This window comes from Streptomyces sp. MMCC 100, from assembly GCF_041538145.2.
Taxonomy (GTDB): Bacteria; Actinomycetota; Actinomycetes; order Streptomycetales; family Streptomycetaceae; genus Streptomyces.
In genome coordinates this window covers 2366454-2422180 of the sequence record NZ_JBGORK020000001.1, presented here as the reverse complement: position 1 = coordinate 2422180, position 55727 = coordinate 2366454, and the positions used below count along the sequence as shown (strand labels likewise).

Annotated in this window: 53 protein-coding genes and 1 riboswitch (2 of these 54 cut by a window edge); of the genes, 23 read left to right on the top strand and 30 right to left on the bottom strand. The window is 73.0% G+C overall.

The features are described from left to right. Positions 1–345, bottom strand: the beginning of a protein-coding gene (locus ABS735_RS11185; protein ID WP_373906247.1) for a GntR family transcriptional regulator. The gene continues 351 nt to the left of window position 1, outside the view; the window shows 345 of its 696 coding nt (coding positions 1–345); the start codon lies at positions 343–345; the stop codon falls past the left edge of the window. Positions 346–473: 128 nt separating this feature from the next. On the opposite strand from ABS735_RS11185, the gene ABS735_RS11180 reads away from it, so the two are divergent. The 5 genes from ABS735_RS11180 to ABS735_RS11160 all read left to right on the top strand — a co-directional run bounded on the left by ABS735_RS11180 (position 474) and on the right by ABS735_RS11160 (position 4946). Then, positions 474–1796 carry an MFS transporter gene (locus ABS735_RS11180; protein ID WP_373906248.1) on the top strand — a complete coding sequence of 441 codons (1323 nt, stop codon included), beginning with the start codon at positions 474–476 and terminating at the stop codon, positions 1794–1796. Next, on the top strand, positions 1793–2626 hold the full coding sequence (locus ABS735_RS11175; RefSeq protein WP_373906249.1) for a putative hydro-lyase: 834 nt from the start codon (positions 1793–1795) through the stop codon (positions 2624–2626). Before ABS735_RS11180 ends, ABS735_RS11175 begins: the two co-directional genes overlap by 4 nt. Positions 2627–2698: 72 nt before the next feature. Continuing rightward, positions 2699–3457: a LamB/YcsF family protein gene (locus ABS735_RS11170; RefSeq protein ID WP_373906250.1), complete on the top strand. Its 759-nt coding sequence runs from the start codon at positions 2699–2701 to the stop codon at positions 3455–3457. Beyond that, positions 3454–4080 (top strand): 5-oxoprolinase subunit PxpB, encoded by a 627-nt coding sequence (gene pxpB / locus ABS735_RS11165; protein ID WP_373906251.1) that lies wholly within the window; start codon positions 3454–3456, stop codon positions 4078–4080. The genes ABS735_RS11170 and pxpB overlap by 4 nt, the downstream gene beginning before the upstream one ends. Further along, complete coding sequence (locus ABS735_RS11160) at positions 4077–4946, top strand: 5-oxoprolinase subunit C family protein (protein WP_373906252.1); 870 nt, start codon at positions 4077–4079, stop codon at positions 4944–4946. The genes pxpB and ABS735_RS11160 overlap by 4 nt, the downstream gene beginning before the upstream one ends. 181 nt (positions 4947–5127) lie before the next feature. On the opposite strand, the gene ABS735_RS11155 is transcribed toward ABS735_RS11160, so the two are convergent. From ABS735_RS11155 to ABS735_RS11135, 5 genes are all read right to left on the bottom strand, one after another. Next, positions 5128–5976, bottom strand: coding sequence for an SGNH/GDSL hydrolase family protein (locus tag ABS735_RS11155; protein ID WP_373906253.1), 849 nt, complete (start codon positions 5974–5976; stop codon positions 5128–5130). Further along, positions 5973–7130, bottom strand: coding sequence for a glycosyltransferase (locus ABS735_RS11150; protein ID WP_373906254.1), 1158 nt, complete (start codon positions 7128–7130; stop codon positions 5973–5975). The genes ABS735_RS11155 and ABS735_RS11150 overlap by 4 nt, the downstream gene beginning before the upstream one ends. Continuing rightward, positions 7127–8254, bottom strand: a complete 1128-nt coding sequence (locus ABS735_RS11145; protein WP_373906255.1) for a glycosyltransferase family 4 protein — start codon at positions 8252–8254, stop codon at positions 7127–7129. Before ABS735_RS11145 ends, ABS735_RS11150 begins: the two co-directional genes overlap by 4 nt. A gap of 294 nt (positions 8255–8548) precedes the next feature. After that, positions 8549–9967 (bottom strand): HEAT repeat domain-containing protein, encoded by a 1419-nt coding sequence (locus ABS735_RS11140; RefSeq protein WP_373906256.1) that lies wholly within the window; start codon positions 9965–9967, stop codon positions 8549–8551. A 334-nt stretch (positions 9968–10301) separates the two neighbouring features. Continuing rightward, positions 10302–10694, bottom strand: coding sequence for an ankyrin repeat domain-containing protein (locus tag ABS735_RS11135; protein ID WP_373906257.1), 393 nt, complete (start codon positions 10692–10694; stop codon positions 10302–10304). Positions 10695–10975: 281 nt separating this feature from the next. On the opposite strand from ABS735_RS11135, the gene ABS735_RS11130 reads away from it, so the two are divergent. Together ABS735_RS11130 and ABS735_RS11125 are read left to right on the top strand one after the other, a co-directional pair. Next, a complete protein-coding gene (locus ABS735_RS11130; RefSeq protein WP_007447353.1) occupies positions 10976–11170 on the top strand; it encodes a hypothetical protein in 195 nt (64 codons plus the stop codon). Positions 11171–11223: 53 nt separating this feature from the next. After that, the gene (locus tag ABS735_RS11125; RefSeq protein WP_373906258.1) at positions 11224–13002 is read left to right on the top strand and encodes a hypothetical protein; all 1779 of its coding nucleotides are present in this window, start codon (positions 11224–11226) and stop codon (positions 13000–13002) included. A gap of 165 nt (positions 13003–13167) precedes the next feature. On the opposite strand, the gene ABS735_RS11120 is transcribed toward ABS735_RS11125, so the two are convergent. Further along, entirely contained in the window at positions 13168–14667 is a 1500-nt protein-coding gene (locus tag ABS735_RS11120; RefSeq protein ID WP_373906259.1) for an SCO1417 family PLP biosynthesis transcription factor, read from the bottom strand. 64 nt (positions 14668–14731) lie between these two features. On the opposite strand from ABS735_RS11120, the gene yczE reads away from it, so the two are divergent. The 4 genes from yczE to ABS735_RS11100 all read left to right on the top strand — a co-directional run bounded on the left by yczE (position 14732) and on the right by ABS735_RS11100 (position 18306). Beyond that, a complete protein-coding gene (gene yczE, locus ABS735_RS11115; protein ID WP_373906260.1) occupies positions 14732–15481 on the top strand; it encodes a membrane protein YczE in 750 nt (249 codons plus the stop codon). Then, positions 15478–16245 carry a glycerophosphodiester phosphodiesterase family protein gene (locus ABS735_RS11110; protein WP_373906261.1) on the top strand — a complete coding sequence of 256 codons (768 nt, stop codon included), beginning with the start codon at positions 15478–15480 and terminating at the stop codon, positions 16243–16245. The genes yczE and ABS735_RS11110 overlap by 4 nt, the downstream gene beginning before the upstream one ends. Positions 16246–16298: 53 nt before the next feature. Next, complete coding sequence (locus tag ABS735_RS11105) at positions 16299–17654, top strand: MFS transporter (RefSeq protein ID WP_373906262.1); 1356 nt, start codon at positions 16299–16301, stop codon at positions 17652–17654. Between the two features lie 277 nt (positions 17655–17931). Continuing rightward, complete coding sequence (locus ABS735_RS11100) at positions 17932–18306, top strand: RNA polymerase-binding protein RbpA (RefSeq protein WP_003977404.1); 375 nt, start codon at positions 17932–17934, stop codon at positions 18304–18306. A gap of 184 nt (positions 18307–18490) precedes the next feature. Here the strand turns inward: ABS735_RS11100 and fxsA are convergent, their stop codons facing one another. From fxsA to ABS735_RS11080, 4 genes are all read right to left on the bottom strand, one after another. Further along, entirely contained in the window at positions 18491–19066 is a 576-nt protein-coding gene (gene fxsA / locus ABS735_RS11095; RefSeq protein WP_373906263.1) for an FxsA family membrane protein, read from the bottom strand. Positions 19067–19112: 46 nt separating this feature from the next. Further along, entirely contained in the window at positions 19113–19982 is an 870-nt protein-coding gene (locus tag ABS735_RS11090) for a polyprenol monophosphomannose synthase (RefSeq protein WP_373906264.1), read from the bottom strand. A 524-nt stretch (positions 19983–20506) separates the two neighbouring features. Continuing rightward, entirely contained in the window at positions 20507–22111 is a 1605-nt protein-coding gene (locus tag ABS735_RS11085; RefSeq protein ID WP_373906265.1) for an amidohydrolase, read from the bottom strand. Positions 22112–22200: 89 nt separating this feature from the next. Then, positions 22201–22641: an Lrp/AsnC family transcriptional regulator gene (locus ABS735_RS11080; protein WP_019983923.1), complete on the bottom strand. Its 441-nt coding sequence runs from the start codon at positions 22639–22641 to the stop codon at positions 22201–22203. A gap of 267 nt (positions 22642–22908) precedes the next feature. Between ABS735_RS11080 and ABS735_RS11075 the strand changes: the two genes are divergently transcribed. Together ABS735_RS11075 and ABS735_RS11070 are read left to right on the top strand one after the other, a co-directional pair. Next, entirely contained in the window at positions 22909–23346 is a 438-nt protein-coding gene (locus tag ABS735_RS11075) for a hypothetical protein (RefSeq protein WP_373906266.1), read from the top strand. 249 nt (positions 23347–23595) lie between these two features. Further along, positions 23596–23913, top strand: a complete 318-nt coding sequence (locus ABS735_RS11070) for a hypothetical protein (protein WP_373906267.1) — start codon at positions 23596–23598, stop codon at positions 23911–23913. On the opposite strand, the gene ABS735_RS11065 is transcribed toward ABS735_RS11070, so the two are convergent. After that, a complete protein-coding gene (locus ABS735_RS11065; protein ID WP_373906268.1) occupies positions 23876–25048 on the bottom strand; it encodes an acyl-CoA dehydrogenase in 1173 nt (390 codons plus the stop codon). The two genes, ABS735_RS11070 and ABS735_RS11065, sit on opposite strands and share 38 nt — an antisense overlap. 367 nt (positions 25049–25415) lie before the next feature. Between ABS735_RS11065 and ABS735_RS11060 the strand changes: the two genes are divergently transcribed. After that, entirely contained in the window at positions 25416–26681 is a 1266-nt protein-coding gene (locus ABS735_RS11060; RefSeq protein ID WP_373906269.1) for a glycoside hydrolase family 18 protein, read from the top strand. 61 nt (positions 26682–26742) lie between these two features. Here the strand turns inward: ABS735_RS11060 and ABS735_RS11055 are convergent, their stop codons facing one another. From ABS735_RS11055 to ABS735_RS11045, 3 genes are all read right to left on the bottom strand, one after another. Then, on the bottom strand, positions 26743–27405 hold the full coding sequence (locus ABS735_RS11055; RefSeq protein ID WP_373906270.1) for a TetR/AcrR family transcriptional regulator: 663 nt from the start codon (positions 27403–27405) through the stop codon (positions 26743–26745). Positions 27406–27487: 82 nt separating this feature from the next. Beyond that, positions 27488–27628, bottom strand: a complete 141-nt coding sequence (locus ABS735_RS11050) for an SCO1431 family membrane protein (protein WP_373906271.1) — start codon at positions 27626–27628, stop codon at positions 27488–27490. A gap of 112 nt (positions 27629–27740) precedes the next feature. Continuing rightward, on the bottom strand, positions 27741–29129 hold the full coding sequence (locus ABS735_RS11045) for a peptidase C39 family protein (protein ID WP_373906272.1): 1389 nt from the start codon (positions 29127–29129) through the stop codon (positions 27741–27743). Positions 29130–29819: 690 nt separating this feature from the next. Between ABS735_RS11045 and ABS735_RS11040 the strand changes: the two genes are divergently transcribed. Further along, positions 29820–30389 carry a uridine kinase family protein gene (locus ABS735_RS11040; protein ID WP_373906273.1) on the top strand — a complete coding sequence of 190 codons (570 nt, stop codon included), beginning with the start codon at positions 29820–29822 and terminating at the stop codon, positions 30387–30389. Positions 30390–30818: 429 nt separating this feature from the next. After that, the gene (locus ABS735_RS11035) at positions 30819–32675 is read left to right on the top strand and encodes an AAA family ATPase (protein WP_373906274.1); all 1857 of its coding nucleotides are present in this window, start codon (positions 30819–30821) and stop codon (positions 32673–32675) included. Between the two features lie 112 nt (positions 32676–32787). Here ABS735_RS11035 and ABS735_RS11030 read toward each other — a convergent pair whose 3' ends face one another. The 9 genes from ABS735_RS11030 to ABS735_RS10990 form a co-directional block, all read right to left on the bottom strand. Further along, complete coding sequence (locus ABS735_RS11030; protein ID WP_373906275.1) at positions 32788–33825, bottom strand: hemolysin family protein; 1038 nt, start codon at positions 33823–33825, stop codon at positions 32788–32790. Then, the gene (locus ABS735_RS11025; RefSeq protein WP_373906276.1) at positions 33822–35153 is read right to left on the bottom strand and encodes a hemolysin family protein; all 1332 of its coding nucleotides are present in this window, start codon (positions 35151–35153) and stop codon (positions 33822–33824) included. The genes ABS735_RS11030 and ABS735_RS11025 overlap by 4 nt, the downstream gene beginning before the upstream one ends. A gap of 204 nt (positions 35154–35357) precedes the next feature. Beyond that, on the bottom strand, positions 35358–35828 hold the full coding sequence (locus tag ABS735_RS11020) for a PH domain-containing protein (protein WP_373906277.1): 471 nt from the start codon (positions 35826–35828) through the stop codon (positions 35358–35360). A gap of 73 nt (positions 35829–35901) precedes the next feature. Then, positions 35902–36759 carry an ATP phosphoribosyltransferase gene (gene hisG, locus ABS735_RS11015; protein ID WP_373906278.1) on the bottom strand — a complete coding sequence of 286 codons (858 nt, stop codon included), beginning with the start codon at positions 36757–36759 and terminating at the stop codon, positions 35902–35904. Positions 36760–36811: 52 nt separating this feature from the next. Next, a complete protein-coding gene (locus ABS735_RS11010; RefSeq protein WP_007447430.1) occupies positions 36812–37084 on the bottom strand; it encodes a phosphoribosyl-ATP diphosphatase in 273 nt (90 codons plus the stop codon). Positions 37085–37117: 33 nt separating this feature from the next. Then, a complete protein-coding gene (gene ribH, locus ABS735_RS11005; protein WP_003977385.1) occupies positions 37118–37603 on the bottom strand; it encodes a 6,7-dimethyl-8-ribityllumazine synthase in 486 nt (161 codons plus the stop codon). Positions 37604–37624: 21 nt separating this feature from the next. Further along, complete coding sequence (locus ABS735_RS11000; RefSeq protein WP_373906279.1) at positions 37625–38914, bottom strand: bifunctional 3,4-dihydroxy-2-butanone-4-phosphate synthase/GTP cyclohydrolase II; 1290 nt, start codon at positions 38912–38914, stop codon at positions 37625–37627. Further along, the gene (locus tag ABS735_RS10995) at positions 38911–39555 is read right to left on the bottom strand and encodes a nicotinamide mononucleotide transporter family protein (RefSeq protein WP_373906280.1); all 645 of its coding nucleotides are present in this window, start codon (positions 39553–39555) and stop codon (positions 38911–38913) included. The genes ABS735_RS11000 and ABS735_RS10995 overlap by 4 nt, the downstream gene beginning before the upstream one ends. Next, positions 39552–40154, bottom strand: coding sequence for a riboflavin synthase (locus ABS735_RS10990; RefSeq protein WP_373906281.1), 603 nt, complete (start codon positions 40152–40154; stop codon positions 39552–39554). Before ABS735_RS10990 ends, ABS735_RS10995 begins: the two co-directional genes overlap by 4 nt. A gap of 154 nt (positions 40155–40308) precedes the next feature. Beyond that, positions 40309–40439: riboswitch (FMN riboswitch) on the bottom strand. 203 nt (positions 40440–40642) lie between these two features. On the opposite strand from ABS735_RS10990, the gene ABS735_RS10985 reads away from it, so the two are divergent. Both ABS735_RS10985 and ABS735_RS10980 read left to right on the top strand, forming a co-directional pair. After that, complete coding sequence (locus ABS735_RS10985; RefSeq protein WP_373906282.1) at positions 40643–43036, top strand: chitinase C-terminal domain-containing protein; 2394 nt, start codon at positions 40643–40645, stop codon at positions 43034–43036. 337 nt (positions 43037–43373) lie between these two features. Then, on the top strand, positions 43374–44138 hold the full coding sequence (locus ABS735_RS10980; RefSeq protein WP_373906283.1) for an SDR family oxidoreductase: 765 nt from the start codon (positions 43374–43376) through the stop codon (positions 44136–44138). Between the two features lie 464 nt (positions 44139–44602). On the opposite strand, the gene ABS735_RS10975 is transcribed toward ABS735_RS10980, so the two are convergent. Then, positions 44603–45802 carry an ROK family transcriptional regulator gene (locus tag ABS735_RS10975; protein ID WP_373906284.1) on the bottom strand — a complete coding sequence of 400 codons (1200 nt, stop codon included), beginning with the start codon at positions 45800–45802 and terminating at the stop codon, positions 44603–44605. Positions 45803–45932: 130 nt separating this feature from the next. Here ABS735_RS10975 and ABS735_RS10970 point away from each other — a divergent pair, with 130 nt between their 5' ends. Then, positions 45933–47144, top strand: coding sequence for an MFS transporter (locus ABS735_RS10970; protein WP_373906285.1), 1212 nt, complete (start codon positions 45933–45935; stop codon positions 47142–47144). Here ABS735_RS10970 and ABS735_RS10965 read toward each other — a convergent pair. Next, positions 47104–47562, bottom strand: coding sequence for an acyl-CoA thioesterase (locus ABS735_RS10965; protein WP_373906286.1), 459 nt, complete (start codon positions 47560–47562; stop codon positions 47104–47106). The genes ABS735_RS10970 and ABS735_RS10965 overlap by 41 nt on opposite strands. Before the next feature lie 168 nt (positions 47563–47730). Here ABS735_RS10965 and ABS735_RS10960 point away from each other — a divergent pair, with 168 nt between their 5' ends. Then, on the top strand, positions 47731–49155 hold the full coding sequence (locus tag ABS735_RS10960) for a uracil-xanthine permease family protein (protein WP_373906287.1): 1425 nt from the start codon (positions 47731–47733) through the stop codon (positions 49153–49155). Here the strand turns inward: ABS735_RS10960 and ABS735_RS10955 are convergent. Next, the gene (locus tag ABS735_RS10955) at positions 49137–50273 is read right to left on the bottom strand and encodes a glycoside hydrolase family 6 protein (RefSeq protein WP_373906569.1); all 1137 of its coding nucleotides are present in this window, start codon (positions 50271–50273) and stop codon (positions 49137–49139) included. The two genes, ABS735_RS10960 and ABS735_RS10955, sit on opposite strands and share 19 nt — an antisense overlap. Before the next feature lie 173 nt (positions 50274–50446). On the opposite strand from ABS735_RS10955, the gene ABS735_RS10950 reads away from it, so the two are divergent. Further along, a complete protein-coding gene (locus ABS735_RS10950; RefSeq protein ID WP_373906288.1) occupies positions 50447–51142 on the top strand; it encodes a DUF5995 family protein in 696 nt (231 codons plus the stop codon). Positions 51143–51253: 111 nt separating this feature from the next. Next, positions 51254–52186, top strand: a complete 933-nt coding sequence (locus ABS735_RS10945; RefSeq protein ID WP_373906289.1) for an LLM class F420-dependent oxidoreductase — start codon at positions 51254–51256, stop codon at positions 52184–52186. A gap of 18 nt (positions 52187–52204) precedes the next feature. Here the strand turns inward: ABS735_RS10945 and ABS735_RS10940 are convergent, their stop codons facing one another. Together ABS735_RS10940 and ABS735_RS10935 are read right to left on the bottom strand one after the other, a co-directional pair. Further along, the gene (locus ABS735_RS10940; protein ID WP_373906290.1) at positions 52205–53902 is read right to left on the bottom strand and encodes a flavin monoamine oxidase family protein; all 1698 of its coding nucleotides are present in this window, start codon (positions 53900–53902) and stop codon (positions 52205–52207) included. Positions 53903–53957: 55 nt separating this feature from the next. Beyond that, a complete protein-coding gene (locus ABS735_RS10935; protein ID WP_373906291.1) occupies positions 53958–54746 on the bottom strand; it encodes a carbon-nitrogen hydrolase family protein in 789 nt (262 codons plus the stop codon). Between the two features lie 329 nt (positions 54747–55075). Between ABS735_RS10935 and ABS735_RS10930 the strand changes: the two genes are divergently transcribed. Continuing rightward, complete coding sequence (locus ABS735_RS10930) at positions 55076–55633, top strand: Repetin (RefSeq protein ID WP_373906292.1); 558 nt, start codon at positions 55076–55078, stop codon at positions 55631–55633. Here ABS735_RS10930 and ABS735_RS10925 read toward each other — a convergent pair. Then, on the bottom strand, positions 55581–55727 hold the final stretch of the coding sequence (locus ABS735_RS10925; RefSeq protein ID WP_373906293.1) for an MFS transporter. It continues 1098 nt past the right edge of the window; the window shows 147 of its 1245 coding nt (coding positions 1099–1245); its start codon lies off the right edge, out of view — the gene reads right to left on this strand; its stop codon occupies positions 55581–55583. The two genes, ABS735_RS10930 and ABS735_RS10925, sit on opposite strands and share 53 nt — an antisense overlap.

Below are 55727 nucleotides of genomic sequence, written 5' to 3'. Positions count from 1 at the left end.
CAGCGAGTACGGCGGTTCGCCGAGGCCGCGGACGACGGCGCACTCGACGAGGGAGCGGGTGCGGTAGATGTCCTCGACGTCCTCGACCGTCAGGACGCGGACGAAGACACCCCGGTTCAGCTCGTGGACGAGCAGGCGTTCGTGCGTGAGCAGGCGGAACGACTCGCGCAGGGTGTTGCGGGAGACGCCGAGGGCGCCGCCGATGCTGTCCTCCGAAAGCCGGGTCCCGGGTGGGAAGTAGCCCTCGGCGATCCGGCTCCTGAGGATGTCCGAGACCCGCTCGGCGGTGCTGGTACGCCCGAGGAGGGCGCGGTCGTCGGCCAGTCCCGTCAACTGCTCTGCCATGCCCGGAATTCAATCGCAGATACCAGAACGAAACAACAGGGGTATTGAGGGATCGTTGAACGATCCCCTACGGTGCCACCAAGTACCGCTCGCCCAGCACCCTCCGTCCTCCCACTGCGAGGTGCACCATGAGCACGCCCCCTCCACCCCAGGCCCCGCCCGCCGGCACCCGTCCCGCCGGCATGGCCGAACACGCCTGTGACGACGGCCCGTTCGGCTGGCTGCGCGCCCTCGGCCCGCGGGGCCGCCGCGCCTTCGGCGGCGCGTTCGGCGGTTACGCCCTCGATTCGTACGACTACTTCACGCTGCCGTTGACCATGGTCGCGCTGGCCGCGTACTTCGGCCTGGACAGCGGCCAGACCGGGCTGCTCACGACGGTCACGCTGGTCGTCTCGGCGGTCGGCGGCGCGCTCGCGGGCGTACTGGCGGACCGCGTCGGCCGGGTCAAGGCACTGCTGCTCACCGTGATCACCTACGCCGTGTTCACGGTGGCCTGCGGCTTCGCGCCCAACTACGAGACGCTGCTCGTCTTCCGCGCCCTCCAGGGCCTCGGCTTCGGCGGCGAGTGGGCGGTCGGCGCCGTCCTGGTCGCCGAGTACGCGAGCGCCAGGCACCGGGGGCGCACGCTCGGCGCGGTCCAGAGCTCCTGGGCCGTCGGCTGGGCGCTCGCGGTGGTCGTGTACACGCTGGTGTTCTCGCTGGCCGGGGACGACCTGGCCTGGCGCGTCATGTTCTGGACGGGTGCGCTCCCGGCACTCCTCGTGGTGTGGGTGCGGCGCAGCGTCCATGACGCGCCCAGGGCCGCGGAGGTACGCGAGAAGGGCGCGGGCAAGGGCTCGTTCGCGGCGATCTTCGAGCCGGGCACGGCCGGCTCACCGGGCCTGTTGCGCGTCACGCTCTTCGCGAGCCTGCTCTCCACCGGTGTCCAGGGCGGCTACTACACCCTCGCCACCTGGGTGCCGACGTACCTGAAGGACGAGCGCGACCTGTCGGTCGTCGGCACCGGCGGCTACCTGACGTTCCTCATCTCGGGTGCCTTCATCGGGTACCTCACCGGCGGCCACCTGACCGACGTGCTGGGCCGCAGGCGCAACATCTGGCTCTTCGCGCTGCTGTCGGCGGTCTGCATCCTGGCGTACGCGAACATCCCCAGCGGCGCCGACACCCTGCTCCTGGTACTGGGTTTCCCGCTCGGCTTCTGCATGTCGGCCATCTTCAGCGGCTTCGGCTCGTATCTCAGCGAGCTGTATCCGACGGCGGTACGGGGCGCGGGCCAGGGCTTCACGTACAACACCGGGCGCGCCGTGGGCGCCGTCTTCCCCACCACGGTCGGCTTCCTCGCCGACAGCTGGGGCGTGGGCGGCGCGCTGGTCTTCGGCGCCGTCGGCTACGGCATCGCGGCGCTGGCTCTGCTGGGGCTGCCGGAGACGCGCGGAAAGGAACTGGCATGAACCACCCGCACCCCGCGACCGGGGACCGGCCGCTCGCCCTCGTCGACGAGCACGCGCACGCGTGGAGCCCGGAAACGGCCCGCTCCCGCTTCCGGAAGGGGCTGACCGGCCCCACGGCCGGGGTCGCCGCCGGCCACACCCAGGCCAACCTGATCTCGGTGCCCGCCGACTGGGCGTACGACATGCTGCTGTTCTGCACCCGCAACCCGCAGCCCTGCCCGGTGCTCGACGTCACCGACGCCGGGTCCTGGACCACCGTGCTCGCCGACGGCGCGGACCTGCGCACCGATCTGCCGCGCTACCGGGTGTGGCGGGACGGCGAGCTGGTGGACGAGCCGACGGACGTGCGCGAGTACTGGCGGGAAGATCTGGTGACGTTCCTGATCGGCTGCAGCTTCACCTTCGAGTGGGCGCTGGCCGCGGCGGGCGTCCCGATCCGTCACGTCGAGCAGGGACGCAACGTCCCGATGTACGTCACCACCCGCCGGTGCCGTCCGGCCGGACGGCTGCACGGGCCGATGGTGGTGTCGATGCGTCCCGTGCCGCCCGCGCACCTGTCGGCGGCGATCCGCGAGAGCAGCCTGCTCCCGGCGGTGCACGGCAGCCCGGTGCACTGCGGCGACCCGTCGGCGCTCGGCATCGACGACCTGCACCGGCCCGACTTCGGCGACGCGGTGGCGCGCGAGCCGGACGACATTCCCGTGTTCTGGGCCTGCGGCGTGACCCCGCAGGCGGCGGTCATGGCCTCGCGGCCGCCCTTCGCGCTCACCCACGCGCCGGGACAGATGTTCCTCACCGACGCCCGTGACGACCAGTACCGCGTGGGCTGATCCCGGATGCCACGACACGAGTCACGACACCGGTCCGGTACCGCCCGCGACGACACGGGGAAGACTGGAGACATGACCTCGATCGATCTGAACGCGGACCTCGGCGAGGGCTTCGGCCGCTGGCGGCTCACCGACGACGAGGGGCTGCTGTCCGTCGTCACCAGTGCCAACGTCGCCTGCGGCTTCCACGCCGGGGACCCGGCCACCATGCGCCGGGTGTGCGAACTCGCGGCCGAGCGGGGCGTGACGATCGGCGCGCAGGTCTCCTACCGGGACCTGGCCGGTTTCGGGCGGCGCGCGATGGACGTGCCGTCCGCCGAGCTGGCGGCCGAGGTGGCCTACCAGATCGGCGCCCTGGAGGTCTTCGCCCGGGCGGCGGGCACGCGCGTGTCGTACGTCAAGCCGCACGGCGCCCTCTACAACCGGGTGGTCCGGGACGAGGAGCAGGCCGCCGCGGTCGTCGACGGCGTACTCCTGGCGGGCGGCGCCCTGCCCGTGCTCGGGCTGCCCGGCTCACGCGTGCTGGAACGGGCCGGGCGGGCGGGGCTGCCGGTCGTCCCGGAGGCGTTCGCGGACCGGGCGTACACCGACGAGGGCACGCTCGTGCCGCGCGGACAGCAGGGTGCCGTGGTCGCCGACCCGGACGCCGTCGTGGAACGCGCGGTGGGGCTGGCCCGCTCCGGCAGGGTCACCGCCCGTTCGGGGGCACCGGTCGAGGTCCGGGCGCGTTCTCTGTGCGTGCACGGCGACACGCCCGGGGCGGTGGACCTGGCGCGCCGGGTCCGGGAGCGGCTGGAGGCGTCCGGCGTCCGTGTGGAGGCCTTCGCGTGAACGTCCTGCCGGTCGGCGACGACGCCCTGCTCGTCGAGGTGTCCTCGGTCGAGGAGGCCGAGGCGCTGCACGCGGAGCTGTTGCGGCGCCGCGTGGAGGGGACGCTCACGGCCCGCGAGATCGTCCCTGCGGCCCGCACCGTCCTCCTCGACGGCCTCGCCGACCCGGTCCGGATCGCGGCCGAGCTGACGGCCGCCGAGGTGCCGGCCGCTCCCCCGCGCGCGGGGCGCGTAGTCGAGATCCCGGTCCGCTACGACGGCCCGGACCTGGCCGACGTGGCCGGGCACTGGGGGGTCGCGGAGGGCGAGGTGGCGCGCATCCACGCGGGCACCGAGTTCCGGGTCGCCTTCTGCGGATTCGCTCCCGGCTTCGGCTATCTGACCGGCCTCCCGGCGCGCTACGACGTGCCGCGCAGGGGCACCCCGCGCACCGCCGTACCGGCCGGTTCGGTGGGGCTGGCGGGGCCGTACACGGGCGTGTACCCGCGCTCGTCGCCGGGTGGCTGGCAGTTGATCGGCAGCACGGATGCCGTGCTGTGGGACCACACGCGCGTGCCTGCGGCCCTGTTGTCACCCGGCACGCGCGTGCGGTTCGTCCCTCGGCGACGTCAGGGGCTTCCATGACGGATCGCGCGCTCACGGTCGTCCGGGCCGGCGCCCTGACCACCGTGCAGGACCGTGGCCGGCCCGGCCACGCCCACCTCGGCGTCCCCCGCTCCGGGGCGCTCGACGCGCCCGCCGCGGCGCTGGTCAACCGACTGGTGGGCAATCCGCCCGGCGCCGCCGTCCTGGAGACCACGCTCACCGGCTGCGCCCTGCGCCCGCGGTGCACGGTGACGGTGGCGGTCGGCGGCGCCCCCTGCCCGGTGACGGTGGACGGGCGGCCGGTGTCCTGGGGCGCTGCGGTCGGCGTGCCGGCCGGAGCGCTGCTCGACGTCGGGGCGGCCGACTCCGGGGTGCGCTCCTATGTGGCCGTCTCCGGCGGCGTCCTCGTCGAGCCGGTCCTCGGCAGCCGCTCCACCGACCTGCTGTCCGGCCTCGGGCCGCCCCCTCTCGCGGACGGCACGGTGCTGCCCCTGGGGCGAGCGCGCGTGCCGCACGCGCGCGTGGACGTCGCCCCACAGCCGGCGCCCCCGGCGGAGCTGGTCCTACGGGTGGCGCCGGGTCCACGCGCCGACTGGTTCACGCCGGAGGCGGTGCGGGCGTTCACCTCGTGCGTGTACCGCGTGTCGTCCGCGAGCAACCGCATCGGACTGCGCGTGGACGGGGCCGCGCTGGAGCGTGCCCGCCCGGGCGAACTCCCCAGCGAGGGCACGGTGCTGGGCGCGGTGCAGGTGCCGCCCGACGGCCGGCCGGTGGTGTTCCTGGCCGACCACCCGACGACCGGCGGCTATCCGGTGATCGGCGTCGTGCGCACCGCCGACCTCCCGGCGGCGGCCCAGGCGGTACCGGGCACACCGGTGCGCTTCGTGGCGGTGGGCGGACGCTGACACCGCCGGGCCCGTCCCACCCGCGACCGCCGACGTCCGCTCCCGCCTCACCCCACGCGGACGGCCGCAGGCGCTGACGTCGCCGTACGCGCCGCCCTGGGGCAGCCGCGGGCGTGGTGCGGTGCACGCGCGTACGGTGCACGCGCGTGCGGTGGGCGTCGGCGCGTCACTCGGTCCCGGGTCACACCGCCTCGGGCCGCTCCGCGGTAGGGAGCGCGGCGAGGGCGGCGGAGACCGCGGCGGAGGCGCGCAGGTCGAGCCGGGCGCTCGTCCCGCGCGCGTGGTGCCGCAGTTCGTCGGCGGCGAGCGCCAGCAGTTGCGGCAGCAGGTCGGTGCAGCGCCGGGCCACCCAGCCGGTTCCCGCGGTGGCCAGCCACCACAGACTCGCCGACCGGCTGGGAGCCTGGAATTCGGTCTCGGGCGCCGGCGCGGGCCCCGTGGCGTCGCCGCGCTCGGCGAGCAGGGCGTGGAAGCGCAGGGCCAGTTGCCGGTGACCCCGCTCGCCGGGGTGCAGCCGGTCCGCGCTCCACATCGCGGGGTCCGTGGTCCAGTCGCCCTCGCACGCGTGCAGGTGCACGGCCCCGTACCGGTCGGACAGGGCGTGCACGACATAGTTGACCGCTCCCTGCCGCCGCGCCGGCGGACGGGCGAGCGGTCCCGGCAGTCCGAGCATCGCCCCGGGGTCGGGCAGGCACGCGGTGAGCAGCAGCGCGCCCCGCCCGGTGACCTCGGCGTACACCGTGTCGAGCCGCGCCGCGACGGCGCCGAGGTCGAAGGTGCGGCGCAGGGTGTCGTTGACGCCCACGACGACGGACACGATGTCGGGCCGCAGGGCGAGGCCCGCGCGCAGCTGTCGCTCGGCCACGTCCCGCGTCTGCGCCCCGGCGCGGGCGAGGTTGGTGAAGGCGACGGGCTCCTCGGCGAGCCCGGCCGCGAGCAGCGCCGCCCAGCCCCGCCGGCCGCCCGGCACCGGATCGCCCACCCCCTCGGTCAGCGAGTCGCCGAGGGCCACGAAGCGGACGCGTCTCACGACACGGTCTCAGGCAGCACGGGACTCGTCGGGAGGGTCGCCTCGTGCGCGGCCAGGAACGCCTCGACGGCCGTGTGCCAGCCGAAACACTCCGCACGCGCGCGTGCCGCCTCCCGCCGGTCCGTTCCCCGGCGTGCCAGGAGCAGTTCCACGGCGTCCGCGAAGGCGTCTGCGTGATCGACGGCGACGGCCCCGGCGGAGCCGATCACCTCCGGCAGCGCCGAGGAGGCGCTCGCCACCACGGGCGTGCCGCACGCCATCGCCTCCAGCGCGGCGAGCCCGAAGGTCTCGGCGGGTCCGGGGGCCAGACACACGTCGGCGGACGCCTGGAGGGCGCCGAGCAGCCCCGGGTCGGCGACGTGTCCGAGGAAGGTCACCGGCAGCCCCCGGGACCGCGCCCGCTGTTCGAGTCGCGGGCGCAGCGGCCCGTCCCCGGCCACCACCAGGACCGCCCGCCCGCCGCGCCGCCGGAGCTCCGCCAGCGCGTCGAGCGCCGTACCGGGCCGCTTCTCCACGGACAGCCGGGAGCACATCACCAGCAGCGTCTCGTCCCCGCGCGCGTACCGGGCCCGCAGCCCCGGGTCGCGCAGCTCGGGGCGCCGTCCGGTGAGGTCGACGCCGAGCGGAGCCCGTACGACGTTGCGGGCCCCGATGCGGACGAACTCCCGTTCGGCGAACTCCGTGGTGCACACCACGCGCGCGTAGGCGTGCGCCGTACGGACGTTGAGGGCGTCGGCGGTGCGCCGGGCAGCGCCTTCGGACAGGCCCCAGGTGCGCAGCACGCCGTCGGTGGTCTCGTGGGAGACCATCACGGCGGGGACCCTGGCCCGGCGGGCCCACCTGCCGGTCCACCGCAGGGTGGTGCGGTCGGACACCTCCAGGCGGTCGGGTGCCAGCTCCTCCAGCAGGGCGGCCACGCGCCTCCGGTCGGTCAGGACGCGGTAGCCGCCGGTGCCCGGCAGCAGTGGCCCCGGGAGGGTGATCACGCGGCCCTGCTCGGTCTCCCGGTCGTCGGCGTGCCGGCCGGGGACGACCAGCACGGGGTCGTGTCCGGCCGCGCGATACCCCTTGCCCAGCTCGCGCAGCGCGGTGCGCAGTCCGCCGGAAGCGGGCGCGACGAAGTTGGCGAGCCGGACGATCCGCAGCGCGCTCATGCCGCCAGCACCGCCTTCCGGGAGGCGAGCACGTCCGTGTAGTGGCCGATCAGCCGGTCGCCGACCGCCGCCCAGGTGCGCCCCTCCACCGCGGCCCTCCCGGCGGCACCGTAGGCGCCCCGCAGCCCGGGGTCCGCGGACAGGGACCACACGGCGTCCCGGACGGCGGCGGCGTCACGAGGCGGCACGAGCAGCCCGGTGCGTCCGTGGGCCACGAGGTCCAGCGGTCCGCCCGCCGCCGGCGCGACGACGGGCACACCGCTCGCCATGGCCTCCTGCACGGTCTGGCAGAACGTTTCGAAGGGGCCGGTGTGCACGAACACGTCCAGTGAGGCGAAGACCCGGGCGAGTTCGTCGCCGGTGCGGCGGCCGAGGAAGACGGCGCCCGGCAGCGTCTGCTCCAGTCCGGGCCGGCTGGGTCCGTCGCCGACGACCACGACGCGCACGCCGTCCAGGGCGCAGGCGCCGGACAGCAGCTCCACCTGCTTCTCGGGGGCGAGGCGGCCGACGTAGCCGACGATCAGCTCGCCGTTCGGGGCGAGGGAGCGGCGCTGCGTCTCGTCGCGCAGGTCGGGCCGGAAACGGACGGTGTCCACTCCGCGCGGCCACAGGGCGGCCCTGGGCACGCCGTGCGCCTGGAGGTCGCGCAGGGCCGCGCTGGAGGGGGCGAGGGTGAGGTCGGCGGCGGCGTGCACGGAGCGGATGCGCCGCCAGGCGGCCGCCTCGCCCGCCCCCATGTACGTACGGGCGTAGCCGGCGAGGTCGGTCTGGTAGACGGCGACGGCCGGGACGCCGAGCCGGGCGGCGGCGGCCATGCCCCGCACGCCGAGGACGAAGGGCCCTGCGAGGTGGACGAGGTCGGCGCGGTGTTCGGCGATCGCCGCGGCGACCCGGCGGCTGGGCAGGGCGACGCGGACCTGGGGGTAGCCGGGGAGCGGGAGGGAGGGGATCCGGACGACGCGGCACGGAGCGTACGCGTCCGCCTCGTCGGCGGCGGAGGTGGCCGGTGCGACGACGACGCAGTCGTGACCGCGGCCCACGAGGTGCCGGGCGGTCTGGAGCGCGCAGTGGGCGACGCCGTTGACATCAGGGGGGAAGGATTCGGTCACGATGACGACACGCATACGGGTGTTGTCGCCGGGCTGGACGTGCTCGCGTCAACGTCGATCTTTCCGGACGAGGAACGTCCCGTGAGCGTTGCCCCGCCCACCCGGCGGGGCGGATCACGGCCACGCCCGGCTGAGCCCCGGTCCATCCACCGTTCACCCGCAGCGGCCTCACCCCGTGCCCGCACGCTCGGCCGTCCCCTTCCGGCCGTCCCCTTCCGGCCGTCCCTTCCGGCCGTCCCCTCCGGCCGTCCTCACCGCCCGGCGACGGGCGGCCGGCGCGGCGCCGAGCCGCGCCTGGGCCCGGGGCTCTCACACGGTGGGCATGTCCGGGCCGAAGCGGCTGCGTACCGCCGTCTGGACCTCGTCCTCCTCGGCCGGGTCGGTGGCGAGCCTGCGCAGCCGTTCGACGACGCGGTTGTCACCGGTCTCGGCGTGGCGGGCGGCGAGTTCGCGGGTGGTCTCCTCGCAGTCCCACAGGCACTCGACGGCGAAGCCCGCCGCGAAGGACGGATCCGTGGCGGCCAGCGCGCGGGCGGCCCGGCCGCGCAGGTGTGAGGAGGCGGTTTCGCGGTAGATGTGGCGCAGTACGGGGGCGGCACAGGCGATGCCGAGCCGTCCGGTGCCGTCGACGAGGGTCCACAGGGTCGGCGCGTCGGGGCCCTCACCGCGTACCGCCTCCCGCAGTGCGGCGAGGACGAGATCGCGGTCCTGGGCGGCGCCCCGGCAGGCCAGGACCCGTCCGGCGGCGGCGCCCAGGTCGTCGGGGCGGTGCACCCAGCCGCGCGCCCGGTCGACGGCGGCGAGGCTGCGCATCCGCTCGTAGGCGGCGACGGCGGCCTCCACGACCGGGACGGACCCGGTGGCCACGGCGCCCTCGATCAGGCCGAGGACGTCCGGGTCGTTGGCGTCGGCGAGATAGCGCAGGGCGGTGCAGCGGGCGCCGTCGGTGCCGGACCGTGCGGCCTCGACGATCTCGGGCCGGTCCTCAGGGCCGGCGACGGCCGTGAGGCAGCGGGCGGCCGGCACATGGAGCGGAGTGCCGCGCTCGACGCCCTGCTCGGCCCACTCGAACACGGCCCGCACGCTCCAGCCGGGACGCGGCCCGGTGGAGTTCATCTGGCGCTGCCAGCGGTCGAAACAGCCCGTCTCCTGGGCGGCACGCACGCGCGTGGCGATCGATTCGCGGGGGTCGTCGGCCCACAGGCGCCAGGGCCGGGGTTCGAACGCGTCCCGCACGGCGACGGCCAGCTCGGCCTCGCCCTCGGCGTCGCGCGGGAAGCGGGCCAGCACGGGCGCGGCGAGGGCGCGCAGACCGGCGTCGTCGTCGCGCAGCGCCAGCTCGTCCAGGGCCCACGCCCAGTTGACGCCGTGAGCGGCGTACCGGCGCAGCAGCTGGAGCGCGTCCAGCCGGCCGTAGGAGGCGAGGTGGCCGAGGACGGCGAGGGCCAGCCCGGTGCGCGACTCGTCGGCGTCCAGGACGTCCTCGGGGTCGAAGAGGTGGGCCTCGATCGCGTCCAGCTCGCCGTTGAGGTCGAGATAGAGGCGGGCGTAGTAGAGGGAGCGGTTCTCGACCTGCCAGTCGTGGCGGGGGTCGTGGAGCACACAGTGGTTCAGCGCCGCGAGCGCTTCGGCGCGCGGAGCGGTGAGCGCGTGCAGCGTGCCGTCGCCGCGACCCCGCTGAAGCAGGCCGAGCAGCGTACCGCTGGGCGCTATGACCGGATCGAACATGGGAAACAGCCTCACATCAAGCGTCGACGCAACCGGGGAGCACGCGTTACCTGGCCGTGCGCCAACACGTCGGAGCGCCCGCCGTCTCTTGCTTGCTGAAGACCATGTTCCTCTGCCTCTCGTCGGTGGCCCTTGCGGGCCGTGTCACGGCCCGCGCGGTGCGGCAACATCTGCCCAGCCATCACGTCCGTGAACCACGTCGTCATGATGGCCCGGCGGTCACATCTGCCGCGACCGAAATTTCGGCGGCCCTGTACCGCCTCCCCCGTTTTCAGTGTTTTCCCTGGTCAGAAAGTGTGGAGTGGACCCGGACGAGGCCCCCTCCGCCGTCCCCTCACGGGGCGCCGAACAGCTCCAGCAGGTCCGTCCGGGCGAACATCCGCGCCGTGTCCACGGCCGACGGGGTGCCCGCCGCGGGATCCGCGCCGGCCTCCAGGAGCGCCTTGGTCACTTCCGTCTCACCCTTGAAGGCGGCCCCGGCGAGTGGGGTCTGACCCCGGTCGTTGACGCGGTCGGCGTCGGCGCCACGGGTGAGCAGCGCGCGCACCGCGTCGGCGTGGCCGTGGTAGGCGGCGAGCATCACGAGGGAGTCGCCGCGGTCGTTGGTGAGATCGGCCGGAACACCGGCGTCCACGTACGCCACCAGCTCCTCGGTCCGCCCCTGCCGGGCCAGGTCGAAGATCTTGGTCGCCAGCTCCACGACCTCGGGGTCGGGGGCTTCACTCATCGGCCGGACCACCTCTCACTGCGCAATCACTGCGAACGTGACGCCCGTCCTGGAGCTGACGAACGCCGGGGACAACGTGTGCGCACGGCCACGAGCGGTGTGGCCGTGCGAGTGAATCGCCAGGGTACTGGCTCGCGGGGCACCCGAGCGGACCAAGGACCTCTCGGCCACCTGGGGCAATTCTGACAAATTTCCCCCATTTGCACCTTTTATCGTATGGATACATGCTGTGAGCCTGGAAGTACTCATGGTGACTGTCCCCGTGAACCAGGAGAACTCACATGATCCTCTCGATCTCAGGCGTCGTCCTGCTCGGCGTCGTCGTCTTCATCTTCTTCCGCAAGGACGGCCTCAAGGCCTCGCACCTGCTGGTCGCCGTCCTGTTCGGGTTCTATCTCGCGAGTACGGCCATCGCCCCGAGCATCAAGGCGGGCGGCGAGAGCCTGGCGGGTCTCCTCGGCGGCATCAAGTTCTGACGACCCGCTCCCCCCGCCCGACATCCGCACGTACGCACCTCCAGGAGGCAGCAGTGGCCCGGCGGCCCCTCCCCCGCATTCTGAGCAACGGCGGCGCACAGCTCGCCCGGAGCCGGGAGCTGGCCCGGACGGCGGCCGACAGCGCCACCGACGTCCTCCAGCCGCTGATCACGATCGCCCGCGGTCTGCGCCGACTGGCCGCGGCCGCGCGGCGCAGATGGACCGAGACCCCCAAGGACCGGCGCGGCGCGCTGCTGTTCCTGGTGGCCTCGGTGGTCCTGGTCGTGGCGCTCGTGCCGTACGGCCCGCTGCTCGCCGTCATCGTCCTGATGGCGGCGGCAGCCTGGCAGGGCAGGGACCGCACCCCGCCCGCGCCCGAGGGTCCCGACGACTCCCGGAGCCGGCGTCTGCAGTCGCTGTACGAGGCGCTGGTCCCGTACTTCTCGATCGCGGAGGACCCCGACCCCCTGTACGCCCACGGCGGTGGGTGGGAGAAGGCGTTCCCGGCCCACGAGTTCGACGACGACGGCCGCGTCTCCCACCTGGTGATCCGCTACCCCGCCTACTTCACCGACGGTGAGGCGGAGTCCCGGGCCCGGATCGAGCACCTGCTCACGGCGAAGTCCGGCCGGGGCCGGGAGTACCGCTTCACGTGGGACGAGGAGGCCAACCACCTCTCCGTGGACGTGCTCCCCGCGCTCCCCACCGACATCGCCGCCCAGCGCTTCGTGACGGCGCCCGGCGAGACCGTCCTCGGCTTCACCGACCCGACCCGGGTCCAGCGCACGCTCCCGCTCACCCACGGCGCGGAGCAGCGGGACGTGCCGCCGGTCGTCTGGCGCACCGGCATCCGCTCGACCGAACCCCACCTGCTGGTCCTGGGGCAGCCCGGCACCGGTACCTCCACCCTGCTGCGCTCGGTCGCCCTCCAGGCGCTGCACCACGGCGACCTGCTGATCGTCGACGGGGGCGGCACCGGGGAGTACGCCTGCCTGGTCGGCCGGGACGGCGTCCTGGCCGTGGAATGCGGCCTCACCGGTGCGCTGACCAGCCTGGAGTGGGCCGCCGCGGAGACGGAACGGCGTCTGATCTCCGTCAACCGGGCCCGTCAGCAGGGTCTGGCGGCGCCGGAGGACACCCGGCGGCCCCTGTGGGTCTTCCTGGACCGTCCGACCGCGTTCACCCACCTCGCCGACACGGCCGGCCGCCGGGACCCGCAGACCCTGCTCCAGGTCCCGCTGCGGCACGGCCGGGCCGCGAACGTGACCGTGGTCGTCGCCGACCAGCTGGATGCCCTGGACGGCCTCACCGACGCCGTACGGCAGCACACCCGCGCGCGTGTCGTGCTCGGCCCGGCCACGGCGGACGAGCTGGCGACCGCGCTGGGCGCTCCCCCGCACACCACGCCCGTCGACCAGGTCCCGCCCGGCCGGGGATACGCCCGCCTCGGCACCGGACCGGTGCACCGCCTCCAGGTCCCGGCCACCCCGGACCCGTACGACGACGCCACCAGCGAGACACACCGGCAGGCGGTGCTCGGCCTGCTCCCCCCGCGCACGACGCCGGCGGACGGGGAGCAGGCGCCCCTCCCCCCGGAGGCGAAGGCGGAGGCAGAGGCCGAGGCGGAGGCGAAGGCCGTCTCCATGGAGAAGAGGGACTCCATGGACGAGAAGGACGCCCCGGTCCGCGTGGCCGCGAGCGAGCCGGAGGAGACCGCGGCGGACGCGGAGCCGACCCCGGTGACGGTGGAGAAGGCGACGGCCGGGACGCCGACCGAGCCGGCTCCCGCTGAGCCGGTCCCCGCCGAGGCCGTCGCGGCGGAGTCCTCCTGACGCCGTGGCCGGGGCGACGCGACCCACCGCTCCGCCCCGGTCCCGTCGTTCTCGGCTCGGCACGACGACGCCGTCCCGGCCCCGGCGGCCGAACGGACCGGACTCCGCCCACCGGCATTCGCAGGCGCCGGTGACTCCTCCGCGGGCTGCTCCGCCGGACCGGCCCTACGCCACGAACGTCCGCGGTGCCTCGCCGCCGCCGACGCCCCCGCTCTCCACCAGCCGGGCCGCCGCGGCCAGTCGTACCGCCGCCTCCTCGGCCACCGCGCCGCCGACCGTGAACGGCAGCCGGACGTACCCCTCGAAGGCGCCGTCGACCCCGAAGCGCGGTCCGGACGGGACACGGACGCCCACCCGCTCCCCCGCCTCGGCGAGCCGGGAGCCCGACAGGCCCCCGGTCCGCACCCACAGGGTCAGTCCGCCCCGGGGCACCTCGAACTCCCAGCCGGGCAGCTCCCGCCGCACCGCGGCCACCAGCTCGTCCCGGTTCTGCCGGGCCTGTTCGCGGCGCACCGTCACGGCCTGCTCCCAGCCGCCGGTGCTGAACAGCCAGTTCACGGCGAGCTGCTCCAGCACCGGTGTGCCCATGTCGGCGTACGCGCGCGCGGCGACCAGGCTGCGGATCACGTCGGGCGCGGCACGGACCCAGCCGATGCGCATCCCGGCCCAGAAGGCCTTGCTCGCGGAGCCGACGGTGATCACGGTGGATCCGGCCGGGTCGAAGGCGCACACGGGGCGCGGCATCTCGACGTCGTCGTCCAGCCACAGCTCGCTCATCGTCTCGTCGGCCACGAGCACCGTCCCCGCCGAGCGGGCCGCGTCCACCAGGCGCCGTCGCTGGTCGTCGTCGGCGAGTGCGCCGGTGGGGTTGTGGAAGTCGGCGACGACGTAGGCGATGCGGGGCGCGGCGTCACGCAGCACCTGGCGCCAGCGGTCCACGTCCCAGCCGGTGAGCCCCTCGGCCATCGCGACGGGCACCAGACGGGCGCCGGCCTCGCGCATCAGCTGGAGGATGTTGGCATAGGACGGGGACTCCACGGCGATGCGCTCGCCGCGTCCCCCGAAGAGGTGGCAGATGGCGTCGATCGCGCCCATCGCCCCCGTGGTCACCATGATCTGCTCGGGCATGGTGGGGATGCCCCGCGCGGTGTAGCGCTCGGCGATCATCGCACGCAGCGCGGGCAGCCCGGCCGGGTAGTCGCCATGGGTGTGGGCGTACGGCGGCAGCTCCTCGAGGGCGCCCTGCACCGCACGGGTGAGCCAGGGTTCCGGTGCGGGCAGCGCGGCACACCCGAGGTCGATCACCGAGCCGAGGGCCTCGGGCGGCAGCGGCTCGAGACCGCGGGCCGGCAGCGGGTTCCCGGCCGGAACCGCGGTCCAGCTGCCCGCGCCGCGCCGGGACTCCAGGAAACCCTCGGCCCGCAGCGCCTCGTAGGCGGCGGCGACGGTGGTGCGGCTGACGGTCAGGGCGAGGGCCAGTTCGCGTTCGGCGGGCAGCCGGGCGGCGACCGGGACGCGGCCCTCCAGCACGAGCAGCCGGATGCCGTCCGCGAGCGCGCGGTAGGCCGGCGGGCGGCGCGTGCCGGGCCCGGCCGGGCGGTCCTGCTGGGAGCCGAGCAGCCGGGCCAGCTGCCCCGCTCCCACGGCCGAGGTCCACTGCGCCATGGAAATCAGTCCACCTTCCCCGAATTGGCCATGGTTGACTCTCCTTCTCACGCCACAGGGTGTCATGCGGCAGGCCACTACCACCACACAGGGGGGGCATCTCTTGTCCAGGCATCCAAGGCAGTCCAGTCAGTCGGTGCAGTCCAGTCAATCGGTGCAGTCCAGGCGGTCGGGGCACCTCACGCGGCGGCTGACCCAGCTCTACGGCGGGCTCGTGCTGTACGGCGCGAGCTCCGCGCTGCTGGTCAGGTCCGGGCTCGGTCTTGAGCCGTGGAACGTGCTGCACCAGGGCCTCGCGGAACACACCGGGCTGTCGATGGGCGTGGTGCTGACCATCGTGGGCGCGGTGGTCCTGCTGCTGTGGATCCCGCTGCGCCAGCGGCCCGGCCTCGGCACTGTCTCCAACGTGCTGGTGATCGGCGCCGCGATGGACGCCACGCTGAGCGTCGTCCCGGACGCCCACGGCTGGACGCTGCGGATCGCCGCGATGGTGGCGGGCATCGTCCTGAACGGCGCGGCGACCGGGCTGTACATCGCCGCACGGTTCGGCCCGGGCCCGCGTGACGGGCTGATGACGGGGCTGAACCAGCGCACGGGGCTGTCGGTGCGGCTGGTGCGGACCGCCGTCGAGATCACCGTCGTGGTGACGGGTTTCGCCCTCGGCGGCACCGTCGGCCTCGGCACCCTGCTCTACGCCGTGTCGATCGGCCCGCTCGCCCAGGTGTTCCTGCGCGTGTTCGCCGTGCCGTCGACACCAAGAGGCAGCACAGTGGTTGCCGCCGGTCGACCCCGGCGCGCGATACTGCGTCGGTGACCCCACCGATACGCCACCCGTACCTCGACCACCCCGGCCCGATCGCCTTCGCCCACCGGGGCGGGGCGGCGGACGGTCTGGAGAACACGCTGCGGCAGTTCCGCCGCGCGGTGGAGACGGGCTACCGGTACATCGAGACCGACGTGCACGCCACGCGGGACGGCAAGCTCGTCGCCTTCCACGACGCGACCCTGGACCGGGTGACGGACGGGGCCGGGCGGATCGCGGACCTGCCGTGGGAGGACGTGCGCCACGCGCGCGTGGCGGGTGAGGAACCGGTGCCGCTGTTCGAGGAGCTTCTGGAGACCTTCCCCGAGGTGCGCTGGAACATCGACGTGAAGGCGGAGCCCGCGCTGCGGCCCCTTCTGGAGCTGCTCGGACGGCACAACGCCTGGGACCGGGTCTGCGTCGGCTCGTTCTCCGAGGCGCGCGTGGTCCGCGCCCAGCGGCTGGCCGGTCCGCGCCTGGCCACCTCGTACGGCACCCGTGGCGTCCTCGGTCTGCGGCTGCGCTCCTGGGGCGTGCCGGCCGCGCTGCGCCGCTCGGCGGTGGCCGCGCAGGTTCCCGAGGACCAGTCGGGCATCCGGGTGGTGGACCACCGCTTCGTGCACGCGGCCCACGCGCGCGGGCTGCAGGTGCACGTCTGGACGGTGAACGATCCGGACCGGATGCACCGGCTCCTGAATGTGGGAGTGGATGGCATCATGACCGATCACATCGACACACTGCGCAAGGTCATGGAGGACCGCGGCGTCTGGGTATGAGACCCGGCCGCGCCCCGGGGACGGTGCGCGTTCACGGGGAAGCGAGGGCACGGGTGGGCACCGACACCCTGCGGACGGGCGCGGCCGACGGGGCCGACGGAGCGGCCGAACGGCGGCGCGAGCAGCGCGGCTGGTACGTCTACGACTGGGCGTGCTCCGTCTACTCGACGAGCGTGCTCACGGTGTTCCTGGGGCCCTATCTGACCTCGGTCGCCGAGTCGGCGGCGGACGCGGACGGGTACGTCCACCCGCTGGGCATACCGGTGCGCGCCGGGTCGTTCTTCGCGTACTCGGTGTCTCTGTCGGTGATCGTGGCGGTACTGGTGATGCCCCTGGTGGGTGCCGCCGCCGACCGCTCGGGGCGCAAGAAGCCGCTGCTGGCCGCCGCCGCGTACACCGGTGCCGCGGCCACGACCGCCATGTTCTTCCTCGACGGCGACCGGTATCTGCTGGGCGGCGTGCTGCTGGTCGTCGCCAACGCGGCGCAGTCGGTCGCGATGATGCTCTACAACTCCTATCTGCCCCAGATCGCCCCGCCCGAGGAGCGCGACGCGGTCTCCTCCCGCGGCTGGGCCTTCGGCTACGCGGCCGGTTCCCTGGTCCTGGTCGCCAATCTGATCCTCTACACCGGCCACGACTCCTTCGGGCTGAGCGAGAGCGCGGCGGTCCGCGTCTGCCTGGCGTCGGCGGGGCTGTGGTGGGGCGCTTTCGCCCTCGTCCCGCTCCGGCGGCTGCGCGACCGGCGCGCGGTGGCCCGGGAGGCCGCACTGCCCGGGTTCCGGCAGCTCGCGGCGACCGTCCGCGACATGCGCCGCCGCCCGCTGACGCTGGCCTTCCTGGTGGCGTACCTCGTCTACAACGACGGCATCCAGACGGTGATCTCCCAGGCCTCCGTCTACGGCTCCGAGGAACTGGACCTCGGACAGTCCACGCTCATCGTGGCGGTGCTGCTGGTCCAGGTGCTGGCGGTGGCGGGCGCGCTCGCGCTCGGCCGGCTGGCCCGCAGGTACGGGGCCAAGCGCACGATCCTCGGGTCGCTGGTCGCCTGGACGGTGACCCTCGCGGCCGGGTACTTCCTGCCGGCCGGGGCACCGATGTGGTTCTTCGTGCTGGCCGCCGGGATCGGGCTCGTCCTGGGCGGCAGCCAGGCGCTGTCCCGCTCCCTGTTCTCCCACCTGGTGCCGCCGGGCAAGGAGGCCGAGTACTTCTCGGCGTACGAGCTGAGCGACCGCGGGATGAGCTGGCTCGGGCCGCTGCTCTTCGGGCTCACCTACCAGCTGACCGGGAGCTACCGGGACGCGATCATCTCGCTGGTCGCCTTCTTCGTGCTCGGTTTCGTGCTGCTCGCGCGGGTGCCCGTGCGGCGGGCGATCGGCGACGCGGGCAATCCGGTACCCGAAAGGATTTAGCACTCGGCACGAAAGGGCTGTAGTGTACGCGTTTGGCCTGCCAGGCGTACCGTTACTGCGCGTCAAAGGTGCCGAATCGCTATGTCACATCTGCCAGCGGAGGTGACAAACCGGACGTCGGCGGGTACTGCACTGGTTGCAAGGCTGCGGCTGCGACGGCGACGCAGGGCCCGGATCGGGAGTCGGAACGGGAATCTTTACCGCCGCCCGGACGTTGACCGGATGACGACGACAGCGACACCTGTCCTGTGGGCGACAAGCCCGGGAGGCACGATTCATGAGTGAGCGAGCTCTTCGCGGCACGCGCCTCGTGGTGACCAGCTACGAGACGGACCGCGGCATCGACCTGGCTCCGCGCCAGGCCGTGGAGTACGCATGCGAGAAGGGGCATCGATTCGAGATGCCCTTCTCGGTCGAGGCGGAGATCCCGCCGGAGTGGGAGTGCAAGGTCTGCGGGGCCCAGGCACTTCTGGTTGACGGCGACGGCCCTGAGGAGAAGAAGGCCAAGCCCGCGCGTACGCACTGGGACATGCTGATGGAGCGACGCACCCGCGAGGAGCTGGAAGAGGTCCTCGAGGAGCGGCTGGCCGTTCTGCGCTCCGGCGCGATGAACATCGCGGTCCATCCGCGTGACAGCCGCAAGAGTGCGTAGCGGGAAACCGTAGGCGACAAAGCGACACAACCGAACAACCGCGGGTGCCGTACATGAAGCTCATGTACGGCACCCGCGGTTTTGCCGTGTCAGGGGTGCGGCGGCTGCGCACGCCGGGCGCAGGGGGCGCAGCCGCAGGGGTGCGCCGCGTCAGCCTCCGCGCGTCAGCTTCAGCGCGCCGGCCTCAGCGCGTCAGCGGCGGGCGGGGGTCCTGCGGGGTGTCGTCCGGGTCGTCCCGGATGACCTCGCCCTGGACCACCTTGCCGTCCGGGCGGTGCATCCGCGCCTGACGGAAGGCGTCGCCCAGGGTGCCCGGGCCGGCGTCGCGGAGCTTACGTTCCACCGTCCGCTGGGCGTAGCGGCTGACGGCCTTCTGCACCGGGGGCAGCAGCACGAGCAGGCCGAGCGCGTCCGAGATCAGGCCGGGCAGGATCAGGAGCAGCCCGCCCAGCATCATCAGGCCGTTGCCCTCGCTGTTCGGGCGGGCGGCCTCGGGCGGGATGCCCGACTGCTGCTGGTTGAGCGTCTCCGTGAGGTTGCGGAAGGCCCGGCGGCCGGCCGCCTTGATGACCACGGAGCCGAGGACGACGCCGGCGACCAGGAGCAGGAAGACCACGAAGCCGCTGGAGGCCCCCGCGACCACGACCAGCAGCCAGATCTCCAGCACGAGCCACGCGGCGACGCCCAGCGGCAGGAACGTGCGCAGCCGGGAGCGCGGAGGCCGGGCGGGGGACCTGGGGGTCTGAGCGCCAGTCGTCATGCTCCCAGTGTGCCTGGCTCCGGCTCAGTGCGGCATAAGGGGGCGGTCAGGCCTTGCCGTCGGCCACCTTCGTCGACTTTGTCGACTTGTCGCCCGGAGCCTCCGACCCTTCGGGCACCGTGTCGGTCCGCTTGCCGCGGCCCAAAACCTTGCCGACCCTCTCCCCCACACCCCACGTGGTGACCCGCCACAGGGCCTCGACGAGGATGTCGCGGCTCATCTTGGAGTCGCCGAGCTCCCGCTCGACGAACGTGATCGGCACCTCGACGACGTGGTACCCGGCCTTGACCGCCCGACGGGCGAGGTCGACCTGGAAGCAGTAGCCCTGCGAGGCGACCTCCTCGAGGCCGAGCCCTTCGAGGGTCTCGCGGCGGAAGGCGCGGTAGCCGCCGGTGATGTCACGCAGCGGCAGATCGAGTGCGATCCGCGAGTACATGCTGCCGCCGCGCGAGATGATCTCGCGGGACTTGGGCCAGTTCACCACCCGGCCGCCCGGCACCCAGCGGGAGCCGAGCACCAGGTCGGCGCCCTTGAGGGCGGTCAGCAGGCGGGGCAGCTCCTCGGGCTGGTGGGAGCCGTCGGCGTCCATCTCGATCAGCACGCCGTAATCGTGCTCCAGGCCCCAGCGGAAGCCCGCGAGGTAGGCGGCACCCAGCCCTTCCTTGCCCTTGCGGTGCATGACCTGGACGTGGTCGTCCGCGGCCGCCAGTTCGTCGGCGAGCTTGCCGGTGCCGTCGGGGCTGTTGTCGTCGGCCACGAGCACGTGTGCCTCGGGGACGGCCTCGCGCACGCGCCTGACGATCGCCTTGATGTTCTCCGCCTCGTTGTAGGTCGGGATGATCACCAGGGCCGTGCCCAGGGGGCCGAACCGCCTCTCACGCCCCGCAGCCGCGGGCGTCCCGTCGCCGTCGTTCACCACTGCCCCTTCGTGTCCGTACACAGAGGACCACCATAATCGCCGCGGCCTGCGTCGACGTGACAGGACGGTCGTACGGTGGTGTCGTTTTCCCAGGAGCGGGGTAGGGATGGCCGTTTCGGGCCGTTGTGCGACGGATGGGGGCCCGGCGCCCTTCGGGCCGGCCCCGGACCCGCCGGCTGCGGGTCGACCTGAGCCGTTGTCTACTGAGCGCCCGGGCCCCACCCGGGTCACACCTCCCGACCGGCCGGAACGTTCCCTCGTCGCGGTGCGGGCACTGAGCCTGGCTCCCAGTGGCGGTGCCCCGGTGCGGCACACCGTCCCTGACTCAGCGGCGCCGCGACGCGTATGCGGAAGGTTCCCCGGTCGGGCGTCCGGTGGTGGACTCCGCCGAACCTACCGGCCCCCCGCCGTCGCCTGTCAACAGCCGTTCGACCTGGGCCTTTGCTGTCAATGCGCAGGTCAGCGCGGAGGAGACGCAGGTCGTGGCCGCGCGAAGATCATCGCCCCGTCGGCCGTGGAGATCACTCGCCCGGCCGTACGAAGACGGTCCGGCCGCCCACCACGGTACGCAGGCAGACGGGCAGGTCCCGGCCGGGGGTGAGGTCGGGCAGGCCGGGCGTGCCCGAGCGCGGGTCGGTCGACCAGCGCGCCACCCGGTCGTCCGGGGCCTGGACCACGAGTTCGCCGGTGCGCCACACGGCGTAGTCCGCGGGCACTCCCGGCACCAGGACGCCCGCGTCGTCGCGGCCGATCGCCCGCCAGCCGCCGCGCGTGTGCGCCGTGAAGGCCGCGCGGACGGAGACGCGGTGCTCCGGCGTGCGGTGGAAGGCGGCGGCCCGGACGGTGCCCCACGGGTCGAGGGGGGTGACGGGGCTGTCGGAGCCGAAGGCGAGCGGCACCCCGGCGCGCAGCAGGGCCGCGAAGGGATTGAGCGTGCGGGCCCGCTCGGCGCCCAGGCGCTGGGCGTACATGCCGTCCTCGCCGCCCCAGAGCGCGTCGAAGGCGGGCTGGACGGAGGCGGTCAGGCCCAGCTCGGCGAAGGCCGCGACGGTCTCCGGAGTGAGCATCTCGGCGTGCTCGATCCGGTGGCGGGCGGCGCGCACGCGGGCAAGGCCGATCTTGTCGGCGGCGGCGCGCACTCCCTCCACGACGGCGGTCACGGCGGCGTCGCCGATGGCGTGGAAGCCCGCCTGGAGGCCCGCCTCGGTGCAGGCGACGACGTGCGCGGCGACGGCGGCGGCGTCCAGATGGGCGGTGCCGGTGTGGCCGGCGTCGGCGTAGGGCTGGTGCAGGCAGGCGGTGTGCGAGCCGAGGGAACCGTCGACGAAGAGGTCGCCGGCGGCCCCGACGGCGCCCAGCTCCCGCGCCTTGTCGACGTCCTGTTCGGCCCAGTAGCCGATCACCCGCGGCCCGGGTTCCTCGGCCGACAGGCGCAGCAGGCCGGTGAGATCGTCCTCCGAGGAGATGTCCGGGCCTGCGCATTCGTGAACGGTTCCGATGCCGAGGGAGGCGGCGTGTGCGAGGGCGGCACGCTGGGCCCCGGCGCGCTGGGCCGGGGTGACGGCCCCGAGGGCGGCGGCGCGTACGGCGTGGTGGGCGTCGCCGGTGAGCGGGCCGTCCCCGCGTGCGAGGTCACCGGGCGCCAGGTCGAGCAGGGCGGTGGTGACGACGGCCGAGTGGACGTCGATCCGGCTGAGGTAGAGGGGACGGCCGCCGGTCGCGGCGTCCAGTTCGGCGCGCGTCGGGGGCTGTCCGTCGGGCCAGCGGGCGGCGTCCCAGCCGTGACCGAGGAGGACCCGGTCGTCCGGGCGGGCGGCGGCGAAGTCCCGTACGAGGGCGAGGGCCGCCTCGCGGGTGGAGGCGCCGGTCAGGTCGAGGCCGGTGAGGGCGAGACCCGTGGCGGTGGTGTGCACATGTGCGTCGGTGAACGCCGGGGTGACGAGGGCGCCGTCCAGGTCGATCACCTCGTCGACCCCGTCCGCGAAGGCGTCCGCGGCGCCCTCCGAGCCGACCCAGGCGACCTGGCCGCGTTCGACGACCATGGCCGTCGCGAAGGGGTCGGCGGGACTGTGGACCTCGCCGCGGCGCAGCAGGACGGTCGAGGACGGGGTGGTGGACTCACTCATGGGCACCAGTCTCGCCCCTCACGGGCGCCGCCCGGCAGTCGGGGCGGCCGGGGAACCGGGCGGGGCCCGGCGCTCCCTCGCGGCGCCGGTCAGATCCGCGGCGGCCGGGACTCGTAAGGGGTCGAGAGGACCACGGTGGTGCGGGTGGAGACACCGGCGAGGGAACGGACCCGCGCGAGCAGTTCCTCCAGCTCGTGCGGGGTGGCCACCCGGACCTTGAGGATGTAGTTCTCGTCGCCCGCGACGCTGTGGCAGGCCTCGATCTCGGGAACACCGGCGAGGCGGTCGGCGATGTCGTCGGGGGCACTGGGGTCGAACGGCTTCACCGAGATGAAGGCGGTCATGGGCAGCCCGACGGCCTCCGGGTCGACGACCGCGGCGTAACCGCGGATGACGCCACGCTGTTCCAGCCGCCGCACCCGCTGGTGCACGGCCGACGTGGACAGGCCCGTGGCCTTGCCCAGGTCTGTGTAGCTCATCCGCCCGTCCTTGACGAGCAGCTGCACGATCTGTCGGTCCAGCTCCTCCATGGCGCAAGAACCTACAGTGCGGTTGATCTCCTCGGATAGCCGAGCAGTCCCGGTCATGCCCCGTTCGTGATGTGACGGGGCGTCGTGCGGCGGCCGAGCGGGGACAAACCCGCCGCACGGGGCATCTGCGAGCGGCATGTGACGAAGACCACACTGGTTGAACGGTCTCCGTAATGTTCTCGTGATTACCCCGGAGGGGGGAGGGGAAGTGCTTGCTGTGGTCGAGGCCGCAGTGCCGTCACGGCCCAGCCCGAGGGGGAGAATCCCATGCAGAGTCTTAAGCGCCCTGGTCGTACCGCGCCCAAGCGGCAGCAGCCGGTCGTCGAGCCCGTATCGGAGGGCGTCGAACCCGACGCCTTCGACGACGAGGAGCTCGACACCTACGACACCTTCGAGATGTACCGGGTGTTCTGCCCGGACTGCGCCCAGCCCATCGCCCTGCTGGCGGACGAGGAGACGCTGCCGGAGCACGCGCTGTGTGCCTCGCCGTGGAACCCGTTCGGGCTCACGGTCTGCGTCGGCACCGGCCGCAGGGCCACCGAGGCGCGTCCCGCGGACGAGTCGTTCCAGCCCCACGAGCAGGACACCGCCCTGCTGTTGACGCTCCCCCGGGGCCTCGACTGGCGGACCCAGCCCTTCTCCCACGTCGGCGGCCCGGGCTCGCGCCCGATGCGGGTTCCGACGATGCGGCGCGAAGCGGCCTGAGGCACCCGAGCGCCCCGTTCGGGGGCGTCGCTCGGTTCCCTTCCGTTCCCCACCCGCGCCCCGGCTCGCAGACAGCCGCGGCGCGGGTCGGTGTGCTCCGTTCCGGGCAGGCCGTACGGGTGACCGGAGGGGCGATCGACGGGTCGTCAGGCCCCGGCCGGCAAGCGGCACTTGCCCGAGGTCACCCACGAACTCACGCTCGAATACGCCCGCCGGTGACCTGTTCGCACTTCGCCGCGTTGCCCGGGTATGACCCCCACGTACTCGTCGACCGGGAGCCGGCGCCGCGTGTTCGTACCGGTGCCCGCGGGACCGGTCCCCCCGGCCCCGCAGATCCCGGACCCGCCGATCTACCGTGAACTGATGCGGACCTGGGCCGACGGCGGCCGCACCCTGCCGGGGCGCCACGACCCGGAGTGGGTCAGGCTCGCGGAACCCCCGCGCGGGCTCGGCGACTTCTTCGCCACGGGTGACTTCTTCACCACCGGCGACTTCCGGGTCGGCGGCGACTTCGCCGTCGCCGCCGACCTCACCGCTCCTCGGGACCCGCGAGGTGACGGGCGATGACCATCCGCTGGATCTGGTTGGTGCCCTCGACGATCTGCAGCACCTTGGCCTCGCGCATGTACCGCTCGGCCGGGAAGTCGGCGGTGTAGCCGTACCCGCCGAGGATCTGCACGGCGTCGGTGGTGACCCGCATCGCCGTGTCGGTGCAGTGCAGCTTGGCCATGGCGGCCTGCTTGGCGAACGGCAGTCCGGCGTCGCGCAGCCGGGCCGCCGTCAGGTACAGCGCACGGCCGGCCTCGATCTGCGTCGCCATGTCGGCGAGCATGAAGCGCAGCCCCTGGAAGTCGGCGATCGGCTTGCCGAACTGCCGCCGCTCGGCCGCGTAGGACACCGCCTCGTCCAGCGCCGCCTGGGCCACGCCGATCGCGCAGGCGGCGATGCCGAGCCGGCCGGAGTCGAGCGCGGACAGCGCGATCGCGAAGCCCTGCCCCTCGTCGCCGATGCGCCGGGCGTCGGGCACCCGCACCCCGTCGAGGTGGACCTGCGCGGTGGGCGAGCCCTTGAGCCCCATCTTCTTCTCCGGCACCGCGGCGCTCAGCCCCTCGGCGTCGCCGGGCACCAGGAAGGCGGTGATGCCGCGCGGGCCGTCCTCCCCCGTGCGCGCCATGACGGTGCAGAAGTCGGCGATGCCGCCGTGTGTGATCCACGCCTTGGTGCCGGTGATCACCCAGTCGTCGCCGTCGCGCACGGCCTTGGTGCGCAGCGAAGCGGCGTCGGAGCCGGAGGCGGGTTCGGAGAGGCAGTAGGCGCCGAGCAGACCGCCGCCGAGCATCGCGGGCAGGTGCTCGGTCTGCTGCTCCTTGGTGCCGTAGGTGGCGAGCGCGTAGGAGGCGAGCGTGTGCACGCTGACGCCGAGGCCGACGGTGAGCCGGGCCGCGGCCAGTTCCTCGAGGACCTGGAGGTAGACCTCGTACGGCTGCTCACCGCCGCCGAACTCGGCGTCGTAGGGCAGTCCGAGCAGTCCGGAGTCGGACAGGAGGGTGAAGACCTCGCGCGGGAAGCGTCCGGTGTCCTCCTCCTCGGCCGCGCTCGGGGCGATCTCACGCTGCGCGATGTCGCGGACGAGCGAGATCAGGTCCCGTGCCTCGTCCGTGGGCAGTTGCCGGTCCACCGGCTGCGGGGCGCGGTCGGGCATGGCGACGCTCTCCTCCCTGTCGGGCACATCGGCGGACGTGCGCCTTGGGTGGAGGCGGCTCCGCCGGGTCGTTCGGGCCTGGCCGATGCTCGCACTCCCGGGTCGCGGAAGCGGCTGACCAGCGGCTGTGCGCTGTGAGTATGCCCGATCGGAGGCATGGAGTCACCAGTTAACGACCGCTTACTCAAAGAATTCGGAGAATAACCCGGGCCGGGCCCGAAGGGCCGGGATTCCGGCCCCGGGAATCAAGAATGGTCCGAACCATTGACCGCACTGGTCTAGTCCTCCTACGGTGATCGACCGAACGCCTTACCGCGTTCATGCCAATCGGCGCGCGTTCCCTCTTCCCCCCACGAGGAGACACCCGATGCACCTCCCGCACCTCCCCCGCGTCCGCCCCGTCCGGACGCTCTTCTCCGCCCTGTGCACCGTCGCCCTCGGCGCCGGTCTGCTGGCCGGCGCCGGTCCGGCCACGGCCACCGCAGCGGCACCCGCCGGGCAGGCCGAGGCACCCGCCGCGCAGGCCGCGGCCGGATCCAAGGTCGTCGGCTACTTCACCGAATGGGGCGTCTACGACCGCAACTACCACGTCAAGAACATCGAGTCGTCGGGCTCCGCCGACAAACTCACCCACATCAACTACTCGTTCGGCAACGTCACCGGCGGCAAGTGCGCCATGGGCGACGCCTACGCGGCGACCGACCGGGCCTACACCGCGGCCGACTCCGTCGACGGCGTCGCCGACACCTGGGACCAGCCGCTGCGCGGCAACTTCAACCAGCTGCTCAAGCTGAAGAAGAAGCACCCCGATCTGAAGATCCTCTGGTCCTTCGGCGGCTGGACCTGGTCCGGCGGCTTCGCGCAGGCCGCGCAGAACCCGGAGGCGTTCGCGCAGTCCTGCTACGACCTGGTCGAGAACTCCAAGTGGGCCGACGTCTTCGACGGCATCGACATCGACTGGGAGTACCCGAACGCCTGCGGCCTGAGCTGCGACACCAGCGGCCGCGACGCCTTCCCGAAGCTGATGAGCGCCCTGCGCGCCAAGTTCGGCCAGGACTACCTGGTCACCGCGGCGATCACGGCCGACGCCACAGCCGGCGGCAAGATCGACGCGGCGGACTACGCGGGCGCCGCCCAGTACGTCGACTGGTACAACCCGATGACGTACGACTTCTTCGGCGCGTGGGACGCCACCGGCCCGACCGCCCCGCACTCGCCGCTGACCTCGTACTCCGGCATCCCGAAGGAGGACTTCCACACCTCGGCGACGATCGCGAAGCTCAAGGGGCTCGGCGTCCCGTCCTCGAAGCTCCTGCTCGGACTCGGCTTCTACGGCCGCGGCTGGACGGGCGTCACCCAGTCGGAACCGGGCGGCACCGCGACCGGCCCGGCGAAGGGCACGTACGAGGACGGCATCGAGGACTACAAGGTGCTGAAGACCAGTTGCCCGGCGACCGGCACGGTGGGCGGCACCGCGTACGCCAAGTGCGGCAGCGACTGGTGGAGTTACGACACCCCGGAGACCATCGCCACCAAGATGTCCTACAAGAACGAGCAGGGTCTGGGCGGCACTTTCTTCTGGGAGCTGAGCGGCGACACCGCGAACGGTGAGCTGATCAAGGCGATCGACTGAACCACCCGGCGCACACGGGGGGGCGGAGGGGCGGGGACCGGCTCGGGTCTCCGCCCCTCCGTCACGCGTCGTCGCGGCGGGCCGGGGCCGGGGCCGGACAGGCGGGGTCCAGTTCCTCGATGGCGCGCAGCGTGCCGCCGAGCGACCTCACGAGCAGCTCGCGCATGGTCTCGCGGGGCAGTCCGGGCCGGCCGATCCAGTCCAGGGTGGCGCCCTCGACGCTGCACACCCAGGCGAGCAGTCCCATGCGGGCCAGCGGCCCGATGTCGGAGCGGCCGTACGCCCCTTCGGCGATGGTGACGACGATCGTCTCGCGCACCCCGTCCCGGATGGCGTGCACCTCGGCGTCGAATCCGACGCCGCCGCTGACGATGGTGCGGTACGCGGCCTGGTTGTGCTCGGCGTAGCGCAGATAGCCGTCGATGGTGCGGTGGACGCGGTCCACCTGCGGCAGTTCGGTGCCGCGCGCCGCGGTGGTGACGAGGTCGGCGACGGAGTCCTGGACGATCGCCAGGTAGTAGCCCCGCTTCGACCGGAAGTAGTAGTAGATCAGCCCCTTGGCGACATGCGCCTGGCGGGCGATGTCGTCCATCGAGAGCGCGTCGTACGACGTGTCGGCGAACAACCTCCGCCCGATGGCGATGAGTTCGGCGCGGCGTGCCGCCGAGCGCTCGGTGCCGCGCGCCCGGGGACGGGCGTCGGCACGTTGTTGACTGATATTCAATTTCGACCCTGGTCTCCTACGGGCGGCGGGACATCCGCAGTATGGCAGGTCGGGTCGTGGGGCAGGTCACACGCGGGTCACGTCACAGGAGACCCAGCTGAACCACGAGCATCGCGATCACGACGACGAGGGTCCAGCCCATGACGTGTTCGAGGATCTTCGGGCCGTCGTCCTTGGGGCCGCCGGTACGGACACGGGCGGCGGCTGCGGTGTGTGCGGTCATGGCTTCTCGCTGATCTCGGGCTTCGGCTTTGGCGGAGTCCCCCCGCTCACGGTGTCCACCTTGCCACCGTGAGCGGCTTTTGCGGCCGAGAGCTTGGTCACAGCGGGGCCGGTCAGCGCACGCCCACCGCCGCGAGGGCCTTGCGCTGACGCGGGCTGGGGTGGGCCGGGAAGTACAGGTAGCAGACGCCGCCGGTGCCGGAGACCACCTTGCCACTGGCGTTGTACCGCTTCGTCCTGAGCCAGATGTTCTCCCACTCGCGCCGCTTGTAGACGCGGCGCACGGCGTCGTTGTCGTCCGAGGCCGGATCGTTGGCGATCACGTCACCGTCGGCGGTGAAACCGATCACGGTCATCAGGTGGCCCGAGGTTCCGTAGCCCGACCCGGTCAGTTCCTCTTCCAGGAACGACTGGGACGTGATGGCCGGGATGCCGGCCGCGATCAGCGTCTCCAGGTCGGTGAGGGAACCGAGGCGTGTCACTACTCCCTGGAGGCCCTTGAACGTGGCGGCGTAGGCGGCGTTGAAGGGCCAGTTGCCGCAGCCGGCGTACTGGTAGTCGTACGTGTACCGGGCGGCGTGGCAGACCTGCGGGTCGGTGTAGGAGGGGTCGACCCAGGCGAGCTGCTCCTCGGTGAGGCGGCCGCCCCAGTACTCGATGATCATCTGCGAGGAGGTGGGGCTGCACCAGGCCTCGCCGCCGTTGTCGTACTCGGGGTACTGGCCCTTGTGGATCTCCTGCGAGTGGCGCGGGACGCGCAGTTCCCCGGCGTGGCCCGGGGTGGAGGCCGGGACGGTGAAGCGGTCGGGGATGTCCGAGCCCATCGCGCCGAGCCGCCAGACGGTGGGCGTGGTGCGCGTGCCGGGGCGGCGGTGGAGGGTGAGCCGGAGCCGGTAGGCGGTCAGGCGCAGGCCGGTGGAGGCGTCGTCGATCGAGAAGGTGTCGGTCCAGATGCTGCTCTTGCCGTCGCTCTGGTCGTCGACCGAGGTCCGCCTGATGTCCTGCTCGCCGTCGCCGGCCGTCCAGCGGCCCATCACGTACCAGGGTGTGTCCGTGCCGTCGGAGTAGGTGCCCTTCAGTTCGACCTGGATCCAGGTGCCGCCCGGCGTGTGCGCGTTCCAGGAGGCGATGACCTCCGTCGACGGCACCGCGAGCCGGTGGACGGGCGAAGTCCAGGTCGCGTACTCCCAGGCGGCGGTGGTGCCGGTGTGGGGGTCGGTGTAGTCGGTGGTGCCGGCCGGGGCGCCGATCACGACGCCGGGGCGGGCGCCCGCGACGGGGCGGACCCCCCGCACGGTCCCGCGCCGCCAGTCGCTGAACGTGGTCCAGGCCTGGTAGTCGACCGGTCGCCGGAAGCCGGCACGGTCGGGGCCCTTGGTACCGCCGGTGCCCGCGGTGGACACGGCATGGGCGGTGGCCGGGATCGCGCCGCCCGCCACGGCGGCTGCGGCGACGGCCGCGGCCAGGAGGGCTCTGCGGGACGGCTGTTCGACTCTGCTCATGAGCGGGAGACCCCCAGGTGTCCGGGTCGGGCGGGTCCGTCGTTGCACGGTCGTGCGCCAACTATGGCCGCAGGCGCCCGCTCCTGCCAGCACTTCCACGCACGCCACGCCACCAATATTGGTGTCGACCAGTGGCGGGTCGGCGAGGGGTCGGGCGGGGGATCCGGGAAGGCGGAGGCACGGGAGCGGGGACCGGGAAGACCGAGGCACGGGAGCGGGGGCCGAGAAGACCGAGGCACGGGAGCGGGAACCGGGAAGACCGAGGCGCGGGAGCGGGGGCCGGGAAGGGGGAGGCACGGGAGCGGGGACCGGGAAGGCGGAGGCACCTGAGCGGGGGCCGAGAAGGCCGAGGCACGGGAGCGGGGGCCGGGAAGGGCGGAGACACGGGAGCGGCGGTCCCGGCGCCATGGCGCGGGGACGCCGCGCCGGGCCACGCGGGCGTCGCGGCAGGGGGACGGCGACGTGGGGCCACGCGGGCGTCGCGGCACGGCACACCGGGCACGCGGCTGAGGCTTGGCCGCGGGGGACGGCGGGGTGGGGCGTCGCGCCGGGGAGGTCGGCGTGCGGGGCCGTGGCGCGGGAGTGGCGGGCGGTTAGAGTGCGAGCGAACCTGTCCGCCCCTCCCCCTCAGGATCCGCCATCCTCGACCTCGCAGCCCGGCTCCGCCGGCTTCCCCCCTCCTGCGGGCCCGTGCGCCTGATCGGCGTCGACGGACATGCCGGGTCCGGGAAGTCCACGTTCGCCGGGCGGCTGGCGGCCGGGCTCGACGATGCGCCGGTGCTGCACCTCGACGACATCGCCAGTCACGACGAGCTGTTCGACTGGACCGCGCGACTGCTCGGCCAGGTGATCGAGCCCCTGCGGCGCGGTGAGACCGCGCACTACGCGCCCTACGACTGGCGGACCCGGCGTTTCGGAGCGCCGCGCCCGCTGCCGCCCGCTCCGGTGATCATCGTCGAGGGTGTCGGCGCGGGCCGCGCGGCGCTGCGGCCGCACCTGGCCGGGCTGCTCTGGATGGACCTGCCCCGGGAGCAGGCGTGGGCGCGCGGACGGGCGCGCGACGGAGCGGAACAGCGGACGTTCTGGGACGGGTGGATCCCGGCCGAGCGCCGGCACTTCGCCGAGGACCCCTCGCGCCCCTTCGCGCACCTTCTGGTGCGAGAGCGCCAACAGGGGTACGAGGTACTGCCGGGGCCCGCGGGAACCACCACCGGAGCCCACTTCCTCACGCAGAGTGACGGACCTTCCGCAATGTGCTGAACTCGTGAAGATCGCGCCCCGGCAACCCGCCGACGTGCCCCAACTTCGCTTGACCCAGGGGCCGTACAGGTCTTACGTTCTGAATGTGCGGCAGTTCGAAGCCGCCGACAGACGCGAAGCCCCCGGTTGTTCCCCCGTGATCGGGGGCTTCGTTCTGCCCTGACCGCCTTTTCCGGCTGCTCCGCGACGCCGCACGCTCACCCTCGGTCACCGCCCGGTCGTGCGCCCCACCCGCTCCCACCTCGCGGAACGACCCCTCCCGCACCCTTCGGAGGAAAGACCGCCGCGGGTACGATGCCCTCGGTGCGAGCTACGGGAGATTGCCGCACGCACCTGCAACTCCGGTCCGCGGTACAGCCGTTGACCGAGGCGGCCGACGGGCGACGGCTCGGCGGCTTACCGACGGGGGCACGGTAGGTGGGGGACGTGATGGACTTCGGCACGCAGGGCCCACAGGCCCCGGCCGAACTCGCCTGGCTGCGCGGCGTGGACGCCTACACCATGGGGGCCTACCCGCAGGCCGAGGAGGAGTTCCGGGCGGCGGTGCGGATCGATCCCGCGATGGCCGACGGCTGGCTGGGACTGCACGCGTTGCGCGTCGACACCACGAACGCGCTCCTGCGAATGTTCCGCAACCGCGACCGCTTCGGCGAGCAGCGGGCCCGCCACCGCCGCACCCTCAACTCCTGGTACTGGCTGGGCTGGTGGGTGCAGCCGGTGCTGGAGAACCCGCGCGACCTGCTGCTGGCGCACGCCTCGCACTGGCTGGACGGCCGGCACGTCCCGGAGCTGGACCGGGCCCTGGCCGGGCTGCCTCCGGTGGACTCCGACCCCCAGGTCCGCTTCCTGCACGCCTGCCGCGCCTACCTCGTCAAGGACTGGGACCAGCTGGTCCGGCACACCGATCCGCTGCTCGGAGATCCCTTACTGGGCATCGAGGCCGGCCTGTTCAGCGGCATGGCCCGAGTCCGCCTGGAGATGTTCGGGCAGGCCGAGCCGCTGCTGTCGGCGGCCCTGATGCGGTGTCGCAGCGAGCAGCCGCAGCGCAAGGAGCTGCGGTACTGGCTGGCGCGGGCCCGCGAGGGCACCGGGCGCAGCGCCGCCGCGCTCCCGCTGTACCGGGCGGTGCACCGCGTCGACCCCGCCTTCATGGACACCTCGGCCCGGCTGGCCGCGATCGCCGAGGGCGACGGCTACGACGACCCGACCGACCTCGCGGGGCTCGCGCAGGCCGGTGCGGGGACGGACGGCCTGGACGGACTCGACCCCCTCTTCGGCACCGAGGAGCGCGGCGTCAAGCTCTCCGCGCCCGAGCCCCCGCTGTCCGCCCCGCTGCCCCCGCTCGGCGGAGCGTCGGTGCGCGAGAAGGCGGGCGGGCCCGACCCGTCCCTGCCCACCGGGCCCACCGATCCGGCGCTGTTGGAGGAGGCGCTCTCCGAGCTGGAGCGGATGGTGGGGCTCGAACCGGTGAAGCGGCAGGTCAAGGCGCTGTCCGCACAGTTGAACATGGCACGGCTGCGGGCCGGACAGGGCCTGCCCGTGCAGCCGCCCAAACGTCACTTCGTCTTTTCGGGCCCCTCCGGCACCGGCAAGACCACCGTGGCCCGCATCCTGGGCCGCGTCTTCTACGCCCTCGGGCTGCTCGGCGGCGACCACCTGGTGGAGGCGCAGCGGGCCGATCTGGTCGGCGAGTACCTGGGCCAGACCGCCGTGAAGGCGAACGAGCTGATCGACTCCGCGCTCGGCGGTGTCCTCTTCGTCGACGAGGCGTACTCCCTGTCCAACTCCGGGTACGGCAAGGGCGACGCGTACGGCGACGAGGCGCTGCAGGTGCTGTTGAAGCGGGCCGAGGACAACCGGGACCACCTGGTGGTGATCCTGGCCGGCTATCCGGAGGGCATGGACCGGCTGCTGGGCGCCAATCCCGGATTGTCGTCGCGCTTCACGACGCGGGTGGACTTTCCGTCGTACCGGCCCCTGGAGCTGACCTCGATCGGGGAGGTGCTCGCGGCGGAGAACGGGGACGTGTGGGACGAGGAGGCGCTGGACGAGCTGCGGTCGATCGCCGGGCACGTGGTGGATCAGGGATGGATCGACGAGTTGGGGAACGGGCGGTTTCTGCGGACGCTGTACGAGAAGAGCTGCGCGTATCGCGATCTACGGCTGTCCGTGTATCCCGGGGAGTTGACCCGGGACGATCTGGCGACGTTGCGGCTGCCGGATCTGATGCAGGCGTACGGGGAAGTGCTGTCGGGGCGGGGGCCGGGGGATCCCTCGGCCACGTAGCTGCCGAGCCTCGGTGCGGGCCGGGGGGGGAAGCGCAGCCCGGCGTGGCGGGGGTGCCGCTGCGCCCACCCGTGCCGCCCCCAGCGGCACGACTGCCCGCAGCGGGGGGCGGCTAAGTCGCCAGGGTCACCTCCCGGTGGGCCGGGTCCCTCACCTCGCCGACCAGGAGTTCGAGTACGTCCTCCAGCGCGACCAGGCCGAGCACCCGCCCCGACGCGTCCGTGACCTGGGCCAGGTGGGTCGCCGCGCGGCGCATCACCGTGAGGGCGTCGTCCAGAGGGAGTTCGGGGCGCAGGGTGGGCATCGGGCGCCACAGGTGCTGGGGGACGGCGCGGTCGGACTCCTCCAGGTCGAGGACGTCCTTGACGTGCAGGTAGCCCATGAAGGCGCCCTGTTCCGCCGCGACCGGGAAGCGCGAGTACCCGGTGCGGGCGGTGAGCGCGACGATCTCCCCGGGCGTGACCGAGGGGCTGACCGTCACCAGGCACTCGCGTGGGAGGAGTACGTCCGTCACCGGGCGGGAGCCCAGTTCCAGGGCGTCCTCCAGGCGTTCCTGTTCCTCCGGGTCGAGCAGGCCGGCCTGGCCGGCGTCCTCCACCAGGCGGTTGAGCTGCTCGCTGGTGAAGACGGCCTCGACCTCGTCCTTGGGCTCGACGCGGAAGAGCCGCAGGATGCCCTGCGCGCAGGCGCCGAGCGCGACGGTGATCGGCCGGCACAGGCGGGCGAAGGCGACCAGGCCGGGGCTGAGCCACAGCGCGGCCTTCTCGGGGGCGGCCATCGCGAGGTTCTTCGGGACCATCTCGCCGATGACGAGGTGGCAGAAGACCACGGCGGCCAGCGCGACGACGTAGCCGAGCGGATGGATCATGCCGTGCGGCAGGTGGATCCACTCGAAGACCGGCTCCAGCAGGTGGGCGACGGTCGGCTCGGCGACCGCGCCGAGGGTCAGCGAGCAGACGGTGATGCCGAACTGGGCGGCGGCCATCATCTGCGGCAGCCGTTCCAGCCCGTACAGCACCTGTCGGGCGCGGGCGGTGCCGAGCGGTTCGATCTGGCTGCGGCGCACGGAGACGAGGGCGAACTCGGCGCCGACGAAGAAGCCGTTGGCGAGCACGAGCAGTGCGGCGAAGAGGAGTTGCAGGACGCTCATCGGGCGGCCTCCAGTACGGAGACCGGCGCGGTGCGCACCAGTCGTATCCGCTCGGCGCGGTAGTGGCCGACCTGGCGGACCGAGAGCCGCCAGCCGGGCAGTTCGGCCCGGTCGCCGACGGCGGGGATGCGGCCGAGCAGGTCGGCGACCAGTCCGGCCACGGTCTCGTACGGCCCCTCGGGCGCCTGAAGGCCGACGCGGCGCAGGGCGTCCACGCGGCAGCTGCCGTCGACGTCCCAGGCGGGGCGGCCCTCCTCGGGCGGGGCGGGGGCGAGTTCGGGCACGTCGAGGCCGTCGTGCTCGTCGCGGACCTCGCCCACGAGCTCCTCGACGATGTCCTCCAGGGTGACGACGCCGGCCGTGCCGCCGTACTCGTCGACGACGACCGCGATGGGCTGCTCGCTGCGCAGGCGGGTGAGCAGCGGCCGTACGGGCAGGGTCTCGGGGACCAGCAGCGCCGGGCGGGCGATCCGGCCGGCCGGGGTGCGCAGCCGGTCGTGCACGGGGACCGCGAGGGCGTCCTTGAGGTGGACCATGCCGACGATCTCGTCGATCTTCTCCCGGTAGACGGGGAAGCGGGACAGGCCGGTGGCGCGGGTCAGGTTGACGACGTCCTCGGCGGTGGCCGAGGAGTGCAGGGCGCTGACCTTCACGCGGGGCGTCATGACGTGCTGGGCGGTCAGTTCGCCGAGCGAGAGGGTCCGTACGAAGAGGTCGGCGGTGTCCTGTTCCAGGGCGCCGGCCCGGGCCGAGTGCCGGGCCAGGGAGACCAGTTCGCCGGGGGTGCGGGCGGAGGCCAGTTCCTCGGCGGGTTCGATGCCCAGCGTGCGGACCAGGCGGTTGGCCACGGCGTTGAGCGCGGCGATCACCGGGTGGAAGAGCCGGGCGAACGCGTGCTGGGGCCCGGCGACGAAGCGCGCGACCTGGAGCGGCTTGGAGACCGCCCAGTTCTTGGGCACCAGCTCGCCGATCACCATCTGGACCGCCGAGGCCAGCAGCATGCCGACGACGACCGACACACCGGACACGGCGCCGTCGGGGACGCCGACGGCTGTGAACGGGCCGTCGAGCAGCTGCGCGAGCGCCGGTTCGGCGAGCATGCCGACGACGAGGGAGGTGATGGTGATCCCGAGCTGGGTGCCGGAGAGCTGGAAGGACAGCTCCTTCAGGGACTCGACGACCCGGTGGGCGCGCCGGTCGCCGGCCGCGGCGGCCTGCTCGGCGTCGGGCCGTTCGACGGTCACCAGGCCGAACTCGGCCGCCACGAAGAAGCCGTTGGCGAGGATCAGCAGGAACGCGGCTGCCAGGAGCAGCAGGGGGGTGGTCATGATGCCGCCGCCTGTGGGGTGTCACAGCAGGGGGCGGCGCAGATACTGCAGGACGGTCCGTCCATCGCCGGAGGGAGTCACTCCTCGGGTAGCAGGAACCCCCGCGCACCGGGCGGAGCGACAGGGGTGAGGACGCGACGGCCGCGTCCGCGTTCCCAGATTAATCACGAAAAGGGTGCCCGCGGCAGGGTCGGCGGCGCCGCGTCAGTCACGCGGAGCCTCGGGGAGGGCACCGGAACGGGCCTCCACGAGGTCGCGCAGGGCTCGTGCGTCGGCGAGGGCGCGCTGCTTGGCGATGCCCGGCTGGATGCCGAGCGCGGGCAGGCTGGTGCCGTCGCTGAGGTCGAGGAAGACCCAGGGGTCGCCCTGGCGGAGGTTGACCCGGAGGATCTCGGGCCAGGCGAGGCGCCGCCTGGCGGTCAGGTTGACGACGGTGACGCCCGTCTCGTCGGCGACGACCCGGGGCCGGGACAGCAGGAGCAGCACGCCGGCCAGGACGAGGGCCGTGAACACGAAGCTCAGGCGCTCGCCGGGGCCGAGGCCGCCCAGCAGCATCCCGACCGCCGTGATGGTCGCGAAGGCGACGACCGCGAGGACGATCAGGACGGCACGGGTGCGCCCCGGACGGAAGGTGACGGGCAGGGCCGGCAGGTCGTCCGGCGTGGTGTCGGGCATGGCGTGGCTCCGGGTCGTGCTCCGGGACGGCGGGCGGTCGAAGCCGGCAGACGAATCGGAGCCGGCGGGCTGGTCAGAGCCGGCAGGCGTGGATGGCCGTGGTCAGGATGGCCCGGGCGCCGATCTCGTACAGGTCGTCCATGATCCGCTGGGCCTCCTTGGCGGGGACCATCGCGCGGACGGCGACCCAGCCCTCGTTGTGCAGCGGGGACACGGTCGGGGACTCCAGGCCGGGGGTGAGGGCGACGGCCTTCTCCAGCTGCTCCACCCTGCAGTCGTAGTCCATCATCACGTACGTGCGGGCCACCAGGACGCCCTGGAGGCGGCGCAGGAACTGCTGGACCTTGGGCTCGGTGGTCTCGTCGGGCTCCGCGTCCGAGCGGCGGATCACGATGGCCTCGGACTTCATGATGGGCTCGCCGAACACCTCAAGGCCCGCATTGCGCAGGGAGGTGCCGGTCTCCACGACGTCCGCGATGACCTCGGCGACGCCGAGCTCGATGGCGGTCTCGACGGCGCCGTCCAGGTGGACGACGGAGGCGTCGACGCCCCGGTCGGCCAGGTGGGCGGCGACGATGCCCTCGTAGGAGGTGGCGACGGTGCGGCCCTTGAGGTCGTCGATGCCGTTCGCGGTGCCGGGCTTGCCGGCGAAGCGGAAGGTGGAGCGGGCGAAGCCGAGCGGGAGGATCTCCTCGGCGTGGGCGCCGGAGTCGATCAGCAGGTCCCGGCCGGTGATGCCGATGTCGAGCTTGCCGGAGGAGACGTAGATCGCGATGTCGCGGGGGCGGAGGTAGAAGAACTCGACCTCGTTGGTCGGGTCGACGATCCGCAGTTCCTTGGACTCGCGGCGCTGCTGGTAGCCGGCCTCATGCAGCATCTCCCCCGCGGGGCCTGACAGGGAACCCTTGTTGGGGACGGCGATGCGCAGCATGAGGTCGGCTTCCTTTGCGTGAAGGGGTGAGTGAAATGGGGAGAGCGAGGGTCTACAGGTGGGCGTAGACGTCGTCCAGGGAGATGCCGCGGGCGACCATCATGACCTGGACGTGGTACAGCAGCTGGGAGATCTCCTCGGCCGCCGCGTCCTTGCCCTCGTGCTCGGCGGCCATCCAGACCTCCGCGGCCTCCTCGACGACCTTCTTGCCGATGGCGTGGACGCCCTTGTCGACCAGTTCGGCGGTGCGGGAGGTGGCGGGGTCGCCGTTGGCTGCCTTGTGCTGGAGCTCGGTGAACAGCTCCTCGAACGTCTTCTTGGACATGATGGCCCCCACTTTACGCGTGTGCCGGACGGCCTAGCGCCACGGTTCGGATACTGAGCGGAGCGTGGCCGCCGTGGCGACGGCCGCGGTCACCGCCTCGTGTCCCTTGTCCTCGCTGGAGCCCTCGATGCCGGCCCGGTCCAGGGCCTGCTCCTCGGTGTCGCAGGTGAGGACGCCGAAGCCGACGGGGACGCCGGTCTCGACGGAGACCTGGACCAGGCCCTGGGTGACGCCCTGGCACACGTAGTCGAAGTGGGGGGTGCCGCCGCGGATGACGACACCGAGGGCGACGATCGCGTCGTAGCCGCGGCCCGCGAGGACCTTGGCGACCACCGGGAGCTCGAAGCTGCCGGGGACCCTGAGCAGGGTCGGCTCGTCGATCCCCAGCTCGTGCAGGGCGCGCAGGGCGCCGTCCACCAGTCCGTCCATCACCTTGTCGTGCCACTGCGACGCGATCACGGCGACCCTGAGGTCCCCGACGTTGCGTACGGACAGTTCCGGTGCACCCTTGCCGCTCACGTGTCTCCTCGTAGTGCTTGCTTACTGGTTGCCGCAGGTGGACACGGGGGTCGTGTCCAGCCAGGGCAGGTCGTGTCCCATCCGGTCCCGCTTGGTGCGCAGGTAGCGGAGGTTGTGCTCGCCGGCCTGGACGGGCATCGGCTCGCGGCCCGTGACCTCGATGCCGTGCCGTTCGAGGGCGTCGCTCTTGTCCGGGTTGTTGGTCATCAGGCGGACGGCGCGCACGCCGAGGTCCGCGAGGATCTGGGCCCCGGCGCCGTAGTCGCGGGCGTCGGCGGGCAGGCCGAGTTCGAGGTTGGCGTCGAGGGTGTCGCGGCCGCGCTCCTGGAGTTCGTAGGCGCGCAGCTTGGACATCAGGCCGATGCCGCGTCCCTCGTGGCCGCGCAGGTAGACCACCACGCCCCGGCCCTCGGCCTGGATGCGGTCCAGGGAGGCGTCGAGCTGGGGGCCGCAGTCGCAGCGCTGGGAGCCGAAGACGTCGCCGGTGAGGCACTCGGAGTGGACGCGGACCAGGACGTCCTCGCCGTCGCCGAGGTCGCCGTGCACGAGGGCGATGTGCTCGACGCCGTCGACCGTGGAGCGGTAGCCGTACGCCGTGAACTCGCCGTGCCTGGTGGGCAGACGGACCTCGGCCTCGCGGCGGACGGTGGGTTCCTCGCTGCGCCGGTAGGCGATGAGATCCTCGATGGAGATGATCGTCAGGCCGTGCTTGCGGGCGAACGGGATCAGCTCGGGCAGCCGCAGCATGCGCCCGTCCTCGCCGGCGATCTCCACGATGGCGCCGGCCGGGCGCAGGCCCGCGAGGCGGGCGAGGTCGACGGCTGCCTCGGTGTGGCCGTTGCGGACGAGTACGCCGCCGGGCCGGGCGCGCAGCGGGAAGACGTGCCCGGGGCGGACCAGGTCGGTGGGCTCCGCCGTACCGCTGGCCAGGAGCTGGAGGGTGGCGGCGCGGTCGGAGGCGGAGATGCCGGTGCTGACGCCGTGCGCGGCGGTGGCGTCCACGGACACGGTGAAGGCCGTCTTCATCGACTCGGTGTTGTCGTCGACCATCTGCGGGAGCCGGAGCCGGTCCAGTTCCCCGCCCTCCATGGGGGCGCAGATCAGGCCGCGGCACTCGCTCATCATGAAGGCGACGATCTCCTCGGTCGCCTTCTCGGCGGCGATGACGAGGTCGCCCTCGTTCTCGCGGTTCTCGTCGTCGACGACCACGACCGGGCGGCCGGCGGCGATGTCCGCGATCGCCTGTTCGACGGGGTCGAGCGAGAGGTCGTCGATGCCGTCGGGGCTGTAGAGGATGGGTGCCGTGCTCATGCGGGCGCTCCTTCCGGGACGGGCCGTGTCGCGTTGCGCGAGCGCAGCCACCAGTCGCGCAGGCCCCACAGGACGAGCGCGCCGTAGAGGACGTAGACGAAGCCGGAGAAGGCGAAGCCGTTGGCGAAGTTCAGCGGCACGCCGACGAGGTCGACCAGCAGCCAGGCGAACCAGAACTCGACCATGCCGCGGGCCTGGGCGTACATGGCGACGACGGTGCCGACGAAGATGTACGCGTCCGGCCAGGGGTCCCAGGACAGGGTGGGGTAGGCGGTGAAGAGGGCGCCCACCGCGAGGGTGCCGACGGCGGCCGCGGCGGCCAGGGCGCCGCGTTCGCGCCAGGTGGCGAACCGTACGGCGACGGAGCCGTCCTGCGTCTGCCGCCGGCCGCGGTTCCACTGCCAGAAGCCCCAGGCGGCGACGACCATGACGACGATCTGCTTGCCGGCGCTGCCGGAGAGGTGGGCGGTGGCGAAGGCCGCGAAGAGGACGAGCCCGGAGACGAACTGCACGGGCCAGGTCCAGATCGAGCGGCGCCAGCCGAGGGCGAGGCCGAGCAGACCGATCACGTTGCCGATCATGTCCGACCACTTGATGTGCTGGTCGAAGAGCGTGAACGCCTCGGAGTTGAGCCAGTTCACCGGGTGCCTCCCTGGGCGGTGAGCAGCCGCTCGACGTACTTGGCGATGACGTCGACCTCGAGGTTGACCGGGTCGCCGGGCTGCTTGATGCCGAGCGTGGTCAGGGCGAGGGTGGTGGGGATGAGGCTGACGGTGAAGAAGTCGGGGCCGGCGTCGACGACGGTGAGGCTGATGCCGTCGACGGTGATGGAGCCCTTCTCCACGACGTAGCGGGCGAGGTCGGCGGGCAGGGAGATTTTGACGAGCTCCCAGTGCTCGGAGGGCTTGCGCTCCAGGATCTCGCCGGTGCCGTCGACGTGGCCCTGCACGATGTGGCCGCCGAGCCGGGCGCCGACGGCGGTGGGGCGCTCCAGGTTGACGCGGGAGCCGACGGCGAGGACGCCGAGGCTGGAGCGGTTCAGGGTCTCGGCCATCACGTCGGCGGTGAACTCGTCGCCCTCGTGATCGACGACCGTGAGGCAGACGCCGTTGACGGCGATGGAGTCGCCGTGCCGGGCTCCTTCGGTGACCACGGGGCCGCGCAGCCGGAAGCGACAGGCGTCGTCGAGGGTCTCGACGGCGGTGATCTCGCCCAGCTCTTCGACGATTCCGGTGAACACTTCCCGGGTCCTCCTGCCTCTTCGGGCACGGACTCCGGGGCTGTCGACGAACGACAGAAGGGACGAGCGGAACACCGGGAACGACGACGCCGGACGGGACCCGCCCGTGAGGGGCGTGCCCCAGAGATCGGCGGCGCGCACGTGTGCTCGCCCGCCGCGCACTGCCTCCCATCCGGACTTTAACCGTCGGTCCAGGAATTTCACCTGGTCAACCGGTCGCTGGAGGCGACCGGGTCGCGGACTGTAACCGCCGGTTCGGACTTTCACCGACCCCGGAGTGCGCTGCTTCTGGTACAGGGCCAGTGTGCCACGCCTGATCCACCTTCATGCGAACGGAGCGTGTGGAGTGGCTCACAGGGCGGTCATCGCATGGCTCGGAGGCCCCAACTGGGCCGCTGTGCCGGCACCTTGAGATTGGTCCATACCTATTGACTCACTGGTCTAGTCCTCTCTACTGTCTGCGCAACTTCCGTGGAGAGGAACCGACTGTGCCTTCCCCGTCACGCTCCAGATCCCGCCACAGAGCCGGGCCGGCCCTGTTCGCGGCGGCCGCCGCCGTCGCCGGCCTGCTGCTCGCCGGTCTCCCGGCGACCGCGTCGCAAGCCGCCGACCAGGGGTCCTGTCGACCCGACGGGCTCTACGAGACCCCCGGCGTCGACGTCCCCTACTGCTCGGTCTACGACTCCGCGGGCCGGGAGAAGATGGGCGCCGACCACCCGCGCCGGGTGATCGGTTACTTCACCGGCTGGCGCACGGGCAAGGACGGCAAGCCGGCCTACCTCGCCTCGGACATCCCGTGGGACAAGATCACCCACATCAACTACGCCTTCGCGCACGTCGACGGCGGCAACAGGCTCTCCGTCGGCGCGGACGGCGAGAAGAACGCGGCCACCGGCATGACCTGGCCCGGGGTCGAGGGCGCCGAGATGGACCCGGACCTCCCCTACAAGGGCCACTTCAACCTGCTGGGCAAGTTCAAGAAGCAGCACCCGGACGTCAAGACGATGATCTCGGTGGGCGGCTGGGCCGAGACGGGCGGCTACTTCGCGGACGACGGCTCGCGCGTGGACTCGGGCGGCTTCTACTCGATGGCCACCAACGCCGACGGCTCGGTCAACCAGGCCGGCATCGACACCTTCGCGGACTCGGCGGTCGACTTCGTCCGGAAGTACGGCTTCAACGGCGTCGACATCGACTACGAGTACCCGACGACGATGAAGGACGCGGGCAACCCGCTCGACTGGACCTTCGCGAACGGCCGCCGGGCCGGGCTGGTCAAGGGCTACGCGGCGCTGATGAAGACGCTGCGCGAGAAGCTCGACCGCGCGGGCTCCGCGGACGGCAGGCACTACCTGCTCTCCGTGGCCGCGCCGTCCTCCGGGTACCTGCTGCGCGGCATGGAGACCTTCCAGGTCCAGAAGTACCTGGACTACGTCAACATCATGTCGTACGACCTGCACGGCGCCTGGAACGAGTACGTCGGTCCGAACGCCTCGCTCTTCGACGACGGCAAGGACGCCGAGCTCGCCTCGGCGGGCGTGTACACCACCTCCCAGTACGGCGGCGTCGGCTACCTCAACACGGACTGGGCGTACCACTACTTCCGCGGTTCGATGCCCGCCGGGCGCATCAACATCGGCCTGCCGTACTACACGCGGGGCTTCAAGAACGTCACCGGCGGCACCGACGGGCTCTGGGGGAGGGCTCCCTCCACGGACTGCCCGGCGGGCTCGGGACTGACCAAGTGCGGTGACGGCGCGGTCGGCATCGACAACCTGTGGCACGACTTGGACGACAACGGCAAGGAGTCGCCCGCGGGTTCCAACCCGATGTGGCACGCCAAGAACCTGGAGAAGGGCATCGTCGGCGACTACGTCACCGACTACGGCTTCCCGGCCGACACGAAGCTGACCGGGACCTACGCCCGCAAGTACGACGCCACGCTGGTCGCGCCCTGGCTGTGGAACGCCGAGAAGAAGGTGTTCCTGTCCACCGAGGACGAGCAGTCGGTGCAGGCCAAGGCGGACTACGTGGCCGACCGCGGCATCGGCGGCACGATGGTCTGGGAACTGGCCGGCGACTACGTCTGGGACGCGGGCAAGGGCCAGTACGTGCCGGGTTCGACGCTGACCGACACGATGTACCAGGCGTTCAAGGACGCCTCCCCGTACGGCGCGAAGCGGGCCACGACCGACATGCCGGCCGAGGCACTCGACGTCGACGTGGAGTTCGGGCAGTTCCCGCTCGGCGACTCCAACTACCCGATCAGCCCCAAGCTGAAGATCACCAACAACACGGACACGGCGCTGCCCGGCGGCACCGAGTTCCGGTTCGACTACGCCACCTCCGCGCCCGGCAACGCCAAGGACCAGTCCGGCTGGGGCACTTCGGTGATCCACAGTGACCACACGGGCGGCAACGTGGGCGGCCTGAAGGGCGATTACCACCGGGTCTCGCTGAAGCTGCCGGCCTGGCAGTCGCTGGCGCCGGGCGCTTCCACGACGGTGGACTTCGTGTACTACCTGCCGGTGTCGACGCCGTCGAACTGGACGGTGACGTTCGACGGGAAGACGTACGCCCTGGCGGGTGACCTCGCCCGGGGCACGACCGTCGTGGACCCGGGGACGCCGACGCCCACGCCGACGGACACTCAGTCCCCGACGCCCACGCCTACGGACACCCAGTCCCCGACGCCCGGTCCGAGCCCGACGGACGGCACCGGGCAGTGCACCGCCCCGGCCTGGGACGCGGCCGCGTCGTACGGCGGTGGCACCACGGTGTCCCACCAGGGGCACACGTGGAAGTCCAAGTGGTGGACGAAGGGCGAGGAGCCCGGCACCACCGGTGAATGGGGTGTCTGGCAGGACCTCGGCGCCTGCTGACCCCCACCCGAACGGGCCCGGCGGCGGTGACGAAGGCCCTTGCCCGCCGCCGGGTCACCCCAACGCACCCTGCCGGGCTCCGGCAGGGTGCGGTCATGCCCACCGCGACCACCCCGGGCACCACCGGCGCATGCGTCGGCCGAACGCCTCCCTCCGCAGCGACGGCAAGGACACCGCACTCGCCTCGCGGACGGCACACTGGGATACGCAGGCCGTCAGCCGGCCCGGCCGTGGGAATTCCGCCCCGGCGTCGTCACAATCCGCGGGTGCCGGCGGTCCCGGCTGACGGCAGGGTGCTCCACCCGGGAGCCCCCGCGTCCGACAGGGGCTGAACAGCATGACCACGATCCTGGTGACCGGCGGCACCGGCACGCTCGGTCGGCTCGTCACCGAACGGCTGCGCGCCGACGGGCACGAGGTGCGGGTGCTCAGCCGGCACAGCGAGCCGTACGCCGTCGACCTGCGCGAGGGCGGCGGCGGCCTGGACACGGCGCTCGCCGGCGTCCACACGGTCGTGCACTGCGCGACCACGCAGCGCGGCGGGGACGAGCGGTCGGCCGTGAACCTGATCGCGGCGGCGCGGCGGGCCGGGGTGGCCCATCTGGTCTACATCTCGATCGTCGGCGTCGACCGGGTGCCGCTCGGCTACTACCGGACCAAGCTCGCCGTCGAGAAGCTGGTGGAGGAGTCGGGCCTCGGGTGGACGGTGCTGCGGGCGACCCAGTTCCACGACCTGGTGGTGCAGGTGCTCCAGCCCCTGGCCAAGATGCCGGTCGTGGTGCTGCCGGCCCATGCCTCGGACCAGCCGGTGGAGGTGGCGGAGGTCGCGGACCGGCTCGCCGAACTGGCCCAGGGCGCGCCCGCCGGACGGGTGCCGGACATGGGCGGTCCCCAGGTGCGCACCTTCGAGTCGCTGGCCCGCGCCTACCTGGGCGCGACGGGGCGCCGGCGGGCCGTGGTGAACGTGCCGCTGGCGGGGAAGACTTACCGCGCGTTCCGCGAGGGCGGGCACCTCGCGCCCGGGCACGCGGTCGGCAAGGGGACGTTCGAGGAGTACCTGGCGGCGCGGTTCGGCGCCGGGGAGGACGGGCGGCGCGGATGAGCAGACGGGCGGGGCTGCGGGCGGGACCGGGACTGCTCGCGGCGGTACTGGTGTGGCTGGCGGCGGACGGCACGGCGTTCCGGGAGCCGGGCCCCGCCGGGCGGCGGTCAGCACCCTGGGCACGTCCGTTCCCCGGTCAGCACCCTGAGCGCGTCCGTTCCCCGGCCGGGCCCTGAGCGCGTCCGCTCCCCGGCCGGGCCCTGAGCGCGTCCGCTCCCCGGCCGGGCCCTGAGCACGTCCGCTCCCCGGCCGGGCCCTGAGCGCGTCCGCTCCCCGGCCGGGCCCTGAGCACGTCCGCTCCCCGGCCGGGCCCTGAGCACGTCCGCTCCCCGGTCGCCGCCGGCAGCGAGCGTCCCGGCGGCACGTCCCTGCCCGCCGTTCCACCGGTACGGGCCCTCGCCCCGAGCCTCCAGGGGATCCACCCCCCGTCGGCGTGCGACCCGCCCCGCCCGAAGCGCCGCAGGCTACCGCTCCGGCGGTGCGAAGAGGTCGTCCTGGGCGCGGTCGCGGGCGGTCAGCAGGGCACCGCGCAGCACCGCGCCGCCGCCCAGGGTGCTGGGCCGCACCTCCGTGGCCAGCGGGGACATCCGGCTGAGGCGGTGCTGGACACGGTCGGCGAGGGCGTCGGCGCCGGCCCGGCCGATCTCACCGGCGAGGACCAGGCAGCCGGGGTCGAGGACGGAGACGACGGCGGCGGCGCCGAGGACGACGCGGTCGGCGAGCGCGTCGAGGAACCGCTCGGCGGCCGGGTCGCCCCCGGACGCCGACCGGCGTACCGCCTCCCGGACCAGCGCGGCGGCGTGCGGCTCGGGGCCGGTGGACGGTGCCGTCACCCCGTGCTCCGCCGCCAGGGCGGTCACCGCCGCCGCCCCCGCCACGGAGTGGAAGCCGCCGTCGCAGTCGGTGGCGGAGGGCAGGCCCGCGGTGCCCGGCACCGGCATGAAGCCGATCTCGCCCGCGCCCCCGGAGACGCCCCGGCGCAGGGTGCCGTCGAGGACGACGGCGGCGCCGATGCCGAGGCCGAGCCACAGCAGGACGAAGGTGTCCCGGTCCCGGGCGGCGCCGTCGCGCTGTTCGGCGAGGGCGGCGAGGTTGGTCTCGTTCTCGACGCCGACCCGCGCCTCGGGGAACTTCTCCTGGAGCGCGGCCATCAGCCGGCGGTGCCACTCGGGCAGCCCCGTCGAGTCGCGGAGCTCGCCGCCGGCCGGGTCGATCAGGCCGGGCACGCCGATGCCGACGGTGTGCAGCCCGTCGGCGCCGGCCTCCTTCACCGCGCACTCGACCAGGTTCACCGCCTGCTCCACCGCGGGACCGGTGCCGGAGTGGTCGTCGATGGGCACGGACGCCTCGGCGAGGACCCGGCCGAGCAGGTCGGAGACGAGCACGGCGACGCCCTCGGTGCGCACGTCGAGGGCGGCGAGGTACGCGCGTTCGGCGACGATGCCGTACAGCTTGGCGTTGGGCCCGCGGCGCTGCTCGCCGGACTCCCCCGCCACCTCGATCAGCCCGGAGGCGGTGAGGCGTTCGACGAGGTCGGCGACGGTGGGCCGGGACAGGCCGGTCAGGTTCTTCAACTGCCCTGCCGTCAACGGGCCCTCCCGCTGGAGCAGATGGAGGGCGAGCCGGTCGTTGATGGCCCGGGCGGTGCTCGGGGATGCGGGCATGCCGGGATCCTTCCAGATCGGCGGCGCGGGGGCCCACGCCGGTAATCCACTATCTATCAGGCAGGCTCCCTGATAGTTTACGGCGCGCTGCCGCGCACTGCCGCGGACCGAGGACACGGAGGGGTGGACCATGAGCACAGGGACCTACGGGCGAGGCGAGGTGAAGCGCGCCCGGTACGCCGTGGCGGCCGTGTTCGCCGTGCACGGCTCCGTCACCGGCTCCTTCGCTACCCGCGTGCCGTGGATCCAGGACCACGCCGACGTGAGCGCGGGCCAGTTGGGGCTGGCGCTCGCCTTCCCCGCGCTCGGCGCCTCCCTCGCCATGCCGCTGGCCGGCCGCGTCACCCACCGCTTCGGCGCCCGCGCCGCCCTGCGCGCCCTGCTGGCGCTGTGGACGCTGGCGCTGGTCCTGCCCTCGCTCGCCCCGAACCTGATCACCCTGTGCCTCGCCCTGTTCGTCTACGGCGCCACTGCGGGCATGTCGGACGTGGCGATGAACGCCCTGGGCGTCGAGATCGAGAACCGTCTCGACAAGTCGATCATGTCCGGGCTGCACGGCATGTGGAGCGCGGGCGCGCTGATCGGTTCGGCGGCCGGGACGCTCGCCGCCCACCTGGGTACCGACGCCCGGACGCACCACGTCCTTGCCGCCGCGGTGCTGACCGTGACGGGCCTGGTCGCCTGCACGTGGGTGCTGGACCTCCAGCCCGCCGAGGACGAGGATCCGCCGCCGCGGTTCGCGCTGCCGCCCAGGTCGGCGCTGCTGATCGGCGCGGTCGGCTTCTGCGCGGTGTTCGCGGAGGGCGCGAGCCTGGACTGGTCGGCGGTCTATCTGCGGGACGAGCTGGAGACCTCGGCCGGTCTGGCGGCGGCGTGCACGACGGGCTTCACGCTCACCATGGCGCTGACCCGGCTCGTCGGTGACAAGGTGGTGGACCGGTTCGGCGCGGTGCGCACGGTCCGCGTGAGCGGTGTGCTGGCCACCCTCGGCGGCCTGCTGGTCGTGGTCGGGGGCCGTCCGGCGGTGGCGATGACCGGTTTCGCGCTGATGGGACTCGGGATCGCCGTGGTCGTCCCGCTGTGCTTCGCCGCGGCCGGCCGGGCCGGCTCCAACCCGAGCCTGGCCATCGCGGGCGTCGCCACCATCACGTACACCTCGGGTCTGGTCGCGCCGGGCGCGATCGGCGGTCTTGCCCAGGCGACCAGCCTGGTGGTGTCCTTCGGTCTGGTGACCGCGCTGGCCTGCTGCCTGGTGGTGTTCGCGCGGGTGCTGCGGGCCGGGGACCGGAACCGTCCGAAGATCAGTCCGCCGGTCGCAGAAGTGCCCGGCCGGCAGTCCTGAACGCCTCGCTCCACGGCGCCGGGCGCAGCGTCCGCGCGTCCAGCCGGACCAGCACCCGGGTACCGCGGGCGTAGGTGGTGGCGCCGTCCGCCGAGCAGAACCGGAAGCCGTAGGTCAGCCCGGTGGTGCCGAGCCGGTCGAGCCACAGGTGGACGGCGTACGCGCCCGGCCGGGTGACCGGCGCCTCGTAGCCGATCGTCAGTTCCCTGACCGCGTTGCAGGCGTCGCCGGCCGCCTCCCAGTCGCCCTCGTACCGGACGCCGTGCCCGGCCCACAGCTCGGTCCAGGCCCGCTCGACCATCACGGGGTAACGGGCGTTGTGCAGCAGCCCGAGCGCGTCCAGGTCGTCGAAGTGGACGGTGACGGGGACGAGCCGGCCGTGGGACAGGACGGGCGCGGTGGGGGCTTCGGCGGTCACGGGCGGGACTCCTGGTCGTGCTCGGTTGTGCTCACGTACGGCGGCTCCCCTCATCCTAAGCGGACGCTCAGGACGCCCGTCGGGGAAGGGTGCAGGTCAACCGCACGGCCGGGCACCCCTGACAATGGTCCGGACAGTCCTCACGTACAGAGAAAGCGAAACCTCACCATGGACCTCGGCGTGCGCTGGAAGCTGCACGGGGACGGGAAGGTACCCGCCCCCGGAGCGGTGGTCCGCCCCGACGAACGGCTCTCGTGGCCCCGCACGGCCGGGCTCGGCGCCCAGCACGTGGTGGCCATGTTCGGGGCGTCCTTCGTGGCTCCGGTCCTGATGGGCCTCGACCCCAACCTCGCGATCATGATGTCGGGCGTGGCGACCGTCATCTTCCTGCTCGCCACCCGCGGCCGGGTGCCCAGCTACCTCGGCTGCTCGCTCTCCTTCGTCGGCGTCGCCGCGGTGATCCGGGCGCAGGGCGGCACCAGCGCCACGGTGACCGGCGCGGTCCTGGTCGTCGGCCTCGCGCTGTTCCTGGTGGGGCTCGCCGTGCAGCGGTTCGGGGCGCGGATCATCCACGCCGCGATGCCCCCGGTCGTCACCGGCGCGGTGGTGATGCTGATCGGCTTCAACCTGGCCCCGGTCACCGCGTCCACCTACTGGCCGCAGGACCAGTGGACGGCGCTGCTCGTGATGCTGTTCACCGGTCTGGCCGTGGTGTGCCTGCGCGGCTTCTGGTCCCGGATCGCGATCTTCCTGGGGCTGGTCTTCGGGTACGTCCTGTCCTGGGCTCTCGACCGGATCTTCGGGAAGATCCACTCGGTGGACGGCAGCGGCAAGCTCACCGACCACTGGCGGCTGGACTTCTCCGCCGTGGGCCAGGCCGACTGGATCGGGCTGCCGTCCTTCCACGGGCCGAGCTTCGAGTGGTCGGCGATCCTGGTCGCCCTGCCGGTCGTCATCGCCCTGATCGCGGAGAACGCCGGGCACGTCAAGGCGGTCGGCGAGATGACCGGCGACAACCTCGACGACAGGCTCGGCACGGCGATCTCGGCCGACGGCATCGGCTCGGTGCTCTCCACCGCGGTCGGCGGCCCGCCCAACACCACGTACTCCGAGAACATCGGCGTGATGGCCGCGACCCGCGTCTACTCGACGGCCGCCTACTGGGCCGCAGCGGGCTTCGCGCTGCTCTTCGGCCTCTGCCCGAAGTTCGGCGCGGTCGTGGCCGCGATCCCGGGCGGCGTGCTCGGCGGGATCACCGTCATCCTCTACGGCATGATCGGCCTGCTCGGCGCCCAGATCTGGATCAACGCCAAGGTGGACATGCGCAACCCGCTGAACCTGGTGCCGGCCGCCGCGGGCATCATCATCGGCGTCGGCAACGTCAGCATGGAGTTCACCGACACCTTCTCCCTCAGCGGCATCGCGCTCGGCACCCTGGTCGTCATCACCGGCTACCACGCGCTGCGCGCCTTCGCCCCGGCCCACCTCAAGACACAGCAGCCGCTCCTCGACGAGGGCACGTCGTCGTACGACGCGAAGACCGAGAGCGGCGACGGCGGTGACGGCGGCGGGGCTCAACGCGCCAGGTCGTAGGCGTACGAGGGCGTGAACGTGCCCGGCTCGCCCTTGCAGCCGTCCGACTCCCCGGGCAGTTTGACCCACAGGTAGGCGTCGACGCGCCCCATGCCGGTGCTCAGGGTCGGCGCGCGGCCGAGCTTGCGGCCGGCCGGGTCGCACCACTCGCCGTCGGGCGGGGCGCCGTTGCCGTTGCGGCTGGTGTCGATGACGGCGCCGAGGCCCGGCGGACCGCCGAGGGCGTCGAGGACGGCGCGGTCGTAGGCGATCTCGTCGGCGGTGGCGTGGAAGTTGGAGACGTTGCTGAAGACGCCGTCGGAGGAGTCGGCCGAGGCGGCACCGGCCTGCTCGAGCCGGCCCGCCTGCTGGGCGGGCGCGTGCCAGCCGGAGTGGCCCGCGTCGTAGTAGACCCGGGCGCGGGGATCGGCGTCCTTCAGCACCCGGCCCGCCCGGGCCAGGGAGGCGAAGCGGTCGGCGCGCTCACCGGCGGACAGGCACTCGGACTGGGCGACCGAGTCGGGTTCCAGCACGACGATCACCTCGCCGGAGCCGAGCCCGGCGGCGAACCGGTCGATCCAGGCGTCGTAGGCGTCCAGGTCGGGCGCGCCGCCCTCGGAGTGGCCGCCGCAGTCGCGGTCGGGTATCGCGTACGGCACGAGGACCGGCACCCGGCCCTGGGCGGCACCCGCGGAGGTGACCGCGCGGACCCGCGCGGTGATGGTGGCCGGGGTGTGGTCGGCGAACCAGACGGCCGCCGGGTGGTCGGCGATCCGCGACGCGATGACGTCCTGGCGCGGGTCGTCGGGGTGGGCCCGGACCCAGTCGGCGACCTGGGAGTCGGGGTGCCGGTAGAGCCGGGTGGCGGCGGCCGTGGTCCGGGGCTTCTTCGCGGCAGGGGTCGCGGACGTCTTCGTCGGCGACGCGCCGGGACTCGCCTTCGTCGCCGTCGGCGAGGCGGAGGGGGACGGCGAGCCCGAGGGCGCCGCGGACGGCGTGCCGGGCGTCGATTCCCACCCCGGCAGCCTCGTCACCTGCGGCCGGGCCTGGTCCACGCCTCCGCCGCCGTCGTCGCCGAGCGCCGTCAGCATGCCGGTCGCGGTGCCCACCGCGACGACGACGGACGCCGCCGCGACCATCGCGCCCCGGCCGGCGGCACGCCTGCGCCGCGCCCTGCGAGCGGCCAGACGCCGGGCACGAAGGCCTGACACGTACGGTCCCCCTCCCCCGCGCGGCGGGCGCGTTCCCTCGTTTCGGGGAAGCGTCGGGCCCGCCGGCGCTGTCGTCAGCCTAAAGCTGCGACGCTGCCGCCATGGCGCACTGCGAGCAAGTCCCGACGGCCGCCTTGACGGTGGACACCGTCCTGTTCCGGATGCGCGCCCTCGACACGGCGCTGCCGGCCCGGGACGGCCTGGCGGTCTTCAACCGTGTCTACCTGGCCGTCACGGAGGCCGTCGACCGGCACATCGACGGCGGCCGGTTCGCGGACGCCGCAGCCGCGACGGCGCTGGACGTGCGGTTCGCGGAGCGTTATCTGGCCGCCGTGGACGCGGCGGAGGAGGACCGCCGTCCGCCCGCCTGCTGGCGCCCCCTGTTCCAGTTCCGCCGCCATCCCGGGGTACGGCCGCTGCAGTTCGCGCTGGCGGGCATCAACGCGCACATCGGCCACGATCTCGCGCTGGCCGTGGTGGACACCTGTCGTACGCTCGGCTGCGAACCCGTCGATCTGGAGGACGAGTTCGACCGCGTGGGTGATCTCCTCGTCTCGCTGGAGGAGCGCATCCGCGACGAGCTGATGCCGGGCCCCGACCTCCTCCGGATCGCCGACCCGCTGACCCATCTGCTCGGCTCCTGGAGCCTGGAGCGCGCCCGTGAGGCCACCTGGGCGGCGGCCCGCGCGCTGTGGGCGCTGCGCCGGCTGCCGGACGTCGCCGGGGAGTTCACCGAACGGCTGGACGCCGCGGTGGGCTTCGCGGGCCGCATGCTGCTCACCCCGCTGCCGGACTGATCCGGCCGGTGTTCGCGGTGCGCGCCCGGAACTCCCGTGCGATCGCTGTACGTTGAAACCGGTTGCGACCATGGGCAACATCGCACCCCGACTGCGAAGGAGCACCCCGCCATGACGACCCGGCTCGGACTCGGCCTCCCCCAGATGCGGCAGTACGACATCGGCAAGGACGTCCCCGACGTGGCACGCGCGGCGGAACGGACGGGCTACGAGAGCCTGTGGGTGTTCGAGCGCGCCCTGTTCCCCGAGCCCGCGACCCAGGGGCTGTACGGCGTCGAGGGCCTGCCCTGGCCGGACACGTACCGGAGCGTGGCGGAGCCCCTGGTCACCCTCGCCCTCGCCGCCGCGGTCACCGAACGGGCCCGGCTGGGCACGAGCGTGCTGGTCGCGCCGCTGCACGTCCCCTTCCAGCTGGCCAAGGCGCTGGCCTCGCTGGACGCGGCGAGCGGCGGCCGGGTGGTGGCGGGCTTCGGCACCGGCTGGTCGCACGACGAGTACGCGGCGGCGTCCGTGCGGCCGTTCGCCGAGCGCGGCGCCGCCCTCGACGAGCTGATCGGGGTGTGCCGCGCGGTGTGGGGCCCCGACCCGGTGGTGTACGACGGCGAGGTCACGAAGATCGCGTCCGCCGTGGTCGGCCCCAAACCCGCTCGGCCGATCCCGATCCTGCTGGCGGCGGGCGACAGCGGCCGGGCCCGGCGTCGCCTGGTCGACCACGCCGACGGCTGGCTGCCCACCGGCATCGGTGCCGAGACCGTCGCCGAGCAGTGGCGGCGGCTGCGGGACCTGGCCGCCGAGCGGGGCCGTACGGATCCGATCCGGACGGTGCTGCGAGCCAACCCCCGCTACAGCGCGAAGAACTACGAGGGCTCCGACCGCCGCCCGTTCCAGGGCGGCGTCGACCAGATCGTCGAGGACCTGGCCGCGCACGCCGAGATCGGCTTCGACGAGATCCTCGTCGACCTGCAGAGCACCACGCGCGACGCCGAGGAGCTCAAGGACGTCGCCGCCCAGGTGTACGAGAAGGCGAGGGCGGCCGGTATCTAGGCCGTCGAGAGGGAACTCCTAGTCCTCGGGGAGTTCTACCGGCGCGATCTCGTCGTACAGGTCGCCCGGGCCGGGGTTGGTCGCGTCGGTCTGCCCGCCGAAGTGGTGCATGACGCCCCAGACCGCGTTGAGCGCGGTCTGGACGGCTCCCTCGGCCCAGCCGGCCGTCCAGGAGATGTCGTCACCGGCGAGGAAGATGCCCCGCTTGTCCTCCGGCAGCCCCTCCTGCATGAAGTGGGTGAACAGGCGCCGCTGGTAGCGGTAGTGACCGGGCAGGTTGGCCTTGAACGCGCCCATGAAGTAGGGCTCGTTCTCCCAGGAGACCGTCACCGGGTTGCCGATGACGTGCTTCCTGATGTCGACCTTCGGGTAGATCTCGCCCAGCGACTTCAGCATGACCTCCATCCGCTCGTTCGCGGACAGCGGCAGCCACTTGAGGCTGTCGTCGCACCAGGTGTAGGAGAGGCAGATGACGGCGGGCTTGTCGGGTCCGTCGTCGAGCAGGTAGGTGCCGCGGGTCATGCGGTCGGTGAGCGTCATCGACATGACGTCCCGGCCCGTGTCCTCGTCCTTGTCCAGCCAGAACGGCCGGTCCACCGGCACGAAGAGCTTGGAGCTCTCCATGTAGTGGGTCCGCTCGATCGCGGTCCAGTGGTCGATGGGGAAGAGCGAGTCGTCGCAGGCGATCTTCGAGAGCAGCATCCAGGACTGGGCGGTGAAGATCGCCGCCCGGTAGGTGCGGATGTCGCCGTCGGCGTCGGTCACGGTGATGCGGTTGCCGGCGGTGCGGTTCAGCCGGGTCACGGCCGGACGGGGCTCGCCGTCCACGTGCAGGGACTTCAGCGAGGTGCCGTAGGGCCAGTGGACGATCTTCTCGGGCTCGCGCTCCCAGAGCCTGAGCGGCAGCTGCTGGGAGCCGCCGACGATGCCGCGGTGGTGGTCGTCGGCCTCCGTGTAGACGACGCGGAGGATCTCCAGGATGGAGTTGGGGAAGTCGGTGTCCCAGCCGCCGGTGCCGAAGCCCACCTGTCCGAAGATCTCGCGGTGCCGGAAGGACCTGAAGGCCTCGGAGTCGCACAGGAAGCCGTAGAAGGTCTGGTTGTCGAGCTTCTCGACCAGCTTCGCCCAGATCTCGCGGATGCGGGGGACGTCGCGCTCGCGCAGGGCGCGGTTCATGTCGGAGAAGTCGGCGCCCTCTTCGAGGCACTTGGCCCAGGCGTCGGCCACGTCCCGGTAGACCTGCGGCAGGTCGTCGAGCGTCTCGGCGTAGTGCGACTCGCCCTTGAGGTCCACGACGGTCGACGGCGTCGTCTCGGCCAGCGGGTTGGGGAAGGCCCGGGTCTCCAGGCCCACCAGGTCGATGTAGTGCTGCAGGGCGGTGGAGGACGGCGGGAAGCGCATCGCGCCCATCTCCGCGGTCAGTGAGGGGTCGCAGCCGTCGAAGCCGACGGTGCGCAGGCGGCCGCCGATCCGGTCGGCCTCGTAGACGACGGGCCTCAGGCCCATCTTCATCAGCTCGTAGGCGGCCACGATGCCGGACAGGCCGCCGCCGATGACGGCGACCTCGGTGCCGTGCTCGGTCGCGGGTATCTGGCCGAGTCCGGCGGGGTGGGCGAGGAAGTCGTCGTACGCGTACGGGAAGTCCGGCCCGAACATGGTGATCGGCGGCTGCTGCTCGTCTGCGTGCTCGATCGCGTTGGGCACGGTGGACGTCATGGGGTACGGACTCCTTGCACGGGTGGAACGGAGGGCAGGACGCGCGGTTCGGGGCTCAGGCGAGGGAGCCGTACAGGCCGGGGCGACGGTCCCGCAGGTACGGGTTGGTCTCGCGCGAGGTGGCGAGCAGGGCCGGGTCCACGTCGGCGAGGACCAGTTCCTCGGCGCGCCCGGCCCTGGCGCGGGCGACACCGTCGGGGCCCGCGAGGGTGGACAGGCCGACGAACTCGAACTCGCCCTCCTGGCCGACGCGGTTGACGTACGCGACGTACATCTGGTTCTCGAAGGCCCGCACCGGCACGACGGACTCGGCGACGAACTGGAACGGGTGCATCTGCGCGGTCGGGACGAGCAGCAGGTCGGTCCCGGCCAGGGCGTGGGCGCGGACGTTCTCCGGGAACTCCACGTCGTAGCAGATCATCAGGCCGACGGTGACGCCGTCGAGCCGGGCCTGCACGACGGGCTGCTCGCCGGGGGTGAAGTGGTCGCGCTCGAAGCAGCCGAAGAGGTGGGTCTTGCGGTAGCCCGCGAGTCGGGTGCCGTCCGCGGCGACGAGCTGGACGGAGTTGAAGACGCGCTCGCCGTCCCGCTCGGGGTAGCCGTACGCGACGGCCAGGCCGTGGCGTACGGCGATCTCCGCGACGGCGTCGGCCGAGTCGCCGTCGGCGGGCTCGGCGAGGACGCCGATGTCGTCGCCGACGGCGTATCCGGTCAGGAACAGCTCGGAGGTGACGAGCAGCGCGGCGCCCGCGGCGGCGGCACGGCCCGCGGCCTCGTCGAGGACCTTGAGGTTCTCGGCGGTGGAACCGGGGCGGCCGGAGCTCTGGAGCAGGGCGGTGCGCATGCGTGTTCCTCACCGGAAGGACGGGGGTCGGGGGGCCAGATAGACGGTACGGTCGGCGGACTCGGCCGGACAAGACGGACCTGTTGCGCGCCGGTGAGCGGATCGTTGCGTGCGTCCGGCGGCCCACGGCGATTCGTTGCGCGCCCCGGCGGGCCCTCCCCTCACCCCCGGTGGGCCCTCCCCTCATCCCCGGGAAGCAGACCCGGTCCGCCCTCCCCCGCCGCGCGGCGGAGACGGCTCCCGTCCCGCGCCCGATGTGCTGCGAGCACGGCGCCGGAACAGTGGTGACCGTTCGGTTCACCGGCTTCGATCCACGGGAGAGGACCGCCATGAAACGCCGTACCGCTACCGCCGCGCTCTGCGCCGCCCTGCTGCTCACCGCCGTCACCACGGGCGCGGCCGTCGCCTCCGGCCCGCACGGGGGCCCGCACGGCGGCCCGCCCCCGAGGGAGGCCGCCGCGCTCACCGGCACGGCCAAGCTGTACCGGTCGGCCGGGGACGACATCACCTTCACCTTCGACGCCCATCTGGCGGCCGAGGACGACGAGGACCCCCTCAAGGCCACCGGGACCTTCGAGTTCAGCCACTACCTGAACGGCAAGGGCGCACGCGCCGAGGCCGAGGTCGACTGTCTCCTGACCGGCGGCGACGTGGCCGTCGTCTCCGGCGTCATCACCGACTCCGACCTCCCCGGCGCCGAGGGCGAGCGGGTCGGCATCACGGTCCACGACCTGGGCCGGCACGACCGCCTCGGCTACAGCTGGGCGGCTATGGGCAGCCCCGCGGAGGGCGGAGAGCTGCCCCGGTGCGTGGGGTCGGCGCCCTTCGAGAAGGTCAAGAAGGGGACCGGCGACTTCGACGTCGTGCCCTGGCAGCCGCGGCTGTAGTCCGGGCGGCCCCGGCCAGCACCAGGACCGTCAGCAGGTACGGCACCGCGGACAGCGCGAACGCGGTGCCGTGCCCCCATGCCGTGGCCGCCGC

Bases quoted from the DNA above. Each gene is read 5' to 3' on its own strand.
- ABS735_RS11180 (WP_373906248.1), top strand. From the start codon at position 474: ATGAGCACGCCCCCTCCACCCCAGGCCCCGCCCGCCGGCACCCGTCCC.
- ABS735_RS11175 (WP_373906249.1), top strand. From the start codon at position 1,793: ATGAACCACCCGCACCCCGCGACCGGGGACCGGCCGCTCGCCCTCGTC.
- ABS735_RS11170 (WP_373906250.1), top strand. From the start codon at position 2,699: ATGACCTCGATCGATCTGAACGCGGACCTCGGCGAGGGCTTCGGCCGC.
- ABS735_RS11160 (WP_373906252.1), top strand. From the start codon at position 4,077: ATGACGGATCGCGCGCTCACGGTCGTCCGGGCCGGCGCCCTGACCACC.
- ABS735_RS11150 (WP_373906254.1), bottom strand. From the start codon at position 7,130: ATGAGCGCGCTGCGGATCGTCCGGCTCGCCAACTTCGTCGCGCCCGCT.
- ABS735_RS11145 (WP_373906255.1), bottom strand. From the start codon at position 8,254: ATGCGTGTCGTCATCGTGACCGAATCCTTCCCCCCTGATGTCAACGGC.
- ABS735_RS11140 (WP_373906256.1), bottom strand. From the start codon at position 9,967: ATGTTCGATCCGGTCATAGCGCCCAGCGGTACGCTGCTCGGCCTGCTT.
- ABS735_RS11135 (WP_373906257.1), bottom strand. From the start codon at position 10,694: ATGAGTGAAGCCCCCGACCCCGAGGTCGTGGAGCTGGCGACCAAGATC.
- ABS735_RS11130 (WP_007447353.1), top strand. From the start codon at position 10,976: ATGATCCTCTCGATCTCAGGCGTCGTCCTGCTCGGCGTCGTCGTCTTC.
- ABS735_RS11120 (WP_373906259.1), bottom strand. From the start codon at position 14,667: ATGGCGCAGTGGACCTCGGCCGTGGGAGCGGGGCAGCTGGCCCGGCTG.
- yczE (WP_373906260.1), top strand. From the start codon at position 14,732: ATGCGGCAGGCCACTACCACCACACAGGGGGGGCATCTCTTGTCCAGG.
- ABS735_RS11100 (WP_003977404.1), top strand. From the start codon at position 17,932: ATGAGTGAGCGAGCTCTTCGCGGCACGCGCCTCGTGGTGACCAGCTAC.
- fxsA (WP_373906263.1), bottom strand. From the start codon at position 19,066: ATGACGACTGGCGCTCAGACCCCCAGGTCCCCCGCCCGGCCTCCGCGC.
- ABS735_RS11085 (WP_373906265.1), bottom strand. From the start codon at position 22,111: ATGAGTGAGTCCACCACCCCGTCCTCGACCGTCCTGCTGCGCCGCGGC.
- ABS735_RS11080 (WP_019983923.1), bottom strand. From the start codon at position 22,641: ATGGAGGAGCTGGACCGACAGATCGTGCAGCTGCTCGTCAAGGACGGG.
- ABS735_RS11075 (WP_373906266.1), top strand. From the start codon at position 22,909: ATGCAGAGTCTTAAGCGCCCTGGTCGTACCGCGCCCAAGCGGCAGCAG.
- ABS735_RS11070 (WP_373906267.1), top strand. From the start codon at position 23,596: ATGACCCCCACGTACTCGTCGACCGGGAGCCGGCGCCGCGTGTTCGTA.
- ABS735_RS11065 (WP_373906268.1), bottom strand. From the start codon at position 25,048: ATGCCCGACCGCGCCCCGCAGCCGGTGGACCGGCAACTGCCCACGGAC.
- ABS735_RS11060 (WP_373906269.1), top strand. From the start codon at position 25,416: ATGCACCTCCCGCACCTCCCCCGCGTCCGCCCCGTCCGGACGCTCTTC.
- ABS735_RS11050 (WP_373906271.1), bottom strand. From the start codon at position 27,628: ATGACCGCACACACCGCAGCCGCCGCCCGTGTCCGTACCGGCGGCCCC.
- ABS735_RS11045 (WP_373906272.1), bottom strand. From the start codon at position 29,129: ATGAGCAGAGTCGAACAGCCGTCCCGCAGAGCCCTCCTGGCCGCGGCC.
- ABS735_RS11035 (WP_373906274.1), top strand. From the start codon at position 30,819: ATGGACTTCGGCACGCAGGGCCCACAGGCCCCGGCCGAACTCGCCTGG.
- ABS735_RS11030 (WP_373906275.1), bottom strand. From the start codon at position 33,825: ATGAGCGTCCTGCAACTCCTCTTCGCCGCACTGCTCGTGCTCGCCAAC.
- ABS735_RS11025 (WP_373906276.1), bottom strand. From the start codon at position 35,153: ATGACCACCCCCCTGCTGCTCCTGGCAGCCGCGTTCCTGCTGATCCTC.
- ABS735_RS11020 (WP_373906277.1), bottom strand. From the start codon at position 35,828: ATGCCCGACACCACGCCGGACGACCTGCCGGCCCTGCCCGTCACCTTC.
- hisG (WP_373906278.1), bottom strand. From the start codon at position 36,759: ATGCTGCGCATCGCCGTCCCCAACAAGGGTTCCCTGTCAGGCCCCGCG.
- ABS735_RS11010 (WP_007447430.1), bottom strand. From the start codon at position 37,084: ATGTCCAAGAAGACGTTCGAGGAGCTGTTCACCGAGCTCCAGCACAAG.
- ABS735_RS11000 (WP_373906279.1), bottom strand. From the start codon at position 38,914: ATGAGCACGGCACCCATCCTCTACAGCCCCGACGGCATCGACGACCTC.
- ABS735_RS10980 (WP_373906283.1), top strand. From the start codon at position 43,374: ATGACCACGATCCTGGTGACCGGCGGCACCGGCACGCTCGGTCGGCTC.
- ABS735_RS10975 (WP_373906284.1), bottom strand. From the start codon at position 45,802: ATGCCCGCATCCCCGAGCACCGCCCGGGCCATCAACGACCGGCTCGCC.
- ABS735_RS10970 (WP_373906285.1), top strand. From the start codon at position 45,933: ATGAGCACAGGGACCTACGGGCGAGGCGAGGTGAAGCGCGCCCGGTAC.
- ABS735_RS10960 (WP_373906287.1), top strand. From the start codon at position 47,731: ATGGACCTCGGCGTGCGCTGGAAGCTGCACGGGGACGGGAAGGTACCC.
- ABS735_RS10955 (WP_373906569.1), bottom strand. From the start codon at position 50,273: ATGGTCGCGGCGGCGTCCGTCGTCGTCGCGGTGGGCACCGCGACCGGC.
- ABS735_RS10950 (WP_373906288.1), top strand. From the start codon at position 50,447: ATGGCGCACTGCGAGCAAGTCCCGACGGCCGCCTTGACGGTGGACACC.
- ABS735_RS10945 (WP_373906289.1), top strand. From the start codon at position 51,254: ATGACGACCCGGCTCGGACTCGGCCTCCCCCAGATGCGGCAGTACGAC.
- ABS735_RS10940 (WP_373906290.1), bottom strand. From the start codon at position 53,902: ATGACGTCCACCGTGCCCAACGCGATCGAGCACGCAGACGAGCAGCAG.
- ABS735_RS10935 (WP_373906291.1), bottom strand. From the start codon at position 54,746: ATGCGCACCGCCCTGCTCCAGAGCTCCGGCCGCCCCGGTTCCACCGCC.
- ABS735_RS10930 (WP_373906292.1), top strand. From the start codon at position 55,076: ATGAAACGCCGTACCGCTACCGCCGCGCTCTGCGCCGCCCTGCTGCTC.